Raw genomic sequence first — 41439 nt, forward strand, 5'->3', positions numbered from 1 at the left:
ACACCATGCCCTGCCTCTCCCTCAGACGTATTTGTGGGTTGGTTTTGGTTCCTTTTTTATTGTTTCCCCCCCTTCGGTGCGCTGTCTCGTTTATACAAAACAGCCTCTTCCTCTACCCGTTTTTGGCCCAACCATTCAGCCCAGCCCGTACTCAGGAATGTTATGGTTCAGCCCTGCTTCCCAACCTGAATCCCGTGCCGCGCATCCTGCTGCCCCTGCTGCTATGCCTGACCCTGATCGCTAGTGCGGTCGGTTCGGTGTGGTCTGCGACGGCGATGGCCATGCCGATGCAGGCAATGACGATGGCAATGGAAGCCGGTGACAGCGCGCACGACTGCTGCCACGAGCAGGAAGCCAACCTGCAATGCGATGCCGGCGACGCCGACAAGGCGCCCTCGCCCTGTGCCAGCGGTGACAGCTGCGACTGTAAGCAGCACTGCAACATGCTGCCCAGCGTCACGATGACGCGGCTTGCACCGATGCGTCATGCATTGGCGTCAATGCTCGCACTCCCCTCTCGCGACGACGTGGCCCCGGGCCAGCTCAACCGCCCTCCCATCGCCTGATTCCCGCGCCTTCTGGCGTCCGCAGATATCTGTGCCAAGGCCATCGCCCTGGTGCACCCTTGATCTGTTCAGGACATGCAGCAACGCATCGTGATGCGGCTGTGTGACCGGGAGTTCCACATGTCTTCTGATTTCCTTTCCGATTCGCGCTCGGTGCTGTCGCGACGTCGCTTCGTGCAGGGCCTGGCCATTGGCGGCGTGGTCGCCGGTGCCGGCCTGGCCCGTATCCCACAGGCCTTCGCCGCCGGCAGTGCCATGGCGGTGCCGCCGGTTGAGCTGCGTGGCACCGAGCTGAGCCTTGCCATCGGCCGCTCGGCGGTCAACTTCACCGGCCGTACCCGTCCTGCCATCACCGTCAATGGCTCCTTGCCGGCGCCGATCCTGCGCCTGCGTGAGGGCGACACGGTCAACCTGCGTGTGGCCAACACGCTCACCGACGAGATCACTTCCATCCATTGGCACGGCATCCTGCTGCCGGCCAACATGGACGGCGTGCCTGGGCTGAGCTTCAACGGCATTGCGCCGGGCGAGGCCTACCAGTACCGGTTCCAGCTCAAGCAGTCTGGCACCTACTGGTACCACAGCCATTCGATGTTCCAGGAACAGGCCGGCCTGTACGGCGCGATGATCGTCGATCCGCTGGCACCGCCGCCGTACCACTTCGACCGCGAACATGTGGTCATGCTCTCGGACTGGACCGACATGGACCCGGATGCGCTGTTCCGGCGCATGAAGAAGATGCCGATGCACGACAACACCTACCAGCGCACGGTGGGTGACTTCATGCGCGACGCGCGCAAGGATGGCCTGCGCGAGACGCTCAGTGACCGCGGCATGTGGGGCCGGATGCGGATGACGCCTTCCGACCTGTCCGACATCAACGCCCACACCTATACCTACCTGATGAACGGCACCGCGCCTGCCGGCAACTGGACCGGCATGTTCCGCAGTGGCGAAAAGGTGCTGCTGCGTTTCATCAACGGCTCGGCGATGACCTACTTCGATGTGCGCATTCCCGGCCTGAAGATGACCGTTGTCGCCGCCGATGGCCAGTACATCCACCCGGTCAGTATTGATGAGTTCCGCATTGCCCCGGCCGAGACCTTCGACGTCATCGTCGAACCGACCGGCCAGGATGCCTTCACCCTGTTTGCGCAGGACATGGGCCGCACCGGCTACGCCTGCGGCACGCTGGCAACCCGCCAAGGGCTGCAGGCACCGATTCCGCAGATTGATCCACGTCCACTGCTGACCATGAGCGACATGGGTCACGACATGGGCAGCCATGGCGACCACGGTGCCGGCATGGAAGGTGGTTGCGGCGCCAACATGGGTGCCAAGGGCATGGAAGGCGGCTGCGGCGCCGCGATGGGCCATGGCGCTCATGGCGGCGGCGACAAGTCACCCAAGCACAAGCCCAGCGAAGCCGGCAATCCGCTGATCGACATGCAGACCGCGGCCACCGAGCCCAAGCTCGACGACCCCGGCATCGGCCTGCGCGACAATGGCCGCAAGGTGCTGACCTACGGCGCGATGCGTTCCTTGTTCGAGGACCCGGATGGACGTGAGCCGGGCCGCGAGATCGAACTGCATCTCACCGGTCACATGGAAAAGTTCGCCTGGAACTTCGACGGCATTCCGTTTGCCGGTGCCGAGCCCATCAAGTTGAACTATGGCGAGCGCATGCGCATCGTTCTGGTCAACGACACGATGATGCAGCACCCCATCCATCTGCATGGCGTGTGGAGCGATGTGGAGAACGCCGACGGCGAGTTCCAGCTGCGCAAGCACACCGTTGACATGCCGCCAGGCACACGCCGCAGCTACCGCGTGCGTGCGGATGCGCTGGGCCGTTGGGCCTTCCATTGCCATCTGCTGTACCACATGGAAGCGGGCATGATGCGCGAAGTGAGGATCGACGCATGAAGACCTTCTCTCACTCGCTGTTGTTCATCGCCCTGGCCGCCAGCGGCAGCGCCTTCGCGCAGGACCCGCATGCGGGCCACGCCGGGCACGCCGCTGAAGCAAAGCCGGCAGTTGATCCGCATGCCGGGCACAACATGCCCAAGGCAAAACCGGCCGATCCGCATGCCGCGCACCGTGATCATGGTGGCAAGGCCAAGGCTGCGGATCCACATGCAGGCCATGCCATGCCCAAGGCCGGGGATCATTCCAGCCACGGCGCAGCAGCTGATCCGCACGCAGGCCATACCATGCCGGCCGATCCGCATGCTGGCCACAACATGCAGGGCAGCAGTGCCAGCGACACACCGCGCGAACCGATCCCGACGCCGACCAAGCAGGACTTCGACGACGCCTTCCCGGTGTTGAAGCCGCATGCGATGGAACACGCACCGTCGTTCAACAGCCTGGTGGTGTTCGATCACCTGGAAGCCTGGGACAACGCCCACGGCAGCGGCCAGGCCTGGGGCATCGACTCCTGGTTCGGCAACGACATCAACCGCCTGTGGATCCGCAGCGAAGGCGAGCGCAGCGAGAACGCGCTCGGCGACTGGTCGGTGGATGCGCTGTACGGGCATTCGATCTCGCCGTGGTGGGACGTGGTGGCCGGTGCGCGGCATGACAACAACCGCGAGTCGCCGGACCTGACCCGCGCAGCCTTCGGCCTGCAGGGCATGTCGCCGTACAAGTTCGAAGTCTCGGCGATGGCTTACATCGGCGGACCGCGCAAGGCAGAGTTGGCCTTCGAGGTCGAATACGACGTGCTGCTGACCAACCGGCTGATCCTGCAGCCGGTGGTGGAAGCCAGCATCGTCGCCGATGACGATCCGCGCCGCGGTGTCGGCAAAGGATTGAGCAGCGTGGAAGCAGGCCTGCGCCTGCGCTACGAGTTCACCCGCAAGCTCGCGCCGTACGTTGGCTTTGTGCACGAACGCGCGTTCGGCGATACCGCTGATATGCACCGTGATGCCGGCGAAGGCGTGAGTGAGTCGCGCTGGGTTGCCGGCGTGCGCTTCTGGTTCTGATTCGTAGTGATGGCGTCGCATAGCGGCGCCATCCCCACTCTCTTTTGAAGGAATACGTTCGATGAAGTTCTTTATCCAGGCCGCACTGGTCGGCGCGATCTCACTTGCCTCGATTTCCATCGCGCAGGCCCAGCATGCCGGCCATGAGCACCATGCACCGGCGGCCAAGCCTGTTGCGAAGACGCCGCAGGCTGATGCAGCGGCAACGTTCAAACGCTTTGATGCCAACCAAGATGGCTTCATCAGCCGCGAGGAACTGCCCAGTGGTCATCCGCTGCTGCCGCACTTCGGCATGAGCGACGGCAACCGCGATGGCAAACTCGACGCCAGGGAATTCGAGCGCGGCCTGTCGATGCTGTGATGCCCTACCGCCGCATCGGCCAGCGGTCGGTGCGGCGAACAGCCCAAGGAATCAAGATCATGAAAATGCGTTCAAAGCCGATGTTCTCGTTGCTGGTGCTGGCTGCCGGCACTCTGTTGATCAGTGCGTGCAATGCCAGTCCGTCGACTGCTACCACCGCAGCCGCTACGGTTGCTGCGGCACCTGCGGAGGCTGCTGAAGTTGCGCCGGCTACCAAGGCCTTACCGTTGGTTGTTGTGCACAAGGACCCGAACTGCGGTTGCTGCGGTGGTTGGGCTGAACATATGCAGGCCGCTGGCTTCCCGGTACAGCTCAATGACACCAGCGACATGATGGCGGTCAAACAGCGTTTGGGAATCGGCGACGGCATGATGTCCTGCCACACCTCCGAGATTGACGGTTATGTGGTGGAAGGCCATGTGCCGGTGGAAGACATCAAGAAGCTTTTGGCTGAGCGCCCACAGGCGCGCGGGCTGGTGTTGCCGGGCATGCCGGTTGGTACGCCGGGCATGGAATCGCCGGATGGTTATCGTCAGGCGTTCACGGTTGCATTGCTCGGCAATGATGGTTCGTTGAGCGAGTTCTCAAAGCACGAGTGATGCCACCGCAATAATGATCGGAGTAAAGCCCCTCTCCCGTTCACGGGAGAGGGGTTGGGGTGAGGGGAAGCTTCTAGCTAAGCAAAGTCAAAAGCTCCCCTCATCCGCCCTCCGGGCACCTTCTCCCGCAAGCGGGAGAAGGGAATATCCAGAGCCGAAGCCGAAGCAAAAACCAAAGCCAAAGCCAGAGCCGAAGCAACAGCAACAGCAACAGCAAAAGCAGCAACAACAGCAAAAGCAACAGCAACAGCTGCAGATCTCTGACATCTGCAGCCGCAACATCCAGACCCGAAACTACTCAGATTTTGAAGTCATCAAACGCAACCCGCTCATCCGCAACACCCAGCTTGCGCAGCAGCTGCCTGGTCGCCGCCAACATCGCCGGTGGGCCACACAGATAGAACTCGCAGCCCGCCAGATCCGGATGCTGCTTCAATAGATCTTCATGCATCGCCTCGTGCACACGGCGCGCATCACTGCCCTGCCCTGACCACACCGGATGCCAACTGAAGTTGGCATGCTCATGCGCCAGTTCCTGCATCTGTTCGACATAAGGGCAATCACGCTCGCCACGGGCACCGTACCAGTAGTGGATACGCTCGCCACCACCCTCATCCAGCCGCTGCTGGATCAGCGCACGTAGCGGCGCCATGCCCGCACCAGCGCCAATGAAAATCTTCTCGCGTTCGCTACCGCTGAGTGCGAAATCACCGAATGGGCCGCTGTAGCGGACACGGTCACCCTCCCGCAGCGTATAAGCGAAGGTCGAGCCCTTGCCCGGCGGATGCTTGCGGTTCTCCTGCCAGCCGGGGCTGAAGCGGACCAGCAGCACCAGGCCGCCGTCCGCGTTGGACACCGGTGTTGCCAGCGAGTACGAGCGCCGTACCGCCGCCTTGTTCTGCAGGGTCGCGGGCAAGGACAGTGCCCTCCAATCCTCGCCATGCTCGGCCGGGTACCACACCGCAGTGCGCGGCAGCTCGTACTCGGGCACGTGCAGCTGCAGATAGCAGCCAGGCTGGAACTGTGCATCCGCAGCCTGCTCCGGGCGCAGATGGATCTCTCGCAGGAACGGCGTCACCGCGACGACCTTCTCGACGATGGCCCAGTGTTCGGTCCACAGGCTGGCGCCGCCGGCCACTTCGATCTCGACGTCCTCATCCACCTGCAGGTTGCAGGCCAATCGACAACCGACCTTGCGCTTGGCATCAGGCACGTGCGCGCGATCGGCCGCCGTTGCCTTGCCCGCACCAGAGCGCACCCGCACCTCACATAGACCGCAGCTCTGCCCACCACCGCAGTTGGAAGGCAGATTGATGCCTTCGCGCGCCAGGGCAATGTAAACGCTGTCACCACTGGCAACTTCAACCGTGCGCAGATGCGCGCCGCCCGGTGCGTAGACCATCAGCTGCCGACGCGACCGCCAGCGACGCGGGATGAACTCCTGCAGGTGAAAACTTGCGATCAACAACCACACGCCGGTCAGCGCCAACCATAGGCCGCCTATTCCCATGCCCACCACCAACGGGTTGTTGAAATCGACCCGGCTGCTGTAATCCATGATGTGCAACATCCAGAAGATATCGAACAGCCGCCAGGTGGCGTTGCGATGTTCCATCACCTGACCACTGTGCGCGGAGACGTAGATACTGGTGTCCTGCGCATCGCTGAAATCCACGCGCCACACCGGATCCGGGTTGGCCCGGGTTTCCAGCGTCTTTTCCAGATACTCCGGCGCAGCGGCAACACCATCACCGGCATAGGCCGCTTGGGCGACTTTCGCCGCGATCGCCGCATCGATGCTGATGCGCTTGCCGTCACGGGCATCGATGACCTCGGTGCCTTCCGGTGATTGCAGACGGTACACCGGCTGTTGCAGTAACCAGCCACTGTCCAGTGTTGCCGCCTCGCTCTTGGCTGCAGCCAGCGCCACGCTCGGCGACACTGCCGTGGCCGGCCACGCCGGGTTGGCGACAGCCGCTGCTTGCTGCGCACTGCCTTCGATCTTGTCCGGATCAAGCAGGCTCATCATCAGGCCGCTGCCCAACCACACCATGAATTGCAGGCCAACGATCAGGCCCACCCACTTGTGCAGGCTCCGCATCCAGGGCGTCATGCGCTCCTCCGCTTGCCGAAGCTGTAGAACAGCAGCCAGATGCCACTGAGCGCAAAAACCAAGCCGACAATCGAGGCGACACGCAGCAAGGTGTTATTGACGTCGGTACGGTTCTCGTAATCCATGATGTGCAACATCCACACGAAGTCGAACACGCGCCACAGGTCGTGCCGGCGTGCCAGCAATTCGCCGCTGTCCGGCGACAGGTACAAAGTCGTGTCGCCGCGACCGCTGAAATGCACCGCCCACATCGGTACCGGCCGGGTCTTCACTTCCGACGGGGCGCGGGTGATCCACTCCACCCGCTCCACTTCGCCCTTGCCCTGATACAGCGACTGCGCCAGCGCTATTGCCTGCTCACGGTCCATCGGTGCCAGGCGTTCGCCGCTGGCGGCATCCACCAGGTACTTCTGTTTGCCCTGGCGGATCTCATAGACCTCGCGTTCCAGCACATGCTTGAGCCGGAACGACTCCATCTGTGGATAGCGGGCAGCCAGCACATCGGTGCCAACGCGCGCGGCCTGCGCCGGCAGCGGTGTGCCATGTACATGGGCCAGGTGGTCGCCATGGATCACGTCCAGCGGCACCACGGTCATATAGACGCCGCTGAGCATCCACAGCAGCGCCTGCACGCCGATCACCAGACCGATCCATTTGTGGGCACGGCGTGCCCAGAATGCGGGTTTCATCAACATCGTCCTCGTTCAATGACGCGCCCCGCCGCAGTTGCGACGAGGCGCGTCCAATCACCAGCGGTAGCCGATGCGTGCGTACCAGCGGCGACCCAGCAGGTCGTAGGTCATCGTATCGGTGTTGGCATCGGTGTAGCTCTGGATGAACGGCGGCTTCTTGTCGAAGACGTTGTCCAGGCCCAGCGATACATCCAGCGCCTTGCTCACCGCGTACTTGAGCTGCAGGTTGTGATAGAACACCGATGGCGCGTGATCACCGATGTCACCGCGGGCCGCATTGATGTCATCAGCACGACCGATGTACTGCGTGCTCCAGGTACCCGACCATTGATCGCGCGAGGCATTCATCGAAACCAGGCCGCGCCACTTGGCATAGCTGCCGCGTCCGCCGGTGATCTTGCCGGCGTACTCGATCAGGTCGGCACCGTCGTACGGCCGCACGTCATAACGCTGCAGGTAGGACACATCGGCACTGACGCTGGCATCGAAGCCGGCTGCCTTGAATTCATACAATGCGCCGAAGTCATAGCCGGTGACGTGCTCGTTGGCAGCATTGACCGGCTGCGAAGACAGGAAGTCGACTTCGCCGGTGCGCGGGTTGCGGGTGAAGTTGCTGGCATCACAGAACGGATGCGCCAGCCCCGGCGTGTTGTAGCAGATGGCCAGCTTGGTGGAGCCGTCGATGCGCTGGATCGCGTGCTTGATGCGGATATTGTAGTAATCCAGCGTCAAGGTCAGCCCGGACAGGAACGCCGGCGTCCACACCACGCCTGCGGTGAACGAAGTGGCGTCTTCCGGCTTCAGATCGGCGTTGCCACCGGAGGTGGTGAGGATGGTGTTGCCAGGCTGCACATAGCCGGCCGGCACACCGTAGGCCTGGCAGTTGTCACGCACCGTGGAGCCCGCCGGCAAGGTCGACCAGTTGCTGCACGGATCGGTGGTGGTCAGGTTGCCCTCGGCCACACCGCCAAACAGTTCCGGGATGTTCGGAATACGGAAGGCGGTGGCATAGGTGCTGCGCACTTTCAACGAGGAGTTGACCTGCCAATCCAGGCCAGCCTTGTAGTTGTAATCGCGGCCGAACAGGTCATAGTCCGAAGCGCGGCCGGCCAGATTCAAGTACAGCGAATCGGCGATCACGTTGTCCTGCAGCAGCGGAATGGCCAACTCTGCAAAGACTTCCTTGGCAGTGTATTCACCGGCAATCGGATCCTGCTGGTTGGTGTTGCCGATGCCGAGCACGGTCAGCGGATCGGGATTGCGCCAGCCACGCTCCTTGCGCACTTCCACACCGGCAGCGAAGCCTACCCAGCCGGCAGGCAATTCGAAGATCTGCCCGCTCAGATTGGCAGTGAAACTCTTCTGCTCGTTGCCGCCGGTATCGCGCGAGGTGTAGAGGATGTAGTCGAGCACCTCGCGACTGAGGTCGCCGTAACCCAGATAGTCGCCGCAGGGAATCGCCGCGCCCGGTACCGGGCTGCAGATGCTGCGGTTCAAGGTCTGCTCGACGCGGTCGAGATTGGCAACGTTGTCCGAGCCATCGACACCGGTGTTGCGGCCCCAGTTCAAGGCAGCCGACCAGTCCCAACCAGTGCCGAACTGCCCCTTCACACCCACCAGCCCGCGGAAGGTATTCACCTCCTGCGAGAAATGGCGCGGGCCGGCTTCTTCCAGACGACGGCGTTGCAGCAGCAGGTCCTGTCCGGTCGGGTTGGTCGGGTGATTGGCAGCGATATTGATGGGCCGGTACACGCCAAGTCCGCCCGGTGCGGCCAGCTGATCGGATTGGCGATTGGTGTACATCAGCTCGGTGAACAACGTGGTGTTCTCGCTGAGCTGGCTGTCGCCGAACACGCTCATGCTGATCCGCTTGATCGGATTGACCGCGTTGAGCGTGGGGTTGCCGTTGTAGTTGTGTTTGGCGGCCGAGTACGGCTCGTAGAAATCGCCGTTGCCGCCCAGCACCTGGTTGAAGTTTACGCGGCTACCATCGGCCAGCAGCGCGCGGCCGCCTACCGTGGTCGAACTTCCCGAGCACACCAGCTTGCCGTTCACTTCGGCCAGACCGCAGGGCGCGCGTGAGCCCATATTGACCGTGCCGCCTTCTGCATAGTTGATGCCTGCCATCAACGAGCCGCGCTCGCTGGTGACGCCCCAAGCCAGATCCACTGCCGTTTCGTCGCCATCACCACGCGTGGTCTGGCCGTAGCGCACTGCTGCTTCGGCGCCGTCGAATCCTTGCTTGGTGATGATGTTGACCACGCCAGCCACCGCGTCGGCGCCGTAGATGGCCGAGGCGCCGTCCTTGAGCACTTCCACGCGCTCGATCAGCGATACCGGGATCATGTTCAGATCGACCGAGCTGTTGGCGCCGGTACCGCCATTGACGATGCGGCGGCCATTGAGCAGCACCAGGGTGCGATTGATGCCGAGGCCGCGCAGGTTGACCTGGGTGGTGCCATAGCCATTCTCGGCCCAGTAGGCATTGCTCTGGCTACCGGCAAAACCGGCAGAGGCCGGCAGGCGCTGCAACAGCGTGTCCACAGAAGTGGCGCCGGAGCGTTCGATGACCTGCGCGTCGATCACGCTGACCGGGCCTACGCCGGACAACTGCGCGCGCTTGATGTGGCTGCCGGTGACCTGCACGGCATCCAGCGTGCGGGCGGCTTCATTCGGGGGCTGCGCGTCCTGCGCGTTGGCGGTGTGGATTGCGGTGGCACACAACAGCGTGCCAATGGCCGCAGCCAAGGCTTGGGGCTTCAAATACATGTTCTCTCTCGCTGGGATTCTGTCTCGGGGCGATAGCCGCGGTCGCGGGCGCGAGCACGGTTCACTACTACGTCGTGGTGACGCGAGAACAACCGCTCAGACGATGGGAGGTCGGAAGACGCGGGATAGCCTGCCCGCCGGCAATACCAGCGCCGGCAATGGCGTATCGGCCGATACCGGCGGATGCGCACCGGCGAACAACAGCGCCGTCGCGGGGGGATAGATGGTGAACACACACAGGCATTCGCAGCCGACGCTATCAGCGCAGCTGCAGTCGTCGGCATGGCTGGAAGTCGACTTGCCGGTGTGCTCGTCGTGGCCAGCGCCGGTGCTTGCGCCCGCCGCCGTCGACGTACGTGCGGCCAGATCCGTCCGAAGCGGGTCACTTCGCACCGGATCACTTCGCATCGGGTCACAGCCTGCACTGGCCGCGCGGGTGATCCCGGCAACCGATGGAACTCCATCCGCATGCAGCACCATGCGCGTGCTCGCCCATGCCCCGAGCACGCCTTCGACGGCGAGCACCAGCATCAGCAGCAACGGCAGGCACATACGGTAGGACATGAAGTTCCGGACAATTCCGTTATTTGTATATACATACAATGAATAACGCGAGCAGCGAAACCTTGTCAACCGCCGCTGGTCACGCCGTGGCTCCGTCCGTGGCGGCATCCCCTGCCAACAATCCGCGCAGCCCTTGCGCCAGCGTCACTTCCCAGCGCACATCAGGCAATGCATGCGCGCTTCATCAAAACGAGGGGAACAACGACTATCCTGCGACGCAGCATAGCCAGCGCGCGCGCAGCCGCCTAGCCACTGAAGGTATGCCGTTGATGATTTTTTGTATCGACGCATGCAAGCAGGGGTGGCGATTTCAAATGCAACCTTCTGCATGAGCATTGCGTTGCCGCAGCTGCACGCGCGCCCTCCCCCATTCATCGCAACAGGACAGACTTCATGAGCCTTCAAACCCTTGCTCAACAGCCCGGCGTCGCCGCCCAGGTGCCGGCCGAAACCAACGGCTTCGTGTTCAACCACACCATGCTGCGGGTCAAGGACATCCGCGCCTCGCTGGATTTCTATACGCGCGTGCTCGGCTTCCAGCTTATCGACCAGCGTGATTTTGCCGAAGCCCAGTTCAGCCTGTACTTCCTGGCCTATGTGCCGGCCGGCGTGCAGGTGCCGCAGGACGATGCCGAGCGCCGCCTGTGGATGGCCGGCATTCCCGGTGTGCTGGAACTCACCCACAACCACGGCACCGAGAACCTGGAAGGCCCGGTCTACCACGACGGCAACAGCGACCCGCGCGGCTTCGGCCACATCTGCGTGTCGGTGCCGGAGCTGGAAGCGGCCTGTGCGCGTTTCGAGGAACTGGGCGTGCCATTCCAGAAGCGCCTCAGCGATGGCCGCATGAAGAGCTTGGCCTTCATCAAGGACCCGGATGGTTACTGGGTTGAGATCATTTCCAACAGTGTGCGTGCCTGATCAGCACATAGTCTTGAAACAACAAACGCCGGCTTACGCCGGCGTTTGCTGGTGTCGAACCACTTGGCAGAATTCGACTTACTTGGTGAAGGTGCCGGCCTTGACCAGCACCATCTTCTGCGGATCCACGTACTTGCGGATCACGCCATTGACCTGCTCCAGCGTCACCGACTGGATCGCCTGCGGGTAGCTGTCCAGCCAGGCCAGACCAACACCGCGCTCAACCGTACCGATGATCGCCGCCGACATGCCGTCGGTATTGCCCAGGCCAACCTGGTAGCTGCCGACCATCGCCTGCTTGCGTGCGTCCAGCTCTTCGGCAGTGATGCCGTCCTTCCACCAGCGCTGCAGTTCGCGGCGGGTGCTGGCGATGCCCTTGTCCATCAGCTCCGGTGCGAAGGTGGTGCTGATGCCCAGGCCGCCGTCCATGTAGTCGCTGCCCAGCAGGTTGCCGCCGATGCCGTAGGTCAGGCCTTCCTTCGCGCGCACCGCCGCCATCAGCCGGCCGGTAAAGCCCGAGCCCAACACGTCCACGCCCACTGTCATCGGCAGGTAGTCGGCATCGGTGTAACGCAGGCCGGTGGCCTGGCCCAGGAACACACTGACACTGGCCTTGTCCTTCATCGCGATGTTGTGCTCGGCGGCCTTGGCCGGCAGCCGTGCGGGCGCATCACGCAGATAATCCACGCCGCCGCTCCAGCCGTTGAAGCCGTGTGCAACCGCGGTCTCGATCGCCTTGGCATCGACGTCACCGGCAAACACCAGGGTCATGTGCGCCGGGCCGTAGTACTTGGCATGGAAGGCCTTGATCTGCTCCAGCGTCACTTGCGGCACCGCCTTGAGCATGGCTTCGCGCGGTGCCGGTGCGTTGATGCTGCCAGCCGGGAAGATGCTCAGCATCATGGTTTCGCGGGCCATCGCGCCGGGGTTGTCGCTGGCCTGGCGCAATGCCGCTTCCAGCTGCACCTTGGCCTTGGTCAACTCTTCAGCGGTGAACGCCGGCTGGCGCAGCTGCTCGGCGAGCAGGTCGAGCACGGTCGGCAGGTCCTGCTTCAGGCTCTTGCCGTAGATGCCGATGCGTGCCGCGCTGGGGCTGAAAGACAGCTGCGCACCGATGCCGTCGAGGGTATCGGAGATAGCGAACTTGTCGCGGCGGGTGGTGCCGGCCTCCAGCAGCATCGCGGTCAGCGTCGGCACCGCCGGGTTTTCGGCCTTGGCGGTGAGGAAGGCATCACCCAGCGGCATCGAGCCGGTGAAGGTGACCACGTCCTTGACCCCCATCGGGTAGACGATCAGGTCAATGCCTGCGGCCTTGGCGTGCACGGCGGTGTCGGCGACGCCGGCCTGGGCGGCGAATGCGGCAAGGCTGGACAGTGCAGCCAGTGCCAGCGGAATCAGTCGAATGCGTTTTGCGTTGTTCACTTGCTGCTCTCCGGCACGAACCAGCCAACCGTGCTCTGCTCTGCGGTGAAATACTTGCCGGCGACGCGCTGCACGTCGGCCGGGGTGACCTTCTCAAGATCCTTCAAGGCGCTGGAATACAGGGTCCAATCGCCCATCGCGATGAACTCGTTGAGCGCATCGGCGGCCTGGTCGGTACCATCGCGGCGATAGGCTTCCTCGGCGCGGTACGGGCCGAGCACGCGCTTGATTTCCTCGACGCTGACGCCGTCGCGGGCGACCTTGGCGATCTCGTCGCGCACGATCTTCTCGATGTCTTCGTGCTTGCTGTCCGGGGCCAGTGCCACGCTCAGCATGAACAGGCTGGGATCACGCTGCTGGTACATGCCGCCCGATACCGCCACCGCCTTGCTGGTGTCCACCAGTGCGCGTTGCAGGCGGGCGCTGCGGCCGCCCTGCAACACCAGCTCCAGCACGTTCAGTGCGGGAATGTCCTTGTCCAGGCCTGCTGGTGCCTTGTACGCCATCATCACCGTGCCGGTTTCGCCGCCGCGACGCAGCGTCACCCGACGCTCGCCCTGCTGCTCCGGTTCGGTGGTGTAGACCTCGGGAATGGCATGCGGCGAGCGCGGCACCTTGCCGAACTTGTCGCCGATGCTGGCCAGCACCTTGGCGCTGTCGATATCGCCGACCACGGTGACAGTGGCGTTGTTCGGCCAGTAGAAGGTGTCATAGAACTCACGCAGCTTCTCGATGGACACCTTCTCGATATCGCTGCGCCAGCCGATCACCGGATGGTGGTACGGATGCGCACTGAAGGCAGTCGCCCACATCAGCTTCATCAAGGCGCCATTGGGATTGTTCTCGTTGCGCTCGTACTCGTTGCGCACCACGGTCATCTCGCTCTGGCGGTCTTTCTCGCGCAGCAGCAGGCCGCGCATGCGGTCCGCTTCGATGGCGATGTAACCGTCCAGCGCGGCCGGCGGCAGCGTGGCGTAGTAGTTGGTGCGGTCCAGCGAGGTGGTGGCGTTGAAGCCGGCACCGACGCGGTCCAGGTAGGTATCGACGTTGTTCGCGCCGTCGAAGTTGGTGCTACCCATGAACATCAGGTGCTCGAGCAGGTGGGTGCCGCCGGTAGTGCCGGTCACCTCGTTGCGCGAACCGACCCGGTAGGTCATCTGGAAGGTCACCACCGGTGCGGCATGGTTGGGCAGCAACAGGATGCTCAAACCATTGGCGTCGAGCCGGTACTCGTCGATGCCATCGGCGGATTTTACGTAGGTGAAGCCATTGACCTTGACCGGCTCGGCCGAGGCAGCAGCAGCTGCCATCAAGCCCAGCGCAAGGCCGGCGCACAACAGGCGTTGCGAAATCATGCGTTGCGTTCTCTCTAGGTGCGCCCGGAGGCGCGGGGAAAGTCGGGGCGGGATTTCAATCCCGTCCTGGTGGGGTAGCGTTTTCCAGCGCGGAGAGCACGATCTCCGGTGTGAGTACCTCGGGCAGTTCGCGCGATGGGCCGCCACCGGCCGGATAGGCCAGGTTGAACGGCACCGCGCTGCGGTTCCAACGTTCCAGCTCGGCGGTGATCAGTGGATCGGCATTGGTCCAGTCGGCCTTCAATGCGACCACCTCGTTGTCGCGGAAGTAGTCGTTCACCCGTGCCGCGGCGAACACCACCTTCTTGTTGACCTGGCAGGTAGCGCACCAGCGCGCAGTGAAATCGACGTAGATCGGGCGACCTTCGGCCTGCAGCTGCTGCACGCGTTCACTACTCCAGGCCTCCCATTGCAGGGCTTCCGGCGCTGGTGCACGCGGCCAGCCGAACAGCGCGGCCACGACCAGCACCAGCACGCCAGCAACCGCACTGAGCCTGGCACGGCTACCGCGGGCACCCGGGCGGGTGCCACGGCCGTACAGCCATAGACCGAAGCCCAGCAATGACAGCGCCAGCAAGGCATTGAGCAGGGCCGCTTCGTGCAACTGCCCGGCCAGCACCCACAGCAGATAGCCGACGGTGGCATACAGCGGGAAGGCCATCAGCTGCTTGAAGGTTTCCATCCACGCACCCGGGCGCGGCAACAGTTTGACCAACGAGGGAAATACCGACAGCAGCAGATACGGCAGCGCCAGCCCCAACGCGATGGCGGTGAACACCACGAACGACTGTGCCGTTGGCAAGGCCAGCGCTGCACCCAGCGCAGGTGCCAGGAACGGTGCACTGCACGGTGTTGCCACCACGGTGGCGAGCATGCCGCTGAAGAAACTGCCGGTTACGCCGCTGCGCGACTGCAGGCCGGAGCCGACGCTGGTGGCGCGCATGCCAACCTCGAACACGCCACTGAGGTTCATCGCGAAGGCCAGCATCACCACCGCCAGCACGAACACGAACGGTGCTGACTGCAGTTGGAAGCCCCAGCCCAGTTGCTGTCCGCTTTCGCGCAGCACCGCCAGCATGCCGGCCAGCGCCCAGAACGAGAGCAGCACACCGGCGGTGAACGACAGCGCATGCAGGCTGACCTTGCGCCTGTCGTTGCCGGCCTGCTCGATGAAGCCAACCACCTTCAGTCCAAGCACCGGGAACACGCAGGGCATCAGGTTGAGGATCAGCCCGCCGAGTACTGCGAACAGCAGCACCAACAGCGACAGCTGCGCGCCGTCATTGCCGGCGCCCGAAGCTGGTGCAGCCCCGAGGTCGGCCGTGCTGACCAGCGCAGTCGCTTCGGCCTCGGCCACGAACGGCAGCTCGATGCTGACACCACGGTAGACGCCCTGTGCGTCGGTATAGGCCAGCACACCGCGCAGCGCTGCATCCGCCGGCATGGTCTCTACCGGGTCCAATGGCAGCTTCAGCAAGGCGCGTGCACCGCGATTGCCAATCGTCTGTGGCACCTTGTAGGAGACGAATTCGTCGACCGGGAAGAAGTGCAGCTCAGAAATATCGGCCGGTGCGGCCACGCGCAGGGTCAGGTCGCCCTGCTCACGGGTCGCCGCCAGCTGCCAGCCTTCGCTGGAGCTTGGCATCGGCAATGCCGCCAGCGCCGCCCGCACATCGGCATCAGGCTGTGGAGGGTCGGCACTGACCGGCACACTCAAACTCACGGCCGCCTTGCCCGGAATACACACCGTCTCGCACATCAGCCAGCGTGCCTGCGCCTTCAGCTCGACCGTACTGCCGGGCTTCAGGTCAGCCGGTGCGATCAGCCGCACCGGCAGATGCGACAGGCCTTCATAACCGTGACCGGTGATGTTGCCTTCGGGGTCGCGCACCAGGATTGGTGTCGGCCACTGGATCGCCTCGGCCGTCCAGCCCGGCGGCAGCTCCCACATCAACTTGGTCGGCAGGCCGGTGCCGGCGTTCTTCCAGAAACTGTGCCAATGCAGATCATGCTGCATGCGTAGGGCCAGCTGCAGCGGCTGCCCAGGCTGCACCGAGCGCTGGGCGGTTACCAGCTCGGCCTGCACCTGCGCCAGCACGCTGCCAGGCAGCAGCACGCCGAGCAGCAGCAATGCGTTCAGCGCGGCGCGGCGGATGACATCAACGTGCAGGCGCATCTTCAACCTTCTTGATCTGCGCACGCACTGCGCGCTCGACGTCCCACTCGCGCATGCCGACGCCGACGATGGTGCCGTCACCGGCAATCAGATAGTTCTGCGGCAACTGCACCACGCCATAGGTCTGCGCGGCCTTGTCCTCGAAGCCCGGTGCCTGCAGGTTGATCCACGGCAGATCTTTGCTGCCGCCCTCCTCCTGCATGGCCTTGGTCCAGTCCGCCTTGTCTTCATCCAGCGACACGGCATAGATCTCGAAGCCGTGTGCGTGGAACTCGCGGTAGACCTTCAGCAGGTGCGGGAACTCGCCCCGGCACGGCCCGCACCAGGAGGCCCAGAAATCGAGCAGCACCAGCTTGTTGCGTGCCAGCACCTCGGACAGCTTGACCACCTTGCCGTCCACGCCGACCGCTTCGATGTCGGCATAAGGCTTGCCCGGGCCGAACTTCTCGGCCAGCTGCTGGGTCTTGGCGTAATCAGCGGCGGCCTGCTCCATCTGCACGATCAGTGGATGCGCGCCGAGCTCCTGCTTGTAACTGGCCAGCAGCTGCGCGCGGCGGGCCACGTCGTAGCGCTTCCAGTCGTAGTTCTCACTCAACACCAACAGCTTGAGCAGGGTTGGCTCGGCACCGTCGAGAATGACCGCGTCGTAGTCGTTCCTGACCTTGGTCAAGGCAGCAAACGGCGCAGCCACTGATTCACGCGCGACCTTCATCGCCGCTTCGTCGTTCTCATCGACGCCGTCGAAGGCCTTGCGATTGGCTTCGCGGTTGGCCTGGTAGGCGGCCACATAGGCCGGATCTTGCAGATAGCCGTAAACCCGTTCGGTCAGGCTGCCACCCTTGGCCACCGGCCCCAGCGCGCCAGCTTCGATACGCAGCTCTCCCGGCTCCAGCACCAGTTTCACCGAACCCTGATTACCGACCATCAGCACCGCCGGCACCGCCTGCTGTACCTGCCCACTGAGCACGAACGCACCGCCCTGTGCGGTGGCCGTGGCCACCGGCTCGACATGCAGCGGGTCGGTCGCTGCAGACGGCACCAGCAGCTTGAGCTCGGTGCCATCGGCCAGCCCCGGCAGCGTGCCGCGGATGCTGTACGTACCGCTGCTTGCCAGCGTGGCGGCGGCGTCCTGGCCTGGAGCGGCAGGCGGGGTTTGCGATGGGCTGCAGGCAACGAGGCCGAGTGCAGTGACGACCGCGCTGGCCAGCAGGCGGGCGCGCAGGGTGTTGGCGATGGACTTCATGGATTTCCTTGCAATGGATGCGGCGCGCCGCCGACGAGGAATCGGCGCGCCGCGTTGTTACGGAGCAACTGCTTGGCGTCAGAACTCTTTCTTGATGTCCAGATAGAGCACGCGGCCGCGGATGTTCACGCGGTTGGAGACGAAGCCGGACAGGTTGTCGACGAACGGATAGTCGCGATCGAACATGTTCTGCACGCCCATGCGCGCGGTCACCCCACCCAACCAGCCGTCACGCTGATGCTTGCGATAGCCGACCTGCGCATCGAAGGTGGTGTAGGACGCCGAGCGCGTACGCGGATTTTCATTGGGAGTGAAATCGTTGTAGTCGGTGGCGGTGGCCGACAGCGGGTACAGCACGCGATGTGCGGCACTGTAGTGGCTGCCGAGCGATGCGAACCATGCGTCCCCTTCCCAGCCGACGAACAGGTCACCGGTCCACTTGCTCGGCCCAAGCTCGCTGTCCGCATAACTCAGCGTCGGCATCGATGCCAGCGAACGCGAGGTCAGCTCCAGGGTGCGCACGGCATTGAGCTCTATGCGCCAATCGCCCCAGTCATTGCCGAAGTAATAGCTGGCGGTGGTATCGACGCTGCGCGAGCGCCGGCCGAGGAAGTTGATCGCACGGTTGTCCCACAACATCACCCCGTTCTCGCCCAGGGTGAAGGTCCCTTCGGGCATATTGCTGATGTCCTTGAAGATCTCCGAATACGTCAGCCCGGACAGCGGATCGCCGATGTAATTGTCGAAGGTGGTGCGGTTATAGGTGGCCGACAACTGCAGGCCAGTGGCGAAGGTCGGCGACCAATCGAAACCATAGGTCACCACGCTGGCCACCTGCGGCTTGAGGTTCACGTTGGGGCCGCTGAGCGCCACGATCTGGGTGACACCATCCGGCAACTGGCCACCGTTGAACAGCACGCGCGCGGTGTAGTCATCCATGATCAGTTGGCCGAACTGCTGCTGTGCCTGCGGCACCAGGAAGGACTCGCCCCAGGTGGCGCGCAGGCGAAGCTGATCGATCGGCTTCCACGCCAGCCGTGCCAGCGGGCTGGTGCGGCTGAAGCTGCGCGACACCACGGTATCGCTGCCGGTGATGCCGCTTGCGCCGTCGTTGTTGACGCCGGTCAGCTGCTCGACATCGAAGCCGCCGAGTTCGCCCAGGCCCGCCGACCAATCGCGCAGTGCGCTGTCGCCACGCTGGTCGAAGCGCTCGTAGCGGGCGGCAACGGTCAGGCTCAGCAGCTTGGCCAGCGGCTGATCCTTCAACAGCGGGATGCCGATTTCAGTGAACAGTGCTTCGGATTTACCGGTGCTCTCCGAGCGCAGCTGTTCACCGAGATTGCTCTCGTAGTTGTAGCGCTGCTCACGGTGCTGTGCGCCGAATGCCGCTTCAATCTTGCCTGCGGGCAGCTGGAACAGCTCACCACGGGTCAGCAGGTCAACGGTACTGGCACGCGATTGGAAGCGATAGACATGGCGCTCGACCAGACTCTGCAGCAGCTCGCGGTTGCGCGCGACAATGGCTTCGTTGCTGCCGTCGCCAAACACGTTCAAGCCATTCAGAACTTCCAGCGTGCGCGCATAGCCATCAGCGCCCATCGAGCCGGTCAGGTCCATCAAGGCGGTGGTGGTGCCCTTCTCGCGGCCGATGCTGTACGTCGCCTCGTAATCCCAGCCCTTGGCGAACGGCAGCTTGCCGTTGATGCCGACATGCGCGTCGCTGTTGGTCTGCTTCTGGTCTTCGCTCAGGTTCATGCCCTCGAACTCACGCTCGAAGGAATAGCCAACCAGCACGTCGCTGCCGAAGTTGTTGTATGGATTGCTCTCGGGAACGTAGGTGTTGTAACCGTGCTCGAAGATACTGAAGTCGAACAGCGTCGGCCGCCAGTTCTCCTTGTTGACCTGACGCACATGGCTGATGCCGTAGTTCAGCTGCGTGGTTTCGCCAAGATCATGCAGGCCGCTGATGCGGACATAGCGGTTGTCGACCTTGGGGCCGATGCGGCTGCGCTCATAGGTCGACGGTGCTGTGGCCGGGTCGTAGGCAAGCAGGCTGTGCGGATCCAGTGCGGTGCCGTCCTGACCGCCGGGAATCACCCCCAGCGCTTCGCCCATGAAGTGGTAATCGATGCCGAAATCCAGGGACTCATAGACCACCCCGGGCTGGCCCTTGTTGCGGGTACGGCCGTTGACGCCGCCACGGTCGCTGAAGTCACCGCGGCCGTTGGGGCCGACATGGATCAGGCTGGTGACATCCGCAGGCAGGGTGCGCTCAAACCCGACCGCAGCGGTGACGTGACCGCTGCCATAGCCAAAGGTGCGGGCCAGGTCCAACCGCGATACATCGGCACCGGTGCTGGAGTTTTCATGCCGCAGCTGCGCGGTGGTGCCGTCGTAGGACTTCTTCAGCACGATGTTGATCACGCCGGCCACGGCATCGGAGCCATAGATGGCGCTGGCGCCATCGCTGAGCACTTCGATGCGCTCGATCTGCGAAACCGGGATCGAGGAAATATCGGTATAGGCGCCCTGCGCCTGTGCCGAACCACTGCGACGACGGCCATCGACCAGGATCAGCGTGGAGCGGCTGCCCAGGCCACGCAGGTTCGCACCAGACGAGCCCAGCCCGGACACACCATCGCCATACGTGCTGCCGAACTCCTTCTCACCCAGCGCGCGCGAGGCGCTGGTGCGGTTGGAGAAGTTCTGCGGCAGGTTGCGCAACACGTCTTCAATCGAGGCATAACCACGGCTTTCGATCAGCTGCGAATCAATCACGATCAGCGGCGAGGCAGGATCGATGTTCTTCAGGTAGGTACCGGTGACATTGATGGTCTCCAGCGTTTCGGCATTGCCGCCCGCCTGTTCAACCACATCGCCAGCGCTGCTGCGCGGGCGGATGGCCACGGTCTTGGCATTGATGTAGGCAGACGTATAGCCGGTAGGCGCAAGCAGCTGCTGCAAGGCAGCGTCCGCAGCAAGGCGGCCATTGACCGCGCCGCTTTGCACGCCACTGCCGGCACCGCCGGCATAGACCACCTGCAGCCCGCTCTGCTCGGCAAACACCTCAAGTGCCGAGGCCAGTGACTGCGCTGGCACATCAAACTGGAACACCGCCGCATCGGCAACCGTATCGGCTGCCGGTGCTGACTGTGCCACCGCCACATTGCCGGTGCCGACCAGCAGCGCGAGCGCTACCGCCTTCACCAACGCGTGCTTATGAAGAATAGTGCTGGACCCCATGGATAATTCGCCCCCGAAAGACATCGAATGGTTACCGAGCAACCGGAGCCGCCTTGCGCGGAACCAGCCTCTTGTTACATCCGTGTGTCCAAGTGCGGGAAAAGGGTACTCATGGGCAAAAATATTTTTCCTGGAACCTGCTTTGCTGCTTACTGACGACTGCCGCGGTTGCCGATCACACTACGATCAGCTTGGCGGCTGACCTGCAGCTGCGAGCAGCATTCCAGGAACTGCAGGAAGGAATCGGCATCGTCGGCATAGAACACGCCGCTGTAGCGCTGCTCGCGGATCAGCGGATCGGTGACCACGATGGGCCGCGGGTTGTAGCGGTTGAACTCGCTGATGATGTCGGCCAGGGTGTCGTTGCGGAAGCTCAGGCGGCGCTTGCCATCTGCCGGCGCGCTCGGTGCTTCCAGCGGCATCCGCAGCATGGCCTGCTGCCCCTGCGGTATGCGCGCCTGCTCACCGGCAGACAATGCCGCCGGGCGGCCCAGCGATTCGACCTTGGCCTTGCCCGCTTCCAGCGTCGATGCATCATCGCGCCACAGCGATTCCAGCCAATTGCTGTTGGCCGTCACCTTCACCTTGCCCTCGCTGACCGCAACCAGCGTGCCCGAAGGCAGCCGGTTGACGGTGAAACGCGTGCCCACCGCCTGCACCGTGTTGTCGCCGGCATGCACACGGAACGGGCGGCTTGTGTCATGTGCCACGTCGAAGGTGGCCTCACCATCACGCAACTCGATGTCACGCACGCCCGCGCTGAAACGCACGGCGATATAGGAAGCCGGCGCAAGGGTGACCATCGAACCATCGGCCAGAGCGATGCTGCGTTGTTCACCGACCGCACTGGCGTACTGGTGGACCGGCACCTCTGGTTGCAGCAGGGTCCAGCTGCCGGCCAGCAGTGCGCAACCGGCAACGCCCGCCACCAGCGCCCAGCCCAGCCTGTGGCGACGTCCACGCGTGGCTGGTTTGCGCTCCGGCGGCCTCGGCCCCACTACAGCACTGGGTGCATCGTGCAGCGGCACCACGTTGTCCATGGCCTGCGCCTGCGCCAGCACCGAATCCAGGTCGACGGACTGCAGCGCGGCGCTGGAGGCCAGCTCGCGCTGCACCAGCTGCGCCATCAGCAGCTCTTCCAAGTGCAGCGGCGAGCGCGCCACCCAGGCGGCAAAGCCGGCGCGGTCCGCATCGCTGGGCGTTTCGCCCATGACCTGCAGCCACTCCGCCGCCTCGCGTGCGGCGCGCTCCCGGCTCTGTTGCGGCGATGTGCGATAGATATTCATGGTTTCACCCGCCCTGCCTCTCGCAGGATCAACATCCTGTTCATCGTTCCAAGCTCGCGCGTACATGCGCCAGCGCTTCGACACTGTATTTCTTCACCGTATGCACGCTCAGCCCCAGCTTCTGCGCGATCTGCGCATGGCTCAGGCCTTCGCGCCGCTCCAGCAGCAGCACCGCCAACCGGTTGGCCGGCAGCTGCGCCAGCGCATCGCCCACCTGCCGCTCGAAGAAGCCACCGCCTTCGCTGAAAGCGGCCTGCCCCGGGTTTTCGGATACCGCATCCACCACCGTCGAGTCGTACAGCAGCCGGCCCTGACGCTGGCGCATGTTGAACTCGCTGGCCACGTGCGCGGCGATGCCATAGATGTAGGCAAGTGGATTACGCACGGTTTCAATGTTCTGCACGCGCAGCAGGCGCAGGTAGACCTCCTGCACCAGGTCACCCAGATCCTGCGCCTCGGCCACCCGCCGGCGCAGGTAGCGGTGCAGCTCGGCGCTGTAGTCGTGGACCGCCAGCGCAGCGAAATCGCGCCCGGGCTGGTCCTGTCCGGCCGGCTCCATCATCGTCTCCCGCCCGGACCTTGCCGATCGTGGCTTTTCCGCACCCTCATCACCCACTCCCAATGGCAGGAGCAACGGACACAGTGCCCCCTTGACCATGCAGTGCGTGGCAAGGGGCGATTTGGGTACTTCTGAAGAACAACTGGTTCAGCTCGCGATCACAACGGCGGGCAGCTTAGCCCGTCGCCGCCCGGTATTCGCACCATGGACCGGCTTCCAGGGCTCACAGGCAGTTGTGCCGTGCCACCACAGACGCGCAACCACTGCTTGGACAAAGCAAAAGCCCGGCGCTGGGCCGGGCTTCGAGCAACGTCGGGGGAGAGAGGACCGGGCTGCTGGGAGTAATTATCCATAGGCCCGGTTACGCCCCCGTGACACCTGCATTACTCCACGGTAACGCTCTTGGCCAGGTTGCGCGGCTTGTCCACGTCGGTGCCGCGTGCCAGCGCGGTGTGGTAGGCCAGCATCTGCACCGGGATGGTGTGGACGATGGCGCTGAGCACGCCGGCATGGCGCGGGGTGCGGATCACATGCACGCCCTCGGAGGCATTGAAGTTGCTGTCCTGGTCGGTGAACACGAACAGCTCACCGCCACGCGCACGCACTTCCTGCATGTTGGACTTCACCTTCTCCAGCAGACTGTCGTTGGGGGCAATCACCACCACCGGCATTTCCGCATCCACCAGCGCCAACGGGCCGTGCTTGAGCTCGCCGGCCGGGTAGGCCTCGGCATGGATATAGGAAATCTCCTTGAGCTTGAGCGCGCCTTCCAAGGCGATCGGGTAATGCAGGCCGCGGCCGAGGAACAACGCATTCGACTTGCCGGCGAAACGTTCGGCCCAGGCGATGATCTGCGGCTCCAGGTTCAAGGCGTGCTGCACGCTGCCCGGCAGATGCCGCAGTTGCTCCAGATAACCACTCTCCTGCTCGGCATCAACCTTGCCGTGCAGTTTGCCCAGCACCACGGTCAGCTGGAACAGCGCGGCCAGCTGGGTGGTGAAGGCCTTGGTCGAGGCCACGCCGATCTCGGCACCGGCGCGGGTGTAGCAGACCAGTTCACTGGCACGCGGAATCGCGCTTTCCGGCACGTTGCAGATCGACAGCGTGTGCTTGTGACCCAGCGACTTGGCGTACTTGAGCGCCTCCATCGTGTCCAGGGTTTCGCCGGACTGGGAGATGGTGACGATCAGGTGCTTCGGATTGGCATAAGCGGCGCGGTAACGGTATTCGCTGGCGATCTCCACGCTGCACGGCAGGCCGGCGATGGCCTCGATCCAGTAGCGCGCGGTCAGGCCAGCGTAATAACTGGTGCCGCAGGCCAGGATCTGTACACCTTCGATGTCCTTGAACACTGCTTCGGCGTTCTGTCCGAACAGCGCTGCCGGGAATCCACCCGCATCGATCGCTGCCTCGACGGTGTCGGCCAGCGCGCGTGGCTGCTCGTGGATTTCCTTCTGCATGAAGTGGCGGTACGGGCCCAGCTCAAGCGAGGCCAACGACACATCCGACATGCGCTGTTCGCGCTGCGCGGGTGCATTGTTGGTATCGAAAACGCGCACGCCCTGGCGGGTCAGCTCAGCCGTGTCGCCCTCTTCCAGGAACATCACACGGCGGGTGGCCTGCAGGATGGCCGATACGTCGGAGGCGACGAAATTCTCGCCATCGCCAAGGCCGATCAGCAGCGGGCAGCCCATGCGTGCCACCACCATGCGCTCGGGCTCGTTCTCACTGATCACGGCCAGCGCGTAGGCTCCGGTCAATTCCTTGACCGTGCGCTGCAGGGCGCTGAGCAGATCGTCCTGATCGGCCTTGAGGTGATGGTGGATCAGGTGGGCGATGACTTCGGTATCGGTCTGCGACTCGAATACATAACCCAGCGCAAGCAGCTTCTCGCGCTGCTCCTCGTGGTTCTCGATGATGCCGTTATGCACCAGCGCCACGCCCTGGCTGATATGCGGATGGGCGTTGGATTCAGTCACACCACCGTGGGTGGCCCAGCGGGTATGGCCGATGCCCAGCACCGAATGGAACTGTTCGGCAATGGCCGCCCCTTCCATTTCAGCAACACGGCCGGTGCGGCGCACGCGACGGATGTGTTCGGCATCGAGCACCGCTATGCCGGAGGAATCGTAGCCGCGGTATTCCAGCCGCTTGAGTCCTTCAATCAGTACCGGAACCACATCGCGATCAGCGATCGCCCCAACAATCCCGCACATAGCCTATCCATTGGTGATTACGAACGGACATTCTAAGCCAGCTGGATCAGACAACCAGCGGACATGTCGGGACATCAGCAAGCGGACACTGTCCGCGCGAGCGTCCGCGGACACCCGGACACTCACATCACTGAATATTTTCCAAACAAATTCAATGCCTTGGAGTTGGCACGCGACCTGCTTAATGGATAACAAACCCAGCAGCGAAGCCGACGATGATCCGCGACACCTCCGCCCAGGACCAGGTAAGTACCCAGCGCCCGCAACCCGTGTGGCGTCGCTACATGTGGCCGGCGGTGATCACCGTGGTGGTGGTCGCCGGCATTGGCTACGTCGTCAGCAACTGGCTGGGCGCCAGCCGCTCGTTCGACGGTGACCGCCTGCGCATTGCCGAGGTCAAGCGCGGCGACCTGGTCCGCGACATCGCCGCCGACGGCCGCGTCATCGCTGCCAACAGCCCGGTGCTGTACGCCATCTCCGCTGGCACCGTGACCCTGAAGGTGGTCGCTGGTGACGTCGTCAAGCAGGGCCAGGAGCTGGCGGTGATCGACAGCCCGGAACTGCGCAGCAAACTGGCGCAGGAACAGGCGACGCTGGCCGGCCTGGAGGCCGAAGCCAGCCGCGCCGCACTGGACGCCACCCTGGCCCGCGCCACCGGCGCCAAGCTGTCCGACCAGGCCGGCCTGGTGCGCACCGCCGCCGAACGCGACCTGCAGCGCTACCAGCGTGGCTTCGATGGCGGCGCGGTGCCGCAGGTCGACCTGGCCAAGGCCCAGGACGAACTGAAGAAAGCCCAGATCGAGCTGCAGCACGCCCAGCAGGACGCCAGCCTGCAAAGCCAGGGGGCGAGCCTGGATGCGCGCAACAAGCGCTTGATGGCGGATCGCCAGGAAGCGGTGGTGGCTGAAGTGAAGCGCCAGGTCGATGCGCTGACTCTGCGCGCACCGTTCGACGGTCAGGTCGGCCAGGTGCAGGCTACCCAGCACACCCAGGTCGCCACCAACGCCCCGATCCTCGGCGTGGTCGATCTGTCGCGCTTCGAAATTGAAATCAAGGTGCCGGAAAGCTTCGCCCGTGATCTGGCGATCGGCATGCCGGCACAGCTGACCAGCGGCTCCGGCCAGCCGTTCCCGGGTGAGATCGCCGCGGTGTCGCCGGAAGTGGTCAATGGCGAAGTCGTCGCCCGCCTGCGCTTCTCCGACAAGCAGCCGCCGGGCCTGCGCCAGAGCCAGCGCATGAGCGCACGCATCCTGCTGGATACCCGCAACAACGTGCTCAAGGTTGAGCGCGGCCCGTTCGTCGAACAGTCCGGTGGTCGTTACGCCTATGTGGTCAGCGGCGGCACTGCGGTGCGTCGTCCGATCCAGACCGGCGTCAGCAGCCTGGGCGAAGTCGAGATCGTCTCCGGCCTGCAGCCGGGCGAAAAGATCGTCGTCTCCGGTGCCGATCTGTTCGGCGACATCGAACGCGTGTCGATCAACTGATTGAGAGCTGAGAGTCGGGATTGGGAACAGCTGCAGTCGTCCGGGGCGTCGTGAACCCTGCCGCCAACGCTGAAACTCCACTCCCGGTTCTCGACTCCCTGATCCATCGCCTCACCTTTGCAATACCCGTCCCACGCCACCGCTCCACATTCCCCGTCGCTGAAAGGAATACCCATGCTCCAGATGCAATCCGTCTCCAAGGTCTTCCGTACCGAACAGGTTGAAACCCATGCGCTGCGTTCGCTGGACCTGCATGTACGCGAAGGCGAGTTTGTCGCGGTCACCGGCCCGTCGGGTTCGGGCAAGACCACCTTCCTCAACATTGCCGGCCTGCTGGAAACCTTCACCAGCGGCCAGTACCTGCTTGATGGCCAGGACGTCAGCCACCTCGGCGATGACGCCCGCTCGCGCCTGCGCAACCAGAAGATCGGCTTCATCTTCCAGGGCTTCAACCTGATCCCCGACCTCAACCTGTTCGACAACGTCGATGTGCCGCTGCGCTACCGCGGCATGCCGTCGGCCGAGCGCAAGCAGCGCATCGAAAAGGCCTTGAGCGATGTCGGCCTGGGTTCGCGCATGAAGCATTACCCGGCCGAACTGTCCGGCGGCCAGCAGCAGCGTGCAGCAATCGCCCGCGCCCTGGCTGGCAGCCCGCGCCTGCTGCTGGCCGACGAACCGACCGGCAACCTGGATACGCAGATGGCACGTGGCGTCATGGAGCTGCTGGAAGAGATCAACAGCCAGGGCACCACCATCGTCATGGTGACCCATGATCCGGAACTGGCTGCACGCGCCCAGCGCAACGTGCACATCGTCGACGGCCAGGCCACCGACCTGATCCGCGAGCCGGTGCTGGCACACGCTGCCCGCATCGCCGCCGTCGCCGACAACCAGGGCTGATCCCGCGCATGTCGCTGTTCGCCTACCACCTCCGCCAAGGCCTGCGCAGCCTGCGCCGCACCCCCGTGCTGACCGCACTGATGGTGCTGTCGATTGCGATGGGCATTGGCGCGTCGATGACCACGCTGACGGTAAAGCACCTGCTCTCGGGCGACCCCCTGCCCGGGCGCAGTGGGCAGATCTATTACCCGCAGGTGGATGCATCGGTGCGGGGTGAGCGGGCCCGCCGCGAACCGTTGGACATGCTCGACTACACCTCGGCGACGGACCTGTGGCGTGACGGTCCTGCCGATCGCAAGGCTCTGGTGGTGGACAGCCCCGCCAAGTTGTCCGCTCCCGGTAGCCAAGAGCCGGCGATGATGACCACGTTGCTGTCCACCACCGCCGATTTCTTCCCGATGTTCCAGGTACCGATGGCCTACGGCGCCGGCTGGTCGGCCGAGGATGACCAGCGCCGCGCCCGCGTTGCGGTGATCTCCTCGGAGTTGAACCAGCGCCTGTTCGATGGCAAGGACAGCACCGGCAAGATGCTGCGCATCCGCGACAGCGAAGTGCGCATCATCGGCGTGCTCAAACCATGGCGCCCATCGCCCCTGTTCTACACCGTCGCCGGTGGCCGCTTCGCACAGGGCGATACGGCCGACTACTACCGGCCGGTCGAAGACGTGATGGTGCCGTTCTTCACCGGCCTGCAGATCAACGCCGGCAACTTCCAGCAGTTCACCTGCAACACGCTGCCGGAGAAGCCGGGCCATCTGGAAAACACCGATTGCGTGTGGCTGCAGTTGTGGGTGCAGCTGGACAGCCCGGCCAAGGTTGCTGCTTACCAGCAACACCTGCAGGCCTATGTGCAGCAGCAACAGCAGCTGGGCCGCATCAGCCAGCCAGAACTGACGCGCCTGCGCAGCCTGATGGAATGGATGGACTACAACGGCGTAGTGCCGCGCGACGTCAAGCTGCAGGCATGGATGGCGCTGGCCTTTTTGGTGATCTGCCTGTTCAACACCATCGGCCTGCTGCTGGCCAAGTTCCTGCGTCGCACCGGCGAGATCGGTGTACTGCGCGCCCTCGGTGCCACCCGCGCAATGGTGTTCCAGCAGTGCCTGATCGAGGCGGCCTTGATCGGCGTTGGCGGTGCGGTGCTGGGGCTGCTGTTCACGCTGGTCGGCTTGTGGAGCATCCGCCAGCAACCACTGGCCTATGCCGACATGGTGCAGCTGGACATGACCATGCTTGGCCTCACCTTCGTCACTGCGGTGACCACCACCGTTCTTGCTGGACTGCTGCCGGCGTTGCGTGCCGCCCGCATCGATCCGGCCCTGCAGATCAAGGCGCTGTAAGCGATGACCCTGGATATCAAACCCATCATCAGCACGTTGTCGCGGCATCGCATCGCTGCCAGCCTGATCGTGCTCGAAATCGCACTGGCCTGCGCGGTGCTGTGCAATGCCCTGTTCCTGGCCGCATCGCGGATGGAACTGATCGGCATGAACAGCGGCGTCGACGAGGCCTCCATCGCAACACTCAGCCTGCTCGACTGTGACTCCTGCAGCGAAGTCGACGTCAACAGCCGCTGGCTGCAGCAGCTGCGCGGCCAGGCCGGCGTGCAGGCGGTGGGCGTCCTCAACGCCGTGCCGTTCGGCCAGCGAGCCGGCACTGCCGGTGTCTCACTGGACCGGGAAGGCAAGCACCATGGCGGCGTGCCGCATTTCTACACGATGGACGCGGGTGCAATCGACGCGTTGCAGCTGAAGCCGGTGCAGGGCCGCATGTTCAACGAGGCCGACTACCAGCCGGTGGAGAATTTCCTGCCCGCGCACGCCCAGGTATGGATCACCCAGGCCTTTGCCAGGCACCTGTGGCCGGGCCAGGACCCGCTGGGCAAGCAGCTGTGGATGGGCGACTACCAGCTCACCGTGGCCGGTGTACTGGCGCATTTCTCGCGCCCGGACCCGGGTCGCAGCGAGAACGGCCTGGCCGGCATGGAGTGGTCGGTGATCGTACCGGTGACCAGCGATGCGCAGGCCGGCACCTATGTAATCCGTGCCAACCCGCGTGACCTGCAGCGTATCGTCAGCGACGCCGTCGCCGCTGCCCCGAAAGTCACTCCGGAGGCAATCATCTCCGCCGACTACAGCAAGACGCTGCAGCAACTGCGCGAGGTCTACTTCCAGCAGGACCGCAGCATGACGCGCCTGCTGCTCGGCATCTGCCTGGTGATGCTGCTGGTCACCGCGCTGGGCATCATCGGCCTGGCCAGCTTCTGGGTGCAGCAACGTACCAAACAGATCGGCGTGCGCCGTGCCCTGGGTGCGACCCGGCGCCAGATCATCAGCTACTTCCAGACCGAGAACCTGCTGCTGACCAGCGCCGGCATCGTGCTCGGCATGCTGCTGGCCTACACCGGCAACCAGTTGTTGATGCATTACTTCGAGATTCCCCGGCTGCCGCTGTATTACCTGCCGCTGGGTGCCGTACTGCTGTGCTTGCTGGGCCAGGCCGCCGTCATCGGCCCTGCCCTGCGCGCTGCTTCCATCCCGCCCATCGTCGCCACCCGCAGCGCCTGAGCTGCCAAGGATCGTCCATGTTCAGTTACTACTTCAAACTTGCGCTGCGCAGCTTCGGCCGCAACAAGATCCTGACCGCACTGATGGTATTGGCCATCGCGCTCGGCATTGGTGCGGCGATGACCACTTTGACCGTGTTCAAGGTGCTGTCCGGCGACCCGATCCCGCACAAGAGCGATCGTCTGTTCTATGTGCAGCTGGACCCCTACACCAAGGAAGGCTACAAGCCGGGCGAAGAGCCCGAAATGCAGATGACGCGCTTTGACTCCGAAGAACTGCTGCGGCAGAAGAAGGCGCCGCGCCAGGCGATGATGACCGGCGGTAGCGGAATCGTCGACCCGCGCATCGACGCGCTCAAACCCTTCAGCATCAGCATGCGCTACACCTCGGCCGACTTCTTCCCGATGTTCGATTCGCCGTTCGCATTCGGCCAGGGCTGGAGTGGCGATGAGGACCAGGGCCGCAGCCGCGTCGCCGTGATCAGCGATACCCTCAATGACAAGCTTTTCAAGGGCGAGAACAGCGTCGGCAAGGAAGTGCTGGTCGAAGGCAATGCCATGCGCATCGTCGGCGTACTCAAGGAATGGAAGCCCGCCCCCAAGTTCTACGACCTGTACTCGGGCAAGTTCGACTCCGAGGAAGATGTCTACCTGCCCTTCAGCACCGCACTGGAGCTCAAGCTGGGCCGCAATGGCAGCATGAACTGCTTCGGCCGCGAGCTGGTCAATGACGCCACCGCAGTGAACGTGCCGTGCTCGTGGATCCAGTATTGGGTCGAGCTGAACTCGCCCAGCGACGCCAAGGACTTCAAGGCCTACCTGGACAACTACTCCGAACAGCAGCGCGCTGCTGGCCGCTTCGAGCGCCCGGCCAACACCCGCCTGCGTGATGTGATGGACCTGATGGAATACCGCAATGCAGTGCCGGGCGACGTGCGCCTGCAGATGTGGCTGGCCTTCGGCTTCCTGCTGGTCTGCCTGGTCAATACCGTTGGTCTGCTGCTGGCCAAGTTCCTGCGTCGCAGCGGCGAGATCGGCGTGCGCCGTGCACTGGGCGCCAGCCGCGCCGAAATCTTCAAACAGTGCCTGATCGAGGCCGGCACGATTGGCCTGGCCGGCGGCCTGCTCGGATTGGTGTTTGCCTTGTTTGGCCTGTGGGCGGTACGCCAGCGGCCGGCCGAGTACGCCTCGCTCGCCCACCTGGACGGCTCGATGTTGCTGGTCACCTTCGCCCTGGCGGTGTTGGCCAGCATGCTCGCCGGCATCCTGCCTGCCTGGCGTGCCATGCAGGTAACCCCGGCACTGCAGCTCAAGAGTCAGTAACGCCATTACCCCCTCCCTTGCGCAACGCGCAGGGGAGCGCCAGGGAGGGGTGCAGTTGCTGTCGCCCTCGCCTCTCCCAACCAGACCCCATTCCCAGCTCCACGCTTCCCCGGAGAAACCTCATGGAAATCCGCCCCATCCTCTCCACGCTGTCGCGGCACAAGACAGCCGCCGCACTGATCGTGCTGGAGATCGCGCTGAGCTGCGCCATCATCTGCAATGCACTGTTCATCGTGTCGCAGCGCATCGACGCGATGCAGCTGGCAAGTGGCATCGATGACAACCACCTGATCGAGATCGGCCTGAGCGGTATCGGTGAGCAGGTTGATGCCGACGCCCGCACCGCCGAGGACATCGCCTCGCTGCGTGGCATCCCCGGCGTCGAGAGCGTGGCCATCGTCAACCAGCTGCCGTTCCAGGGCGGCTCCTGGAACACCTCGTTGGCCGCCACTGCGGAGCCCGAAGCGCAGTCGATCAATGGCGCCCAGTACATGGTTGGCGAGAACGCGCTCAAGACCCTTGGAGTCAAGCTGGTCGCCGGCCGCGATTTCAATGCCGATGAGTACCAGAGCAGCGATGTACTTGAGAAAGTGGAAGACCTGGGCAAGCTGAAAGCACCGGCCATCCTCACCGAAGCCATGGCCAAGCAGTTCTTCCCGGACGGCAATGCGGTTGGCAAGACCCTGTACATGGCCAACATCCCGGTGACCGTGGTGGGCGTGGCGCAGACCCTGTTGCGCCCGAATATGCAGAACAACAACCGCACGCATTCGATCATCTTCCCGATCCGCATGAACTTCTCCAACGGCGGCCGCTACATCCTGCGCGTCACCGAGCAGGGACGTCGTGACGAAGTGCTGAAGCAGGCGTTGGCCACGCTGGACAAGAACGATCCCAACCGCCTGGTCTGGACCAAACAGACCGTTGAGGAAAAGCGTGCCAAGAACTTCGCCAACGACCGCGACATGATCGGCCTGCTGCTGATCGTCAGCGGCCTGCTGTTGCTGGTGACCGCGCTGGGCATCATCGGCCTGGCCAGCTTCTGGGTGCAGCAGCGCACCAAGCAGATCGGCATCCGTCGTGCACTGGGTGCAACCCGGGCGCAGATCCTGCGTTACTTCCAGACCGAGAACTTCCTGCTGGCCGGCATCGGCATCGTGGTCGGCATGTTGTTGGCCTACCTGCTAAACCAGTGGCTGATGGGTCGCTACGAGCTGCCGCGCCTGCCGCTGCTGTACCTGCCGGTAGGCGCGGTGCTGCTGTGGCTGCTTGGCCAGATCGCCGTGTTTGGCCCGGCCCGCAAAGCCGCGTCGATTCCACCAGCGGTGGCTACCCGCAGCACCTGATCTGACAGCTCAAGGAAGGGACATGTTCGGCTATTACCTGCAACTGGCCTGGCGCGGCTTCGGCCGCAACAAGGTGCTGACCACCTTGATGGTACTGACCATCGCGGTAGGTATCGGCGCGACCATGACCACCCTCGGCCTGTACGTCGTGCTGTCGGGGGACCCGATTCCACATAAGAGCAAGCAGCTGTTCTACCCGCAGCTGGAACCGCGCAGTCTCGGCAAGGACGCCACGCTGGAATCAGATCCGCTGGAACAGATGACCCGCTACGACGCCGAGGAGCTGCTGCGGCAGAAACGCGGTGATCGGCAGGCGCTGATGAGCGCAGGTTCGGTGACGGTGCTGCCCGCTGGCAACACCGCGCAGCCGTTCCGGGCGATGACGCGCTACACCTCGGCGGATTTCTTCCCGATGTTCGAGGTGCCGCTGGCGGCAGGCAATGCATGGAGTGCGGCTGAGGATGACGGTCGTGCGCTGGTTGCGGTCATCGATCGCAAGCTGGCGCAGCGGCTGTACGGCAGCGAGGACGTGATCGGCAAGGAGCTGCGTCTGCCGCAAGGCGTGTTCCGCGTGATTGGCCTTCTCGGCAACTGGAAGCCAGCGCCGCGCTTCTATGACCTGACCAGTCAACGCTATGGTGGCGCCGAGCAGGTGCTGCTGCCGTTCTCCACCTCGCGCGCGCTGAAGCTGGACACCCAGGGAAACATGAACTGCTGGGGCAGCGGCAATGATGACGAGGGCAATCGCGGCCTCACTGCGCCGTGTGCGTGGCTGCAGTACTGGGTGGAGCTGGACACGCCTGACAAGGCCCGCGACTACCTGAAGTACCTCGCTGACTATTCCGAAACCCAACGCGCAAGCGGCCGCTTCGAGCGCCCGACCAATGTGCGCCTGCACGACGTGATGGGCTGGCTGGACTTCAATCGCATCGTGCCCAACGACGTGCGCCTGCAGATGTGGCTGGCCTTCGGCTTCCTGCTTGTGTGCCTGATCAATACCGTCAGCCTGCTGCTGGCCAAGTTCCTGCGCCGCAGCGGCGAGATCGGCGTGCGCCGCTCGCTCGGTGCTTCACGCGCGGACATCTTCAAACAATGCCTGACCGAAGCCGGTTTCATCGGACTGGCCGGCGGTGTATTGGGGCTGGGCTTCGCGGCGATGGGCCTGTGGCTGATCCGCCAGCAACCGGATGAGTACGCAAAGCTGGCGCAGATGGACACGACCACGTTGTGGATGACCTTCGTGCTGGCGGTCGGGGTCAGCCTGATCGCCGGCCTGCTGCCGGCGTGGCGGGCGATGCAGATTCCTCCCGCACTCCAGCTCAAGAGCCAATGACGGGCTGGCATTGAACCCATCCCGTCAGCAACGGCAGCTTTCGCCGCCATGGAGAACCCCCTTGGACATCCGCCCTACCCTGTCGATGCTGTCCCGCCAGAAGATTGCCGCACTGCTGGTGGTGTTCGAGATCGCGATCAGCTGTGCCATCATCTGCAACGCGGTTTTCATCATCAGCAACCGCGTTGCGCAGATCCAGCTGCACAGTGGCGTGGCCGAAGATGAGCTGGTCTACCTGGCCACCAGCAGCCTGCTGCCGGACGTCAACTACGACGCCTTGCGCAAGCAGGATCTCGCCGCGCTTGCAGCCGTCCCGGGTGTGAAATCGGCCAGCAGCATCAACCAGATCCCGTATGGCAGCAATGTCTGGGGCTCGGGCATCCGCCTGCAGCCGAACCAGACGCGCCCGACGGTACATGCCACCAATTACATGGACGACGGCCAGTTGCTGCCGACCTTTGGCCTGCAGCTACGCGAAGGCCGCGGCTTCAAGCCCGACGAATACGTGGAGAACAGCGCCTTCGTCGGTGGCGACGCCGATCCTGTCGTACCCAGCGTGCTGTTGAGCCACTCACTGGCCAAGTCCTTGTTCCCGGATGGCAACGCGGTGGGCAGCAACATCTATGTCTGGGGTAGCAAACCGACCCAGGTCGTGGGCGTGATCGATGACCTGCTGGCACCGGGCGAGGCTGGCGCGTTCAGCGGCCGCTTTGACAGCATGGTTTTTCCGGTCCGCGTTTCCAACGGCGCCTATGCGTTGCGCACCAGCCCCGAGCAACGCGAGGCCGTGCTGAAGGCTGCCATCGCCGCGTTGAACAAGGCCGACCCCAACCGCATCATCGAGGAACAGGGCACGGTGGCACGTATGCGTGACGACTTTCACCATCGTGATCGCTCGGTGATCTGGCTGTTGCTGGCGGTCTGCATCGCGCTGTTGGCGGTCACCGCGTTCGGCATCGTCGGCCTTGCCAGTTTCTGGGTGCAGCAGCGTACGCGCCAGATCGGCATCCGCCGTGCCTTGGGAGCCACCCGCAAGCACATCCTGCGCGCTTTCCAGCTGGAAAACCTGGTACTGAGCAGCGCCGGCATCGTCGTTGGCCTGATCCTGGCCTACGCACTAAATCTGCTGCTGATGAACCGCTACGAGCTACCACGGCTGCCATTGATGTACCTGCCTATCGCGGCGGTACTGCTGTTGCTGCTGGGGCAGATCGCCGTGCTTGGGCCCGCGCGTCGCGCGGCGTCGGTGCCACCGGCGGTGGCCACACGCGCTGCCTGACCATTCTTGAATACTTACCGGAGTCGCCCGATGAAAACCAAGCTGACGTGCCTGCTGCTGATGCTCTGCTCGCTGCCGATGATGTCCGTGCATGCCGCTGATGCCGACAACGCCAACCTGTACGACACCATCGCCGCACTCGACCACGGCATGTTCGACAGCTTCAACCACTGCAGCGATCCGGCACAGTTCGAGAAGCACGCCGGCTACTTCGACCCGGCGATCGAGTTCTACCACGACAACGGCGGCGTCACCTGGACCCGCGACGCCATGCTGGCGAACACCCGCAAGCATGTCTGCGGCAACTACACCCGGCAGTTGCTGCCGGGCACTTTGGAGGTCTTCCCGATCAAGGATTTCGGTGCGATCGCACGCGGTCAACATCAGTTCTGCGACCTCAAAGGCGAGCACTGTGACGGTCTGGCCGACTTCGTCATCATCTGGCGGCTGCGTGATGGCCAGTGGCAGGCAACGCGGGTGCTGAGCTATGCGCACCGCCCGGCGACGCCATGAACCAGGGACTGGATGCGGGGCGGCACCAACCCCCACGGGCCGCACAACAAGCTGCTCACCATGTAGCGTTGTCGGGCTTCGATATGGCACTGTCACAACTACCAGCCAACACATTCGGCAGCGTGTAATGTGCTGACTTCAGCGCCCGCGCTGCGTCCCCAATCTTCTTCTGCGACAACCGATGCCACAGATCCTGATCATCGACGACAACACCGCCGTGGCCACCGCGCTGGATGTGCTGTTCTCCCTGCACGACATCGACACCCGCCACGCCACCTCGCCCGAGCAGGGCCTGGCGATGCTGGCCGAGCATGAATTCGATCTGGTCCTGCAGGACATGAACTTCACCGCCGACACCACCTCCGGCGAGGAAGGCCAGGATCTGTTCCGGCGCATCCGCCAGGCGCATCCGGACCTGCCCGTCATCCTGCTCACGGCGTGGACCCACCTGGACAGCGCGGTGGAGCTGGTCAAGGCCGGTGCCTCCGACTACCTGGCCAAGCCCTGGGACGACGGCCGCCTGCTGACCACGGTCAACAACCTGCTGGAACTGGCCGAAGCACGCCGCGAACTGGCCCGCCGCCGCGCCCGCGAGCAGCGCCAGCAGCAGGCGCTGCATGATCGCTACGATCTGCGCGGGCTGGTGTTCGCCGACCCCTCCAGCGAGCGCATCATCGCCCTCGCCTGCCAGGTCGCGCGCTCGGAATTGCCGGTGCTGATCACCGGCCCGAACGGCGCCGGCAAGGAGAAGATCGCCGAGATCATCCAGGCCAATTCCGCGCACAAGAAAGGTCCGTTTGTCGCGCTGAACTGTGGCGCTATTCCCTCCGAACTGATCGAGGCCGAGCTGTTCGGTACCGAGGCCGGCGCCTACACCGGCGCCAACAAGGCCCGCGAGGGCAAGTTCGAGGCAGCCGATGGCGGCACCTTGTTCCTCGACGAAATCGGCAACCTGTCGCTGACCGGGCAGATGAAACTGCTGCGCGTGCTGGAAACCGGGCGCTTCGAGCGGCTCGGCTCCAACCGCGAACGGCAGGTCAAGGTGCGCGTGGTCAGCGCCACCAATGCCGACCTGCCGGCAATGATCCGCGCCGGCAGCTTCCGCGAAGATCTCTACTACCGGCTCAATACCGTCGAGCTCAGCCTGCCGCCGCTGGCCGAACGGCGCGAGGACATCCTGCCGCTGGCGCAGTATTTCCTCGCCGACGGCAAGCCGCTGGCAGCGCCGGCGTTGCAGGCACTGCAGCGCCACAACTGGCCGGGCAATGTGCGCGAGCTGCGCAACGTGATCCAGCGCGCCGCCCTGCTCGCTCAAGGCCCGCGCATCGAAGCCGCGGACCTGAACCTGCCACGCGCGCCGGCACGGCCTACCGCACCGGCCGACGAGCCTGACCGCGAGCACATCGTCAGCGCCTTGGAACGTGCCGGCGGTGTGATCGCCCAGGCCGCCGCCGAGCTCGGCCTGAGCCGACAGGCGCTGTACCGCCGCATGGACCGCCACGGCATCCCGCGCGAGTGAGCACCGACCAGTGAAAACGCGCTCCTTCACCTTCACCCTGTTCCTGCGCCTGCTGCCGGTGCTGGCGCTGGCTGCGGCCTTGCCGTGGTTCCTGGCCTACTGGATGGACCGCGGCTGGGTGGTGGTGAGCGTGTCCACCATCCTGCTGCTGGCCGCGATGTGGTGGGCGCTGAGCCGCGCCACCGCGCCGATCCGCTCGCTGCTGCGGGCGCTGGCAGGTACCACCAGCAGTTACCGCGACGGCGAGTTCAACTTCGGCGTGCATTGGCGCGGACATGATGAGTTCGCGCAGCTGGTGCAGGCCCATGCCGAGCTGGGCGACGTGCTGCGCGAGCAACGGCAATCACTGGTGCAACGCGAGCTGCTGCTGGACACCATGGTGCAGAACACGCCGGTGGCGATGCTGCTGCTTACCGATGGTGGCGATGGCGTGCAACGGGTGACCTTCTCCAATACCGCAGCGCGCAAGCTGCTGCATGGCGGCTGGAAACTTGAAGGTCAGCGCATGCATGAGCTGCTGGAGAACATGCCGATCGAGCTGCGCAACGCCATCGCCCGCGGCGGCGACAGCCTGTTCGCCGTGCGCGACCCGGATGCGGCCGAAGATGATGATGATGACGAGCAGATCTATCACCTGTCGCGTCGCGCCTTCCATTTGAATGGCCGCCCGCATGAGTTGCTGCTGTTGCGTCTGCTCACCGCCGAGTTGCGCCGCCAGGAAGTGCAGACCTGGAAGAAGGTGATCCGGGTCATCAGTCATGAACTCAATAATTCATTGGCACCGATTGCCTCGTTGGCGCATTCCGGCGCCGAGCTGGTGCGACGCGGTCGCTATGACCGCCTCGAAGATATCTTCGGCACCGTTGAAGAACGTGCGCGTCATCTGGAAGGTTTCATTCGCGGTTACGCACGCTTTGCCAAGCTGCCGCAGCCGCAGCTGCAGACCGTTGCCTGGAGCCAGTTCCTGCATGGCCTGCAGCAGCAGATCCATTTCCGCATGGCGCCGATGGTCGACGAGCAGTACAGCCGCCTGGATCAATCCCAGTTCTCGCAGGCGCTGCTGAACCTGCTGAAGAACGCGCACGAAGCCGGCACCGACAATGGCGCTCCCGATGATTCGGTGGAAGTGCGTATCGCGCGGCTGCCCAACTGGCTGCGCATCGAGGTATTGGATCGCGGCACCGGCATGAACGAGGCGGTGCTGCAGAACGCATTGATGCCGTTCTATTCAACCAAGCGCAATGGCACCGGGCTTGGCCTTGCCTTGACCCGCGAGATCATCGAAGCGCACGGCGGTCGCATCTCATTGCAGAACCGCAAGGACGGCGGCCTGTGTGTGGCGATCCTGTTGCCGCATGACTAAAGCAATGCCTTTTGTAGGAGCGGCGTAAGCCGCGAAGCTGACACTGCATCCGATACAGTTACACCGAAGATCTGAAAGTATCCCGGCTTCGCGGCTTACGCCGCTCCTACAAAAGCCTAAGCCGCTCCCACAAGGAATGGCTTGTACCTATGCCAACTGCCGCTGCATCGCCAGCCGCAGCTCCATTGGAAAACCTGCCGCGGCCTCTGCCGCCATCACTTCGCACATGCCTGTGCTCCATTCCTGCGACGGCCATTCGCTGAAACCCTCGCTGGCATAGAAGGGCGCATTCCAGGCCACGTCGCCCAGCGTGGTGAGCACCGCCCGGTGATGTCCGGATACCTTCGCGTGCTGCAACGCATGCCGCAGCAAGGCACGGCCGAGGCCTTTGCGGCCGTGCGTCGGAGCTACATCCATCTGCTGGATATGGAAATCCTTACCCAGCACACCCGCCATCAGGTAGCCGGCCAGTTCCTGTTCGCTGGCAACCACCCACAGCATTCCGCGCTGCCATGCCTGTTCAAACAAATGCGGCTCGGTGGGGCTCGCAGCGAATATCGCAGCAGCCGGATGCCCACGCAGACGTTCACCCGCCTGCGCTTCGATCAACGGCAGCAGCGCGAGCTCGTCACGCTGCGCCAACCTTGGCTCAGGACTTTTTGACAGGACGCGTCCAACCTTCAAGCGTCTGCTGGCGCGTGCGTGCCAGCGTCAGTTTGCCTTCCGGGGCGTTACGGGTAATCACCGAGCCTGCACCAATCGTGGCGCCGTCCTCGATCGTCACCGGCGCCACCAGCGAGCTGTTGGAGCCGACAAATACCTTGTCACCTATCGTGGTCTGGAACTTGTTCACGCCATCGTAGTTGCAGGTGATGGTGCCGGCGCCGATGTTGGTGCCGCTGCCGATCACCACGTCGCCCAGATAGGTCAGATGGTTGGCCTTGCTGCCCTTGCCCAAGGTCGCCTTCTTGGTTTCCACGAAGTTGCCCACGTGCACGCCATCGGCCAGCACCGTGCCCGGGCGCAGGCGTGCAAACGGGCCAATCTGGGCTGCACCTTCGCTGACAACGCCTTCCAGATCGCAGTGCGGGCGCACCTCGGTGCCGGCGCCGAGCTTGACGTCTTTCAGGCGCACGAAGGCACCGATGCTGACGCCATCACCCAACTCGACCTCGCCTTCCAGAATCACGTTGGCATCGATCTGCACATCACGGCCAACCTTGACCGTACCGCGCTGGTCGAAGCGCGACGGGTCCAGCAGGCGCGCGCCCTGCTCGCACAGCGCCTTGGCTGCACGCAGCTGCCAGGCCCGTTCCAGCTGTGCCAGTTGCCAGGGATCGTTCGCGCCCTCGGCTTCCTGCGCATCGGCGACCAGCACCAGCTCGGCCGGCGCGTATTCACTGGCAGCAGAAGCGAACACGTCGGTCAGGTAATACTCGCCCTGGGCATTGCTGTTGGACAGGCCCGACAGCCAACGACGCAGTGCGGTGGACTCGGCGGTGATGATGCCGGTGTTCACAGTGCGGATACGCTTCTGTTCGTCGCTGGCATCCTTCTGCTCGACGATGGCCGCGACCTTGCCTTCGGCATCACGGACGACACGACCGTAGCCGCTGGGGTCATCCAGCTCAGCCACCAGCACCGCCAGACGCGGGCCGTTGTTCAACAGCGCGCCCAGCGTCTGCGCGCGCATCAATGGCACATCGCCGTACAGCACCAGCACCTGCGCGGTATCGGGAACCTGCGGCATCGCCTGCTGCACGGCATGGCCGGTGCCCAGCTGCTGGCTCTGCTCGGCCCACAGCAGGTCCTGTTGGTCGGCGAACGCAGCACGCACCGCCTCTCCACCATGGCCGTAGACCACGTGGATACCGGTTGGCTGCAGTTCGCGCGCGGTAGCGATCACGTGAGCCAGCATTGGCTGCCCAGCGATGGGTTGCAGCACCTTGGGCAATAGCGACTTCATTCGTTTGCCGGCGCCGGCGGCGAGGATGATGACGTGCAGCGGCTGGGTCATGCGTACAGCTTCCTTCGAGAGTCTCTGGATTCTAAGCGCAAGGGGTTAGCATTGCAGGCCATCACCCGACCCGCCGCGTCCATGAGCCTGTTCCGCCAGGGTAGCCAGTACATCGCCATTGGCCTGCTGCAGCTGGTACTGGACTGGGGCGTATTTGTCGCCGCCACTGCGTTGGGCTTGCCGGTAGCACCTGGCAATCTGCTGGGCCGAACCAGCGGCGCCCTGCTGGGCTTCTGGCTCAACGGTCGCTACACCTTTGCCGCGCAAGGTGAACCGCGCCACGGCTGGAAGCGGTTTGCACGCTTCCTTGCGCTATGGCTGCTGCTGACCGTGGTCAGCACCTGGTTGATCGATTGGGTGGCGCATTCGCTGGGCCTGCAATACGCGTGGCTGGCCAAGCCACTGGTCGAGATTGGTCTGGCCGGCGCGAGCTTCCTGCTGCTACGCCACGTGGTGTATCGCTGAACCGCCCGTAGTGCCGAGCCATGCTCGGCAGGGGCTTTACCAGCGAAACCCAACCTGTAGTGCCGAGCCACGCTCGGCAAGAGGCTTTACCGGCAAACCCGACCCGTAGTGCCGAGCCAGGCTCGGCAGAGGGCTTTACCGGCAAACCCAACCTGTAGTGGGGGGGGGGGGGGGGGGGGGGGGGGGGGGGGGGGGGGGGGGGGGCGGCGCGCCGCGCGGGGCCCGTCCAAACGGGCACAAAAAAAAAAAGACCAGCACC

32 protein-coding genes are annotated in these 41439 nt (G+C 64.0%); 18 read left to right on the top strand and 14 right to left on the bottom strand.

From position 1 onward, the window contains the following. The 5 genes from ACVOLS_RS16195 to ACVOLS_RS16215 form a co-directional block, all read left to right on the top strand. The coding region (locus tag ACVOLS_RS16195; RefSeq protein WP_481546468.1) for a CopL family metal-binding regulatory protein at positions 1–566 on the top strand (566 nt) is incomplete at its 5' end. 120 nt (positions 567–686) lie between these two features. Then, positions 687–2492, top strand: coding sequence for a copper resistance system multicopper oxidase (locus tag ACVOLS_RS16200; protein ID WP_481546469.1), 1806 nt, complete (start codon positions 687–689; stop codon positions 2490–2492). Beyond that, positions 2489–3553 carry a copper resistance protein B gene (locus ACVOLS_RS16205; RefSeq protein WP_481546470.1) on the top strand — a complete coding sequence of 355 codons (1065 nt, stop codon included), beginning with the start codon at positions 2489–2491 and terminating at the stop codon, positions 3551–3553. The genes ACVOLS_RS16200 and ACVOLS_RS16205 overlap by 4 nt, the downstream gene beginning before the upstream one ends. 61 nt (positions 3554–3614) lie before the next feature. Continuing rightward, on the top strand, positions 3615–3914 hold the full coding sequence (locus ACVOLS_RS16210; RefSeq protein WP_481546471.1) for an EF-hand domain-containing protein: 300 nt from the start codon (positions 3615–3617) through the stop codon (positions 3912–3914). Positions 3915–3973: 59 nt separating this feature from the next. After that, a complete protein-coding gene (locus tag ACVOLS_RS16215; RefSeq protein ID WP_481546472.1) occupies positions 3974–4513 on the top strand; it encodes a DUF411 domain-containing protein in 540 nt (179 codons plus the stop codon). Between the two features lie 298 nt (positions 4514–4811). Here ACVOLS_RS16215 and ACVOLS_RS16220 read toward each other — a convergent pair whose 3' ends face one another. From ACVOLS_RS16220 to ACVOLS_RS16235, 4 genes are all read right to left on the bottom strand, one after another. After that, positions 4812–6626 carry a 2Fe-2S iron-sulfur cluster-binding protein gene (locus tag ACVOLS_RS16220; protein ID WP_481546473.1) on the bottom strand — a complete coding sequence of 605 codons (1815 nt, stop codon included), beginning with the start codon at positions 6624–6626 and terminating at the stop codon, positions 4812–4814. Further along, positions 6623–7315: a PepSY domain-containing protein gene (locus ACVOLS_RS16225; protein ID WP_481546474.1), complete on the bottom strand. Its 693-nt coding sequence runs from the start codon at positions 7313–7315 to the stop codon at positions 6623–6625. The genes ACVOLS_RS16220 and ACVOLS_RS16225 overlap by 4 nt, the downstream gene beginning before the upstream one ends. Positions 7316–7372: 57 nt before the next feature. After that, positions 7373–10087, bottom strand: coding sequence for a TonB-dependent receptor (locus ACVOLS_RS16230; RefSeq protein WP_481546475.1), 2715 nt, complete (start codon positions 10085–10087; stop codon positions 7373–7375). Positions 10088–10183: 96 nt separating this feature from the next. Further along, entirely contained in the window at positions 10184–10651 is a 468-nt protein-coding gene (locus ACVOLS_RS16235; RefSeq protein WP_481546476.1) for a CopL family metal-binding regulatory protein, read from the bottom strand. 393 nt (positions 10652–11044) lie between these two features. On the opposite strand from ACVOLS_RS16235, the gene gloA reads away from it, so the two are divergent. Beyond that, complete coding sequence (gene gloA / locus ACVOLS_RS16240) at positions 11045–11572, top strand: lactoylglutathione lyase (protein ID WP_481546477.1); 528 nt, start codon at positions 11045–11047, stop codon at positions 11570–11572. Positions 11573–11650: 78 nt separating this feature from the next. Here the strand turns inward: gloA and ACVOLS_RS16245 are convergent, their stop codons facing one another. From ACVOLS_RS16245 to glmS, 8 genes are all read right to left on the bottom strand, one after another. After that, entirely contained in the window at positions 11651–12994 is a 1344-nt protein-coding gene (locus ACVOLS_RS16245; RefSeq protein ID WP_481546478.1) for a M16 family metallopeptidase, read from the bottom strand. Beyond that, on the bottom strand, positions 12991–14349 hold the full coding sequence (locus ACVOLS_RS16250) for a M16 family metallopeptidase (protein WP_481546479.1): 1359 nt from the start codon (positions 14347–14349) through the stop codon (positions 12991–12993). Before ACVOLS_RS16250 ends, ACVOLS_RS16245 begins: the two co-directional genes overlap by 4 nt. Positions 14350–14404: 55 nt before the next feature. Then, entirely contained in the window at positions 14405–16525 is a 2121-nt protein-coding gene (locus ACVOLS_RS16255) for a protein-disulfide reductase DsbD family protein (RefSeq protein ID WP_481546480.1), read from the bottom strand. Continuing rightward, positions 16509–17768, bottom strand: coding sequence for a redoxin domain-containing protein (locus ACVOLS_RS16260; protein WP_481546481.1), 1260 nt, complete (start codon positions 17766–17768; stop codon positions 16509–16511). Before ACVOLS_RS16260 ends, ACVOLS_RS16255 begins: the two co-directional genes overlap by 17 nt. A 78-nt stretch (positions 17769–17846) precedes the next feature. Then, entirely contained in the window at positions 17847–21011 is a 3165-nt protein-coding gene (locus ACVOLS_RS16265) for a TonB-dependent receptor (protein ID WP_481546482.1), read from the bottom strand. A gap of 149 nt (positions 21012–21160) precedes the next feature. Continuing rightward, entirely contained in the window at positions 21161–22297 is a 1137-nt protein-coding gene (locus ACVOLS_RS16270) for a FecR family protein (RefSeq protein WP_481546483.1), read from the bottom strand. Between the two features lie 40 nt (positions 22298–22337). Next, entirely contained in the window at positions 22338–22856 is a 519-nt protein-coding gene (locus tag ACVOLS_RS16275) for an RNA polymerase sigma factor (protein WP_481546484.1), read from the bottom strand. A gap of 383 nt (positions 22857–23239) precedes the next feature. Further along, positions 23240–25072 carry a glutamine--fructose-6-phosphate transaminase (isomerizing) gene (glmS, locus tag ACVOLS_RS16280; protein ID WP_481546485.1) on the bottom strand — a complete coding sequence of 611 codons (1833 nt, stop codon included), beginning with the start codon at positions 25070–25072 and terminating at the stop codon, positions 23240–23242. 215 nt (positions 25073–25287) lie between these two features. Here glmS and ACVOLS_RS16285 point away from each other — a divergent pair, with 215 nt between their 5' ends. The 11 genes from ACVOLS_RS16285 to ACVOLS_RS16335 all read left to right on the top strand — a co-directional run bounded on the left by ACVOLS_RS16285 (position 25288) and on the right by ACVOLS_RS16335 (position 38698). After that, positions 25288–26556 (top strand): efflux RND transporter periplasmic adaptor subunit, encoded by a 1269-nt coding sequence (locus tag ACVOLS_RS16285; RefSeq protein WP_481546486.1) that lies wholly within the window; start codon positions 25288–25290, stop codon positions 26554–26556. 174 nt (positions 26557–26730) lie between these two features. Next, positions 26731–27456: an ABC transporter ATP-binding protein gene (locus ACVOLS_RS16290; RefSeq protein ID WP_057626881.1), complete on the top strand. Its 726-nt coding sequence runs from the start codon at positions 26731–26733 to the stop codon at positions 27454–27456. A 14-nt stretch (positions 27457–27470) separates the two neighbouring features. Continuing rightward, entirely contained in the window at positions 27471–28796 is a 1326-nt protein-coding gene (locus ACVOLS_RS16295) for an ABC transporter permease (protein WP_481546498.1), read from the top strand. Between the two features lie 3 nt (positions 28797–28799). Then, a complete protein-coding gene (locus ACVOLS_RS16300) occupies positions 28800–30023 on the top strand; it encodes an ABC transporter permease (RefSeq protein ID WP_481546487.1) in 1224 nt (407 codons plus the stop codon). Positions 30024–30040: 17 nt separating this feature from the next. Next, entirely contained in the window at positions 30041–31345 is a 1305-nt protein-coding gene (locus ACVOLS_RS16305; protein WP_481546488.1) for an ABC transporter permease, read from the top strand. 122 nt (positions 31346–31467) lie between these two features. Next, the gene (locus ACVOLS_RS16310; RefSeq protein WP_481546489.1) at positions 31468–32691 is read left to right on the top strand and encodes an ABC transporter permease; all 1224 of its coding nucleotides are present in this window, start codon (positions 31468–31470) and stop codon (positions 32689–32691) included. Positions 32692–32713: 22 nt separating this feature from the next. Continuing rightward, positions 32714–34024: an ABC transporter permease gene (locus ACVOLS_RS16315; RefSeq protein WP_481546490.1), complete on the top strand. Its 1311-nt coding sequence runs from the start codon at positions 32714–32716 to the stop codon at positions 34022–34024. 61 nt (positions 34025–34085) lie between these two features. Beyond that, entirely contained in the window at positions 34086–35303 is a 1218-nt protein-coding gene (locus ACVOLS_RS16320) for an ABC transporter permease (RefSeq protein WP_481546491.1), read from the top strand. A gap of 30 nt (positions 35304–35333) precedes the next feature. Further along, positions 35334–35816 (top strand): nuclear transport factor 2 family protein, encoded by a 483-nt coding sequence (locus ACVOLS_RS16325; protein WP_481546492.1) that lies wholly within the window; start codon positions 35334–35336, stop codon positions 35814–35816. Positions 35817–35997: 181 nt separating this feature from the next. Beyond that, on the top strand, positions 35998–37335 hold the full coding sequence (locus tag ACVOLS_RS16330) for a sigma-54-dependent transcriptional regulator (protein ID WP_481546493.1): 1338 nt from the start codon (positions 35998–36000) through the stop codon (positions 37333–37335). Between the two features lie 10 nt (positions 37336–37345). Next, on the top strand, positions 37346–38698 hold the full coding sequence (locus ACVOLS_RS16335) for a sensor histidine kinase (RefSeq protein WP_481546494.1): 1353 nt from the start codon (positions 37346–37348) through the stop codon (positions 38696–38698). Between the two features lie 147 nt (positions 38699–38845). Here the strand turns inward: ACVOLS_RS16335 and ACVOLS_RS16340 are convergent, their stop codons facing one another. Both ACVOLS_RS16340 and glmU read right to left on the bottom strand, forming a co-directional pair. Beyond that, on the bottom strand, positions 38846–39340 hold the full coding sequence (locus ACVOLS_RS16340; RefSeq protein ID WP_481546495.1) for a GNAT family N-acetyltransferase: 495 nt from the start codon (positions 39338–39340) through the stop codon (positions 38846–38848). A gap of 7 nt (positions 39341–39347) precedes the next feature. Next, positions 39348–40715 (bottom strand): bifunctional UDP-N-acetylglucosamine diphosphorylase/glucosamine-1-phosphate N-acetyltransferase GlmU, encoded by a 1368-nt coding sequence (glmU, locus tag ACVOLS_RS16345; protein WP_481546496.1) that lies wholly within the window; start codon positions 40713–40715, stop codon positions 39348–39350. 81 nt (positions 40716–40796) lie between these two features. Between glmU and ACVOLS_RS16350 the strand changes: the two genes are divergently transcribed. Next, positions 40797–41180, top strand: coding sequence for a GtrA family protein (locus ACVOLS_RS16350; protein WP_481546497.1), 384 nt, complete (start codon positions 40797–40799; stop codon positions 41178–41180). Positions 41181–41439 lie beyond the last annotated feature (259 nt).

The sequence above is a fragment of the Stenotrophomonas sp. STEN038 genome, assembly GCF_056759895.1.

What these genes read in the sequence shown, in the direction of transcription:
- ACVOLS_RS16200 (WP_481546469.1), top strand. Translation starts at nt 687, where the DNA reads ATGTCTTCTGATTTCCTTTCCGATTCGCGCTCGGTGCTGTCGCGACGT.
- ACVOLS_RS16205 (WP_481546470.1), top strand. Translation starts at nt 2,489, where the DNA reads ATGAAGACCTTCTCTCACTCGCTGTTGTTCATCGCCCTGGCCGCCAGC.
- ACVOLS_RS16210 (WP_481546471.1), top strand. Translation starts at nt 3,615, where the DNA reads ATGAAGTTCTTTATCCAGGCCGCACTGGTCGGCGCGATCTCACTTGCC.
- ACVOLS_RS16215 (WP_481546472.1), top strand. Translation starts at nt 3,974, where the DNA reads ATGAAAATGCGTTCAAAGCCGATGTTCTCGTTGCTGGTGCTGGCTGCC.
- ACVOLS_RS16220 (WP_481546473.1), bottom strand. Translation starts at nt 6,626, where the DNA reads ATGACGCCCTGGATGCGGAGCCTGCACAAGTGGGTGGGCCTGATCGTT.
- ACVOLS_RS16225 (WP_481546474.1), bottom strand. Translation starts at nt 7,315, where the DNA reads ATGAAACCCGCATTCTGGGCACGCCGTGCCCACAAATGGATCGGTCTG.
- ACVOLS_RS16230 (WP_481546475.1), bottom strand. Translation starts at nt 10,087, where the DNA reads ATGTATTTGAAGCCCCAAGCCTTGGCTGCGGCCATTGGCACGCTGTTG.
- ACVOLS_RS16235 (WP_481546476.1), bottom strand. Translation starts at nt 10,651, where the DNA reads ATGTCCTACCGTATGTGCCTGCCGTTGCTGCTGATGCTGGTGCTCGCC.
- gloA (WP_481546477.1), top strand. Translation starts at nt 11,045, where the DNA reads ATGAGCCTTCAAACCCTTGCTCAACAGCCCGGCGTCGCCGCCCAGGTG.
- ACVOLS_RS16250 (WP_481546479.1), bottom strand. Translation starts at nt 14,349, where the DNA reads ATGATTTCGCAACGCCTGTTGTGCGCCGGCCTTGCGCTGGGCTTGATG.
- ACVOLS_RS16255 (WP_481546480.1), bottom strand. Translation starts at nt 16,525, where the DNA reads ATGCGCCTGCACGTTGATGTCATCCGCCGCGCCGCGCTGAACGCATTG.
- ACVOLS_RS16260 (WP_481546481.1), bottom strand. Translation starts at nt 17,768, where the DNA reads ATGAAGTCCATCGCCAACACCCTGCGCGCCCGCCTGCTGGCCAGCGCG.
- ACVOLS_RS16265 (WP_481546482.1), bottom strand. Translation starts at nt 21,011, where the DNA reads ATGGGGTCCAGCACTATTCTTCATAAGCACGCGTTGGTGAAGGCGGTA.
- ACVOLS_RS16270 (WP_481546483.1), bottom strand. Translation starts at nt 22,297, where the DNA reads ATGAATATCTATCGCACATCGCCGCAACAGAGCCGGGAGCGCGCCGCA.
- ACVOLS_RS16275 (WP_481546484.1), bottom strand. Translation starts at nt 22,856, where the DNA reads ATGGAGCCGGCCGGACAGGACCAGCCCGGGCGCGATTTCGCTGCGCTG.
- glmS (WP_481546485.1), bottom strand. Translation starts at nt 25,072, where the DNA reads ATGTGCGGGATTGTTGGGGCGATCGCTGATCGCGATGTGGTTCCGGTA.
- ACVOLS_RS16285 (WP_481546486.1), top strand. Translation starts at nt 25,288, where the DNA reads ATGATCCGCGACACCTCCGCCCAGGACCAGGTAAGTACCCAGCGCCCG.
- ACVOLS_RS16290 (WP_057626881.1), top strand. Translation starts at nt 26,731, where the DNA reads ATGCTCCAGATGCAATCCGTCTCCAAGGTCTTCCGTACCGAACAGGTT.
- ACVOLS_RS16300 (WP_481546487.1), top strand. Translation starts at nt 28,800, where the DNA reads ATGACCCTGGATATCAAACCCATCATCAGCACGTTGTCGCGGCATCGC.
- ACVOLS_RS16305 (WP_481546488.1), top strand. Translation starts at nt 30,041, where the DNA reads ATGTTCAGTTACTACTTCAAACTTGCGCTGCGCAGCTTCGGCCGCAAC.
- ACVOLS_RS16310 (WP_481546489.1), top strand. Translation starts at nt 31,468, where the DNA reads ATGGAAATCCGCCCCATCCTCTCCACGCTGTCGCGGCACAAGACAGCC.
- ACVOLS_RS16315 (WP_481546490.1), top strand. Translation starts at nt 32,714, where the DNA reads ATGTTCGGCTATTACCTGCAACTGGCCTGGCGCGGCTTCGGCCGCAAC.
- ACVOLS_RS16325 (WP_481546492.1), top strand. Translation starts at nt 35,334, where the DNA reads ATGAAAACCAAGCTGACGTGCCTGCTGCTGATGCTCTGCTCGCTGCCG.
- ACVOLS_RS16330 (WP_481546493.1), top strand. Translation starts at nt 35,998, where the DNA reads ATGCCACAGATCCTGATCATCGACGACAACACCGCCGTGGCCACCGCG.
- glmU (WP_481546496.1), bottom strand. Translation starts at nt 40,715, where the DNA reads ATGACCCAGCCGCTGCACGTCATCATCCTCGCCGCCGGCGCCGGCAAA.
- ACVOLS_RS16350 (WP_481546497.1), top strand. Translation starts at nt 40,797, where the DNA reads ATGAGCCTGTTCCGCCAGGGTAGCCAGTACATCGCCATTGGCCTGCTG.